This window comes from Ruegeria sp. CDSA221 (assembly GCF_059611825.1).
In genome coordinates, this window is record NZ_JBXWPK010000003.1 from 57672 (window position 1) to 114787 (window position 57116).

Consider the following 57116-nt stretch of genomic DNA (forward strand, 5'->3'; position numbering starts at 1 on the left):
CTGCCGATACAGGAACCCGATGCGAATTAACCCCAGGAAATGCAGGCCCATCGCTATGATGATGGCTGCAGCAATCCAACGCAGAATATCGAAGTATTCTCGTACCAGCTGACCAAATATCGAAGCCGTGGCCCCGAGAGCCATAAAGATGGTTATGATTCCTGCCGCAAATGCGATTGCAGCAAGCGTTGCCCGGCGGCGAACCTCGCCGGAAATAGCGGATGTCGCAGAAATCTGCTCCATCCCGACACCAGCCAGATAACTAAGGTAAAACGGCACAATTGGCAGGATGCAAGGCGACAGAAAGGACAAAAGTCCGGCGACCAAAGCTCCTGCAAAAGTAATGTCGAGCATGGTCAAACCTGTCCTGACGCGCTATTATTCACACATTCAAAATTATAAAGATATGTCACTGCGGTCAATCGGAGCTTTGGATGCGCCACCTAATCCTACGTTTGCTTGCGATCACGTTGCTTGTTTTTCCCGTGGCTTTACGGGCCGAAATGACACTTCTGATGGCAGAAGAAGATGGGTGCATGTGGTGCGCCCGCTGGGACTCCGAAATTTCAGAAATCTACCCTAAGACACCCGAAGGAAATGCAGCACCGCTTCGGCGTGTCGATATCCGCGCAGCCATGCCTGACGACATCACATTGGAACGGCCTCTCTACTACACACCAACCTTTGTTCTGTTGGACAATGGCCGAGAGGTCGGACGAATCGAAGGCTATCCCGGTGAAGATTTTTTCTGGGGTGTGTTGGGCGTTTTACTGCGTGACGCTGGGATACTAATTGAGACCTCTGGATAAACTGCAGTATATTACATAAACTGTTTTGAATGCGTGAAGCCATGAAAGCGAGGCGATCTTGTTGGACAAATCTTCGAACCTGCCTGTGTTCTCCAAGGACATGTGCGCCGAAGACATGGACAGAATGATGGAGAATGCTCAGACCGCGTCAAATTTCCTCAAGGCAATCAGCCATGAGGGGCGCCTGATGATTTTGTGTTATCTGTCGTCAGGGGAAAAATCGGTCACGCAGATGGAGGAAATGCTCTCAGCGCGTCAAGCCGCGGTATCTCAACAACTCTCCCGCTTACGCTTCGAGGGCTTGGTGAAGACACGACGCGAGGGGAAAACGATCTACTACAGATTGGCTGATGATCGTTCGACCCAAATCCTGGAAGTCGTTTACGACCTTTTCTGCAGGGAGAAGTAGAAGCCGGTCAGAAAGCCGCCAGCTTTGGGAGGAGACTGGCAATGCTCGAAGCATTGGGAGACACAAATACCGTTGCTCTGATCGGTTTGATTGGTGGCATCGTACTGGGATTGGCCGCACGCATCGGCCGTTTTTGCACGTTGGGTGCAATCGAAGACTACCTTTACGCGGATGATGACCGGCGGCTTCGCATGTGGGCAATGGCAATCGGTGTTGCGATTGTCGGCAGCCACACAGCTATGGCATTGGGGGGACTTGACCCTGTCGGAACAAGGTATCTTGCGCAGACCTGGAACCCACTCGGTTCGATCGTGGGGGGCCTCATGTTCGGGTACGGAATGGCCATCTGCGGTAACTGCGGCTATGGCGCGCTGGCAAGGCTGGGAGGTGGTGACCTTCGATCATTCGTTATTGTTTTGATCATGGGTCTTTCCGCTTACGTCGTAATGTCCGGACCCCTCGCCTATCTGCGGGTATGGATATTTCCAGAGGAAATGGATCTCAATGGCCCCCAGAGCATTAGCTTTCTTGGCGAACGGTTGACCTCTATTCCCGCTTGGCTCATTGGCACTGTTATCGGTGTGGCTTTGGTGTTTTTTGCTTTGGCAAGCCATCGCTTCCGCCGCACTCCGGCACAGGTGTTTTGGGGGTCTGTAGTTGGACTGGCAATCGTTTCGGGCTGGCTTGGCACGAATTGGGTTGCAACACATGGTTTCGATGGTGAGCCGGTGCAAACCCATACCTTCGCGGCACCCCTGGGTGACACAATATTCTACCTTATGACTGCGTCCGGAAACACTTTGTCCTTTGCGGTCGGATCAGTCTCCGGCGTTCTCATTGGCGCGTTTCTGGGGTCGTGGTCTAAGGGCCATTTCCGATGGGAAGCATGCGAAGATCCACGTGAACTCAAGCGACAAATGCTGGGCGCTGCGATTATGGGTCCAGGTGCGATCATCGCGGTTGGTTGCAGCGTCGGTCAAGGCATATCTGCATTCTCACTTCTGGCCTACAGCGCGCCCGTAACATTCGCTGCAATCTTTGCAGGCGCAGCACTTGGATTGAGACAGCTCGTGTCTGGACTGTCCTTCATAACTGAGCGTTGAGTTCACAGTTCAAATCAGTAGGATTCCGGGCTTGCACCGGTGCAGCTGATGCGCTGCACCAAGACCTAAAGAAACCCGGTTAATTTGTGATGGTGCTGGCGACTCTGCCATCACAAAAGCAAGCCAAAACGCTCTCTTTCCGACTTCGTCCTCGATCTCGCTTCTAAGGACATACCAAGGCTTATCGAGCCCTTGCTTCAGCCTGTTCTCTGCGCCCTCAGAAGGTCGGGACAAACGCGCAAACGAAAAATGTGTTATGATGGCCCCTTAGAAAAGGGGGCTACTATGTACAATCCCGTATCATCTATCTCAAAATTTCGGATCGGCTTGTCGGCTTTGAACATCGCCGAACAGAAGTCAATTTTTGACTGCCTTCCCGCCGCTGTTCAGGCGGCAGTGTGGCAAGACCGGCTTAGTGAAGGCATTGCGGCACTGTCTGACAAGTCTCAGTGCCGATTACTTTCCGAGCTTCAGGAGTTACTCAATCCTGACTGCTACTCGGAAGACAAAACGAACCATACGGCCACTTCTCGTCTTGATGAGTTGTCGCCTGTGATCGAGAAGGTTTTTCCAGATCACTCGGTGTTTCATAAATATACGCAACAACTCGGCGACAATGCTTGCGATAGCCCGATTATCGAAATTGCTAAAGGCGCGCCGCCTACCTGCACATGTTCGTCTTCGAGATCCTGTATGTGGTGGCACAATGATTGTGGGGCAATGCAGGAATGTCTTGCCGGTGGGTGCAAGAAGACTAACGTTGGATGCGGGGTCCTCTGGCTTCAGACATGCGATGGCCTTTGCACTGGGAACTGGTGCTGAAGAACACAGGAAAGCCCAACCTATTCTGGCAGCAAAGCCTTTGCTTTCTTTGCCGAATTACAGGCCAGTATTGAGGTCTAAATCAGGCGCGTCGCGCGTCACGGTGTGACGATCAACCTTCCCGGATTTGTCGATCTGAACAATCAGAGATTCAGCACGTTGAAAGCGGTCAAAATAAGGAAAGGTGACGTGGTCCAGATGCGTCATGTCCTGGCACTGCATCTGATAGTCTGCCCTGAATTCGGTATGCACATTTGATCCGTTGTCTACGACCGGTCCCAACCCTTCACCAGACAGGGTGACATTGGCCGAGACAGTGAAACACCCCGCCTCTTCAGGCAGACTGAACAGATCAAGCGGGTTGGACAATTCGGAAATGGCTCCGGCGACCGAGGCCTGATCGCCGTCGGTTTCCGCTGGGCCTTCGAACCCCAGGACGTCAAGACCAGGAACCACAAGGGAAATTGAAATCCCGGCTTCCGAAAAGGAAACCGCCAATCGTCCCTGCCCATGCTCGTGCTGATTTGCAACCTGGGACTGAGGCAACGCGTTTACCGGGAAAAGCGTTAATACAAACACTAAGAACTTCATGACCATGGAACCATCTGAAAAGAATCAACTAAGCGACTCTAAACTGAAAAAACATTCGCGCAATCGCGTCACAATACACCAAAGCCCACTAGAATTGGGTAGGAATGAGCTATTTTCGCTCACAATTTACCTGACTATAAAACTCGGGTTGACTTAGTTGACTATTTCTATCAGTTATTTGGTCGAGCGTCGCATCGCGCGAACCCATTGTTATCTGACAAGAAAGACTACCCCCCAATGAATACCCCCCTGATCCTGACAAGCGCCGTGGCTCTGATGACCGCCACCTCTGCTTTTGCAACCGAGACCCCCTCGAAAGCAGATGTTCTGAATACCTACGCCAATATCGCCGAGGCGAAGTACGATGACAGCCTGATTGCAGCCAAATCGCTGCAGCGCGCCGTGACCGAGCTGATTTCCGAACCAAACGACGCAACACTGAATGCCGCCCGTTCCGCTTGGATTGCGGCCCGCGTCCCTTATCAGCAGACCGAGGTTTATCGGTTCGGAAATGCGATCGTTGATGATTGGGAAGGTAAAGTGAACGCATGGCCCCTGGATGAGGGCTTGATCGACTATGTAGAAACAACCTACGGCGGCCCGAGCGACGAGAATGAGTTCGCCGCATTGAACGTCATCGCCAACCCAAGCTTTGAACTTTCAGGCGAACCAATCGATGCCAACGAAATCACTCCGGAACTGCTGTCGGGCACCTTGCACGAAGCAGACGGGATCGAGGCCAACGTCGCCACTGGTTACCACGCGATTGAGTTCCTGTTGTGGGGCCAGGACCTGAACGGCCACGGTGAAGGCGCGGGTAGCCGTCCATGGACGGACTATGCCCAAGGTGATGCCTGCACCGGCGGTAACTGTGACCGCCGCGCCCAGTACCTTGAGGCCGTGACTGAACTGCTGGTCACCGATTTGGAATGGATGGCGACCCAATGGCAGGACGGAGGCGCGGCCCGAACTGCCCTGACCGAAAATGAGAGCGCAGGAATAAGCGCGATCCTCACCGGAATGGGCTCGCTGTCCTATGGTGAGCAGGCCGGTGAGCGGATGCGTCTTGGCTTGATGTTGAACGATCCCGAGGAAGAGCATGACTGCTTCTCGGACAACACGCATAACAGCCACTACTATGATGGTCTTGGCATTCAGAACGTCTATTTAGGCAGCTATACCCGCATCGACGGAACTCCTGTCAGCGGCGCATCGCTTTCGGATTTGGTGATTGCCTCCGACCCATCTCTAGACGCCGAGATGAAGCTGAAGCTGGCCAACACAATGCAGGCGCTGGGTCGGATCAAATCCACAGCCGAGGCCGGGTTCGCCTATGACCAGATGCTGGAACGCGGCAACGAAGGTGGCGAAGTTTTGATCATGGGCGGTGTGAACGGGCTGGTGGACCAGACCAAGACAATCGAGCGGATCGTCACCATTCTGGACGTCGATCAGATTGAGTTCGAAGGTTCTGAAAGCCTGGACAACCCGACGGCTGTTTTCCAGTAAACCTAGCGGTTCGGGGGCGGAGGACTATCCCGCCCCCAACTCATTTTCGGCTAACTGACAGTATGCCGCAGGACATGCACTTAATAACTGACTAATATAGTAAGAATACAAACCAGAGCGCCACCTCCATGATTGTCTGCCATTGCACCAAGATCACAGACACCGAGATTCATGCCGCCATCGACTGGATGCGCGTTTCCGACCCTAGGGCAGTCATAACCCCTGGCAAGATCTATCATGCCCTTGGAAAATCAGCGGATTGTGGCGGATGCATGCCGCTTTTCCTAGACACCATGCGCTCCAGCGATAATCTGGAAGTCCCCATGCAGCTTTGTGCATTACGCACCAAGGCATCACAGGAGAGTGTAGATGAAGGGCGATCCCAAAGTCATAGAATACCTCAACAAATCTCTGCGGCATGAACTGACGGCAGTCAGCCAGTATTGGCTGCATTACCGTCTGCAAGAGGATTGGGGCCTGACCCACATGGCAAAGAAAAGCCGTGAGGAAAGCATCGAAGAGATGGGTCATGCCGACAAGCTGATCGAGCGCATAATCTTTCTGGAAGGTCACCCCAACCTGCAGAAACTGGACCCGCTTCGGATTGGACAGACCCCGAAGGAAACTCTGGAATGTGATTTGGCTGCCGAGAATGATGCGCGTGCCCTGTACGTTGAGGCCCGTGAATATTGTCGAGAGGCGGGCGACTACGTCACTATGTCTCTGTTCGAGAACCTGATCAGTGACGAAGAAGGCCACATCGACTTCCTCGAAACACAGCTTGATTTGTACGAAAGGATTGGCGAAGCCAATTATGCGCAACTTAACGCATCGAAAATGGACGAAGGCGAGTAAGCTCTCGCTTGTGGCGGTGGCTGCGATTGCAGCCACCCCGATCCTGTCCGCTGAACTGCAGGATCTGCATCTCAACTTCCAACCCAGAACCGAAGATGAAAAGGCCCGGATCGCGGATGTGATCGCCGCGCCCACGGATTTCGACGCCGCGCAACGGTTCGAGGACCTGCCCGCCGGTGCCGCAACCGTAAGGGCACGTCAGGACGCAGATGCATTTTCGCAACCTTCGGGCAATCTGAAATTCGAACAGGAACTGGATTTCAAGGTCGGCAACGGGCTGTTCAAGAAAATCTGGGTGTCTTCGCCTTCCTCGACCCTGGCCTCGGACGGCTTGGGGCCATTGTACAACGCGCGCTCTTGCCAACGGTGTCACATCAAGGACGGGCGCGGCCACACACCAAATGGGCCCTATGACGGGGCTGTTTCGATGTTCCTTCGGGTCTCAATCCCCGGTGGCGGCACAATCGATGAAATCGCGGACTACATCGCCACTCAGCCCGAACCCAATTACGGCGGGCAGATGCAGGATCTGGCCCTCGCGGGCCACCCCGCCGAGTACCGGCTGGACATCACCTATGAAAACCTTCCTGTCGCGCTATCAGACGGCGAAACGGTCATTCTCCGCAGCCCGACCTATACCGCGGCGGATCTTGGATATGGCCCGCTGCACCCCGAGGCGATGCTGAGCCCGCGCGTGGCCCCACAGATGATCGGTCTGGGATTGCTTGAAGCGATTCCGGTCGCGGACCTGCTGGCAAAGGCCGACCCGGACGACGCGGATGGCGACGGCATCTCGGGCCGTCCCAACATCGTTTGGTCAGCCGAATACGACGCGCCGATGATGGGCCGGTTCGGATACAAGGCCGGGATGCCCACGATCATGGAGCAATCAGCGGCGGCTTTTGCCGGGGATATCGGGATTTCGAGCCCGCTTTTCCCTACAGCCCATGGCGATTGCACCGAATTGCAGGCGGATTGCGTCACCGCTCCCCATGGCGACAACGACGACCGCGTGTTCGAGATTGACCAGCAAGGCATGGACCTTGTGGCGTTTTACAGCCGCAATCTCGGCGTCCCAGGGCGGCGCGACATTGATGACCCGCAGGTCCTGCGCGGCAAGCAGGTGTTCTTTGATACCGGCTGTGCCTCGTGCCACACGCCATCCTATGTCACCCACCGGATGGACGACCGACCCGAGCACAGTTTTCAGCTGATCTGGCCCTATACGGATCTTCTGTTGCATGACATGGGCGATGGTCTGGCCGACAACCGACCCGAAGCACGCGCAACAGGCCGGGAATGGCGCACGCCCCCGCTTTGGGGGGTCGGCCTGACGGGGCAGGTCTCTGGCCACACACAATTTCTGCATGACGGGCGGGCGCAGTCGCTGTTGGAAGCTATTTTGTGGCACGGCGGAGAGGCACAACCGGCGCGCGACACCGTTGTGTCTATGCCAAAACCCGACCGCGACGCTTTGATCCGCTTTCTGGAGAGCCTCTGATGCGTGCCCTCGGCCTGGCCATTGCCCTTATTCTGCCCCTGTCAGCCTTGGCGCAAAATCCCAGCCAGATCCTGACAGATGTTGTTGAAGGGCACATTCTTCCCGGATACGCACAGCTATCTGACGCAACAGCTGCGCTGGATGCGGCAGCGCAGGCGGATTGCACAGCCGTTTCACCGAACCTTCGTGCAGCCTATCACCTGGCATTCGACCGCTGGGTCACGGTAAGCCACTTGCGCTTTGGCCCCTCCGAGGTCGATGACCGCGCATTTGCGATGGCATTCTGGCCAGACACAAAAGGGTTTACACCCAAAACCCTATCCGGCCTGATTGCCACCCAAGACGCGGTGGTTGACACCCCCGAGGCCTATGCCGAGGCTTCGATCGCGGGACGCGGGTTTCTTGCGCTTGAAATGATGCTATTCGACCCAGCCCTCGCGGATCAGGGCGACAGGGCCTATCGATGCGCTTTGATCCGGGCGATTGCTGCAGATATAAACCGCAATGCCAAGGCGATGGATCACGACTGGCAACCTTTCTCTGCCAACCTGACCATGCCCGGCGGAGACAGTCCTTACCGGTCTGCTGATGAGGCCATGCAGGAACTTTACAAAGCTCTGATCACCGGATTGGAATTCACCGCCGAAACACGCCTTGGGCGCCCCATGGGCACCCTAGAGCGCCCCCGCCCCAATCGGGCCGAAGCGCGCAGGTCTGAACGGTCACTACGCCAGGTTGAACTGTCATTGATCACGCTGCGCGATCTGGCCACCCGGCTGTCCGCAGATCATCCGCAGATTGCCGCTGATTTGGATAATGCGTTCGACAAGGCTATCATCCGCATGCGTAAGTTAGACGACCCTACACTGGCCGGAGTCTCAACGCCATCCGGTCGAATCCGGGTAGAGGCTTTGCAGCAGATGATCAACGACATCCGCACGATTGCAGCAGCCAAGCTGGGCCCGACCTTGGGTATCAGCGCCGGGTTCAATTCGCTGGACGGGGACTAAGCCATGACAAACCGCCGTCAATTCCTTGCGGGCCTGGCTGCAGCTAGCCTTGCCCCAACACAAGGTTGGTCGACTGTCGGCGCGCCGGATTTCCTGGCGGCGGCGCTGTTTCCGGACGGTACCTATCGGCTGGCGGGCCTGAGTTCTGACGGCGGTATCTTATTCTCTCTCCCCCTGCCGGCGCGCGGCCATGCCGCTGCGGCGCATCCCTCACGCGCGCAAGCCGTGGCTTTCGCCCGCCGCCCTGGCACCTTTGGCGTGGTGATCGATTGCAAGAGCGGAACCCAAACCGCACGGATGGATGCTCCCAAAGGCCGCCATTTCTATGGCCATGGCGTGTTTTCCCGGGATGGAACCCATCTGTTCACCACCGAAAACGACTATGAGGCCGGTGAGGGTGTGATTGGCGTCTGGGACTCGGAGGACTACACGCGGTTGGGCGAGTTTTCTTCGGGCGGGGTCGGGCCGCATGATATGCGGCTCATGCCGGATGGGGAAACTCTGATCATCGCAAATGGCGGCATTGAAACACATCCTGAAATGGGCCGAACCAAGCTGAATCTGCCCATCATGCAACCGCGCCTAAGTTATCTGAGTCTGTCAGGCTCGGTCCTGGAACAGATAGAGTTGCCCCGGACACTGCATAAAAATTCGATCCGACACCTTGCCGTTCGATCCGACGGTCTGGTCGGGTTTGCAATGCAATGGCAGGGCAACAAGTCAAACCACCCGCCTTTGCTGGGACTGCACAAAAGAGGCGAGGCTCCGCGCCTGCTTGCAGCCCCGGAATCGGTGCAAAGTGCCTTGCAGGGTTACGCTGGCAGCATTGCTTTTGCCGGGGACGGCAAAACCATCGCCATCACTTGCCCTCGCGGCAACAGTTTGCTTCGGTTCGACAGCTTGACCGGTCAACTTAACGACACGACCCCGCTTGAGGATGTTTGCGGCCTGGGTGCCGGGCCTTCCGGTTTTGTTTTCACCACAGGCACCGGGCTGGTCGGAGCGCTTACTGCCAAGGCCCGCATTTCCGCCCGGCCGGATTGTCAGTGGGATAACCATCTGGTTCCCGTTGGTCTGCCTGTATAAATTCGGAAATACCCGTCACATAGATTACACTTGGACGAATCGAATTGCTGCCGTATTGGCGGGCGCGAAGCAGGCACCCTAGGTTAAGGACAGACTTGATTGAAACAGACGCCCGACGCACCGCATTCCATCTACGGGGTTGAGAAATGGGGCAAAGACCTCATCGAGGTGACGGAAGACGGCGAAATCGGTCTGCGCAATCCCCTTGCGCCCGAGGCCGAGGCGATCAGCCTGCCCGGCATCCTGCGTGATCTGGACGATCGCGGCATCAAGGCCCCGATGATCCTGCGCGTCAGCTCCTATCTGGAGCACGAGATTGTCCATATTAACGAAAGCTTTGCAGAGGCGATTGCCCGGGTTGGGTACAAAAGCAGCTATCGCGGTGTCTTTCCGATCAAGGTCAACCAACAGGCTCAGGTGGTCGACCGGATCGTCGAGTTTGGGAAGAAGTACAATTATGGCCTTGAGGCTGGCTCGAAACCGGAACTTGTGGTCGCGCTTGCCCATCGTCTGGCCAATGAGGCGCTGATCGTCTGCAACGGCGTCAAGGATGCCGAGTTTATCCAGCTGGCCATCCTCAGCCGCAAAATCGGGTTCAATACGGTGATCGTGCTGGAAAGCCCGAAAGAGGCCGACACGGTGATCGAAGTCTATAACCAACTGGGCATCGAACCGCTGATCGGGGTACGGGTTAAACTGACCAACCAGATTAGCGGGAAATGGGAAGAAAGCTCGGGCGACCGTTCCGCCTTTGGCATGAACACCGATCAGCTGGTCGCCACGGTGGACAAGCTGAAGGCCGCCGGATTGCTGCACTGCCTGAAGCTGCAGCACTCGCATCTTGGATCGCAGGTGCAGGACGTCAATGACGTGCGCCGCGCCGTGGGTGAGGCCTGCCGATACTATACCGAACTGACCCGCGAAGGCGTACCGCTGACCCATCTGGACTTGGGTGGCGGCATGGGCGTGGACTACACGGGCGAAAAGAAAGCCGCCGAAAACTCGATCAACTACACGGTCGAAGAATACTGCGCCAACGTGGTCGAAACCGTCGCCTATGCCATGGATGAAGCCGAGGTCGAGCACCCCACATTGGTCACTGAAAGTGGGCGCGCAATCGTTGCGACCTCATCCATGCTGGTGTTCAACGTGCTGGAAAGCACGCTTTATGACGCGCCAGACGGCCCTGAGGTCGAGGCGGATGATCATCACCTAGTCTCGGACCTTGCCGCCGTGCACGGATACCTCTCCAGCGACCGTCTTCAGGAATGCTGGAACGACGCCACTTTTTATCGCAACGAGCTGCGCGCCCTGTTCCGCCGCGGATATATCGACCTGCGCCAGATGGCGCGCGCCGAACGCATTTATCTGTCACTGATGGCCCGCCTCAAGGCGTTGGCTGCCAGTGATGAGCTCGACACGGATGTCGACGAACAGTTGGAAAAAGTGGCTGATATCTATCACTGCAACTTCTCACTGTTCCAATCGCTGCCCGACGTCTGGGCCATTGACCAGCTACACCCGATCGTGCCGCTGCAGGGTCTGAACGAAACGCCCGACCGCCGCGCGGTGCTGTCCGATATCACTTGCGACAGCGACGGCAAGATCGACCGGTTTATTCTGGCCGAAGGTGTCTCGCCCAGCCTGCCGGTACATTCCCTGCCCGAGAATGACGAATACTTCATGGGCGTCTTCTTTGTTGGTGCTTATCAGGAAACGCTAGGCGATCTGCACAACCTGTTCGGCGACACCAACGTGGTTACCATCGACCTGCGCTCCGATGGCGGTTTCGATCTGCTGCACGAGCAAGAGGGCGACACCATTGGTCAGGTCCTGTCCTATGTCGAGTTTGATCCGGCCGACTGTGTCGCCGCCTTCCGCAAAATGGTGGACGAGGCGATCTCGACCGGTACTCTGCTGGCCAAAGACCGCAAGACCCTGATGAGCGCCTATCGCGACTCGATCAACGGCTACACCTATTACGAATAACCCCCGAGAGGAGATGACCCCATGGGAACTTTGAGTGGCAAAACGCTGGTTGTCGGCGCGGGCGGCGTCTCTCACGCTGCGGTGCACAAGATGGCGATGAATTCGGACATCTTCACTGAAATCACGCTGGCCAGCCGCACCAAGTCGAAATGCGACGCCATTGCCAAGGCCGTGAAAGAGCGTGTGGGCGTTGACATCGCTACTGCGGAGCTGGACGCTTATCAGGTCGCGGACACGGTCAAACTGATCAAGGACACCGGTGCCGAGGTCCTCGTGAACCTGGCCCTGCCCTATCAGGACCTCGTGCTGATGGACGCGTGCCTTGAGGCGGGCATCCACTACATCGACACCGCGAATTACGAGCCCGAGGACGAAGCCAAGTTCGAGTATCACTGGCAATGGGCCTATCAGGATCGGTTCAAACAGGCGGGACTGACCGCCATCCTCGGTTCGGGCTTTGATCCGGGCGTAACGTCTGTCTTTGCGACGTGGTTGAGAAAACACAAGCTGGATACGATCCGCCAGATCGACGTTCTGGACGCCAATGGCGGCAGCAACGATCAGGAATTCGCCACCAACTTCAACCCCGAGATCAACCTGCGTGAGGTTCTCGCCGAGGTGCGCCACTGGGAAGGCGGCGAATGGAAACACTCCCCCGCCATGACCCATAAGGTCGAGTTTGACTTCCCCGCCATCGGCCCCAAAAACATGTACCTGATGTATCACGAGGAGCTGGAGAGCCTCTCCACCCACTTCCCCGAGATTGAGCGTGCCCGCTTCTGGATGACCTTCGGCGACGCCTATATCACCCATGCCAAAGTGCTGGAAAATGTCGGCATGACCCGCATCGACCCGGTAATGCATGACGGCAAGGAAATCATCCCGATCCAGTTCCTGAAAACCCTGCTGCCTGATCCCGGCGATCTGGGTGCCGAAACCAAGGGCAAGGCCTGCATCGGCGATATCGCCACGGGTCAGGCCAAGGATGGCACGGGCGAGAAAACCTATTACATCTATAACATCTGCGACCACGAGGAATGCTACGCCGAGGTCGGCAGCCAAGCGGTTAGCTATACTACTGGCGTTCCGGCTATGATCGGTGCCGCGCAGGTGCTCAAAGGCAACTGGACCGCGCCAGGAGTGTGGAACATGGAACAGCTCGACCCGGATGATTTCATGGACATGCTGAATGAACATGGTCTGCCATGGCAGGTCCACGAACTAGACGGCCCGGTCGAGTTCTGATCCGCAAAGCTTCATCTGGCCCTAAATACCTCGGGGGGTCCGGGGGGCAGCGCCCCCCGCCCTCTCCAAATTCGGAGACGGCTGATATGTCCGACATGATGACCACACAAGCAGGCGATGCCGGTGCTTTCCGCAATTTCGACCTCACCCGCGTGCCGACCCCGTGCTTTGTGGTCGACGAAAAAGCAATTGAGAAAAATCTGGCGATCCTGTCCGATGTCGGCAGCAGGTCCGGTGCACATGTCCTCAGCGCGCTCAAAGCGTTCTCGATGTTCTCGCTGGCCCCCTTGGTCCGCCAACACCTTGGCGGCACCTGCGCCAGCGGTATCTATGAAGCCCGTCTAGGCCGCGAAGAATATGGCGGTGAGGTCGCCACTTACTGCGCCGGGTACAAAGACGCTGACATCGATGAAATCCTGTCACTGTCCGACCACATCATCTTCAACTCACCCGCACAAAAGGACCGGTTCCTGACCAAAGCACAGGCCGCCAAAGTTCAGGTCGGCCTGCGCATCAATCCCGAACACTCCGAAGGTGAAATCCCTAAATACGATCCCTGCGCGCCGTGTTCGCGTCTGGGCACGCCAGTCAGCCATCTAAGCGCTGAAATCATGGCCGGGGTCGATGGCTTGCATATGCACACCCTCTGCGAACAAGGGTTCGAGCCCTTGCGACGCACCTGGGAAGCCGTTGCACCAAAACTCGCCCCGTTCCTGGGTCATCTCAAATGGCTGAACTTCGGCGGTGGCCACCATATCACCCGTGACGACTATGATCGTGATGGGTTGATCGCGTTCATCAAGGCGATCCGCGAAACCCATGACGTCGACGTCTATCTTGAACCCGGCGAGGCTGTGGCACTGGATGCGGGCATTCTGGTGGGCGAAATTCTCGACCTGCCGACCAATGGCATGACCCTTGCGATCACCGACATTTCGGCCACCTGCCACATGCCGGACGTGATCGAAGCCCCCTATCGCCCGGCCCTGATGGACGAGGCCGAGGCAGGCCATACCTACCGTCTGGGCGGCCCGTCCTGTCTGGCGGGGGATGTGATCGGCGACTATACGTGGGACAAACCGCTTGAGATCGGCCAACGCTTTGCCTTCCTAGATCAGGCGCATTATTCGATGGTCAAGACCAACACCTTCAACGGTGTCCCCCTGCCCACAATCGCCCTGTGGAACAGCGAAACCGACGCGTTGAAAATTATCAAACAGTTCGGCTATGACGACTTTAAAGAGAGGCTCTCATGAGCGTTTTCCTCGACAGTGAATTGACCACATCGGAACGGACCGAAAACGCCCGGTTTCGTGTAATCCCAGTACCGCTGGAGCGCACGGTATCCTACGGCTCGGGTACAGCCGGTGGCCCGGCGGCGATCATCGAGGCCAGCAACGAGCTGGAGCGCATCACTGGCCTTGCCGAGCCTTGCACAGCGGGTATTTTCACTGAGGAACCTTTGAACTGTGACGGCCCTATGCCTGCAGTGATGGAACGCCTTGCCCTGCGCACCGAAGCCGCCATTCGCGCTGGTAAAGTGCCGGTTACTCTGGGCGGTGAGCATTCTCTGAGCTACGGTGCGGTGATGGGTGTGGCCCGCGCGTTGAACCAACCGATCGGGATCGTCCAGATTGATGCGCATGCGGACCTGCGCAACACGTATCAGGGTGAAAAGCACAGCCATGCCTCGGTCATGCATCTACTGGCCGAAGAAGGCGTCCGACTGGCCCAATTCGGCGTCCGGGCCTTTTCGACCGAAGAGGCGCAGAGCCGGGTGAAGAACAGCGTGTTCCACATTGATGCCGAGGAGCTGGTCACCGGTAACATCAACGCGGTCGATCTGCCCAAGGATTTCCCCGAACTGGTCTATGTCAGCTTTGATGTCGACGGGCTGGACCCTTCGCAAATGCCGGCCACAGGAACACCCGTGCCCGGCGGCTTGGGCTATTATCAGGCGCTGCAACTGGTCGAGCATGCCCTTCGGGGGCGCAAATGCGTGGGGTTCGACGTGGTCGAGCTGGCCCCGAACGGCAATGCCGCCTGGGACTTTACCGCCGCGCAGATCGTCTACCGTCTGATGGCCGCCTGCTAACCTTCGGCGGTTTCGTTCAACTCCATATGCCCCTCGCCGCGGCTTAGGACACGGCGCAGCATCGGCTCGAAGAACTCCAACGGTTTGGTCGGGTAATCCGGATCGAACGCCTTTTGGTCGTATTCATGGCAGAAATAGCGGCATTCCTCCCAATAAGGACTGTCGCGGTACTTGTCTCGGGCGTTGCGGTCTCCGCCCAGGTGGTGATTGTAGTAATAGCCCTGGAACACGCAGTGATGTTTGAGGATCCAATGGGTTTTCTCGCTGACATAGGGCTTCATCATCGCCGCTGACAGCTCCCCATGGTTATAGGGAGACAGGATATCGCCGGTGTCGTGGATCAGCGCTGCGACGACCAGCTCTTCTTCCGCCCCATCCTCATAGGCGCGCGTCGCGGCCTGCAGGCTGTGCTGATAGCGGTTCACGGGATAGGGCGTCCATTCCTCGTCCAGCGAACGGATCGCATCCAGTATCCTGTCCGGCAACGCGGCGTTATAGGCCTCTTCGTATTCCATGACGGCGTCCCAATCGGCCTTGGTCGCCTCTTCAAAGCTGGTCCAGGTGGGTTTGTGGGTTTTGTCCAGCATGGTCCGGTCCTTTTGACTGATCATCCAACCGCAGCCTAACGCAGAAAACCTGAGCGAAAAAACGAATTAGCTTGGCCGAAGAACATTGCGCCGAAATGCGCCGTAACTTCAGGCTTGGGACAATACCCGCGAGTGTTTTCTTGCGCGCACGCGCAGAAGCGGACGACCTGCAATCAAAAGAAACAGGCACGAGATCAATATGCCCATGACAGCAGGCAAATAGAGCAATAGCCACAATTTCGGGTCTTCGATCACCAACGGGGACACAAAGCCGCGCATACCTTCCAAAAGGACCAGAATTATGAATGCTCCAAAAATCTGTGGCCACAGGCCAAATCTGGAAAAGCTGCCCAACATAAGGGTTGCATAGCCCGCCATTGCGACCGCGATACAAATGGTGATCCACGAAAATCGCTGATGCAGCTCGTCGATCAACGCGCCCTCAGTGAACCCTTCTGCTGCCGCGATCGCAGCCCGGTCGCGCAACAGCTCTGCGGTGGGAATGGCCTCGAGGCTTCGCTCGGCCGTGTTGTCGGTACTCGTCAATTCTGAGATGTCATAGGACGCGTCCTGAAACAGTGTAGACGACAGGGTACGTCCCTGCCGGTCCTGACGCAGGGCAACCCCGTCAACCATCACCAGATGAATGCCCGAGCCGTTATTGACCAGATAAGCTGTTTGGCTGGAATAGCTGACCGGGCTGGTTTTATCCCGCCGGTCCGAAACAAAAACTTCGCGCAAAGTCCCGTCCAGATCAATTCCTCCAATATAGACGGTCACGTCACTTGCAGGATGCAGGAATTCGCCTTCATTCAATAACTGCGCTGTGACGTCACCCGCCACTTCGGCCTGCCGTTTTTCCAATAGATCGACCGAGGCCGGGCGCAGGAAAACACTGATCGAGGCCATCATCAGACCAGCAACAAGACCGAACAGAACCACAGCGCGAGCCAGCCGCCACGGGCTGGAACCTGTGGCCAGCATCACCGTAAGCTCGCTTTCACGGCTCAGGCGGTTGGTGGCATAGACGGCCGCTGCGAACACGGCCATGGGCATCACCGTGCGGATCAGCGTCGGCAAAGTAAGAGCGGTAAATTCAAGAAACACCATGGCCGATTGACCACCGCTGATGACACGGTCAAACAGGCTGACCGAGCGGGTGATCCAGAAAACCCCCACCAGAATCAGAGTGAAAAAGCCGAACAGAATCAGCAGTTGCCGCAGGAAATATCCATCGAAGCGCGACATGTATCCTCATCCGGCTACCTGAAATTCGTTTGAACAATATGCCAATCCCCTGACCGAGGAAACCGCATAGCCCAAGAATTATAGAATTTGAGCCGTGCGGACTAAAACGGCTTATGCCACATCGGAATTGGCACCCCGGTCCAGAATGCTTACCTGCCTGGATCAGTCCAGCGTTTCAGACAACGATCTGAGCAGGTGATTGAGCTGATCGCGCTGTTGCAGGGACAAACCCTGAACCAGGCGCTGCTGAGTCTCTACATGATCCGAAACGGCGGCCTCGATCGCTTTGAACCCATTTTGGGTAAGACGGATCAGGAAGCCCCGGCCATCCTCAGGGTTTTGCACTCTTTCGACCATCCCCGCCTTAACCAGTTGATCGACGCGATTCGTCATTGTGCCGGACGTCACCATTGTAAGCTCCAATAGCTCGCCAGGTGAAAGACCCTCTGGCTTGCCAGACCTTCGCAACGTGGCAAGGACATCAAAGCTGGCAGCGTTCATGTCATGAAGAGCCCAAGTATGCTCCATCGCCCTTCGCAACTGAACCGCCAACCGCGTCAGTCGACCAACGGTTTCCATCGGCCCCACATCCAGGTCGGGCCGGGCACTGTTCCACTGCGCGATAATTCGCTCCACATGATCCATGAGTTCTGGCTAGCCCAGCTTTATCTTGACGTCAAGATTTTACAATATATCTTGACGTCAAGATAAAGGGATTCGCCATGAGACACCAAACCGACATCGCCCTAACTGCTGTTGCCCCTTTGATCTGGGGTAGCACCTATTATGTTACGACCGAATTTTTGCCCGTCGGATATCCGATCACGATGGCCGCGCTGCGTGCGCTGCCTGCCGGACTGCTGCTGCTAGTTTTGTCCCGTCAACTTCCAAGGGGTCATTGGTGGGGCCGCATATTCATTCTGGGCGCGCTCAATTTCACCGTGTTCTGGACCCTGCTTTTCGTCGCGGCTTACAGGCTCCCCGGTGGGGTCGCAGCCACTGTCGGCGCGGTACAACCTCTTATTGTAGTCTTCCTGTCGGCATTTCTGCTGAACACCCCGGTTGGGCTGAGATCGGTCGGCGCAGCGCTGCTGGGGGTGATCGGCGTCGGGTGCCTTGTCCTCGGAACAGCTATCAATCTTGATACGGTTGGCCTGATCGCTGGACTGGGTGGCGCCCTTTCGATGGGGGCAGGAACTGTCCTGACGCGCAAATGGCAACCGCCAGTGCCGCTGCTGACATTTACCGCTTGGCAACTAACCGCCGGCGGGCTGTTGCTGGTGCCGCTTGCACTGATATTTGAGCCCGCCTTACCAGCGCTTGAAACAAACAGCCTTCTCGGAATTGGATATCTGAGCGTCATCGGGGCTGCCCTGACCTATATCCTGTGGTTCCGAGGCCTCGCCCGGATCGAACCCTCTGCGGTCTCGGCACTTGGCTTTCTCAGCCCGTTATCCGCCGTAATGATTGGTTGGGTCATGCTTGGGCAAAACTTGACCTTTGTGCAGATCGCCGGTGTCTGTATCGTACTTCTGGCGGTCTGGCTGGGGCAAATGGGCAAGCGTACCGGCCGTTCGATTGTCACCATCAGAAAGCCCGCCTGAAACTCCAGGCATCGATGTACGAGTTTTGTGCTAAACTGTGTGCTGTGCAACGCCCCGGCAAGAAAGGTATCACGTGTCAAAAAGCCGAGTAAAACCGCGCTATTTTGCCATCGCCCTGCTGCCGGTATGTGTTTTCGCAATCCATAAACTGATCCAGAACCAAATGATCGCCAATGAACTGGACGTTCCAGTGAACTTTGTGTTGAGCGATAGCTCTTGGCAGGAAGCCGTTGGTCGGTTTCGGTTTCTTGCCGCGTCCTGGTTCTTTTTATCGCTGGCCTTGTTGCCCGTGGCAGTCTTGTTCCGGACCCTGTCACGCCCGATCGAAAAAAACACCCGGATCGCGGCAATCGCGATTGTAGTCGCCATCGTGTTTCTGGCTCTCGTGCCGACCATTCAAAAGCATATGACCGACCAAAGCCCGCAGATTTACCACCAAATCGGCAAAGCCGTTTTTGAAACAGCATTGTCGCAAGGCACCTTACCGGCATGTTCCGGTTCGGAAGATAGCTGGATGTTTGGGAAATGCGGGCAGGCCCCTGTTCTTTCACTGTTCAACCGTATTCTGGACCTGGTGAATGCAATGGCCGGCCTTGCGATCGGGTCGTTGATTGTCGGAATGATATTGTGTCTTGGTCGGCATGAATCTCAGGACATCGAAGCAACCGCAGCTGAGCTGGCGCAAAACCTGCGGCAGATGCGGCAGCAGCTCTACCTGTCCAGTCTGGTGCTGACCTTCGGCATGTTCTTTGCCGCAAGCTGGATGTACTGGCCCTTGCCCATGATCGCTGAATCAGAAAGGGCCGCCTATAGCGCATTGCTCAACGCATCGGCCTTGTTCACCGGCACATATTTTTGCTTGCTAATGCTCAGCTACTTTCTTCCCGTGGCAGTCCTTCTGGACGGAAGAATTTCTAACCTCGCTTTGGCTGCCCGAAATCAGGGCGGCACAGACCAGGCATTCGACATTGATGACTGGAGATCGTCGCATAAGCTGACAGAAGGCACAGGTGACATCATCCGCGCCGGCTTCGCCCTGACGGCCCCAATCTTGGCCGCTTTTGCCGGTGGCATATCACCGATTTTGGGTTAGACCGTGATTTGTTGAGCAACCAGAACGCGGTTTATCGCATCGGTCGATTGCTCTGCTGGTCCAAGTTGTAACAGCTAGGCTGCGCAAAGGGTCACTCGTGTCCCATTCCGCCCAAGCTGGCACAAACTTCTGGCAATGGAGAGAATGGCAGGGGCAGCAGGGTTCGAACCCGCGACCTACGGTTTTGGAGACCGTCGCTCTACCAACTGAGCTATACCCCTAAGGTCCGCCTCAAATATGCCAGCCGCGCGGCGGACTCAAGAGGCTTTTTCAGATTCCTCCTCAGTTATGCGCACGACAAACAAGTTGCGTATGGCGTTGAGTTCTATAAGACACGGTTTGATCAATATGAGGGTCACCATTAGTGAGTATCCGCAAGAAAATCGCCGATAGCGAGGCCGTCCTGAATTGGACCGCCCGCCGCATCGCGAGCTATATTCGGATGGTCAACCGCAACACCCAATGGCAACGCATCGGCTATGAAGAGCTGGACCAGCTGGCCGATCAGGGCGAACCGGTCATCGTTGTCCTTTGGCATCAGCGACTGGCACAATCGCCCTATTTCTTTCCGTTGGATAAGGGGCGTATCTGCTCGATCACATCCTCGGCACGCGCTGGCAGCATGGTGGGTCGGGTGCAGAAACTGTTCGGCATGGACACCATCGCCATGACCAGCAAGAACGCAAACAACATCGCGGTGTCACGCGAAGTGATCGGCAAGATTAAGCGCGGCATTTCCATCGGTATCGCCGCTGACGGCCCGCGCGGTCCGGAACGGGTGCTGTCGACCGTGCCTCTGGTTTGGGCACGCACCTCGGGCAAGCGGGTCTTCGGTATCACCTTTTCTGCCCGCCACGGCAGCGAGGCCGGTACCTGGGATCGCTTGCTGATGCCGCGCCCCTGGCGCAACAAAGGCGTGTTTCTGTGCCGGGAATGGACCGAAAACGTTCCCCGCAAGGCCAGCGAAGAAGAACTCGAGACCCTGCGGTTAAGCCTTGAGGCGCATATGAACGACATCACGGCCGAAGCAGACAGGATGGTCGGGCGCGAACCCTGGTTACCCAAGGGCTAACCGCCGCGCAGCCTTTGCATCAGATACACTTCGCTGCCTTCGGGGATCGGTTCGGTCAACCCGCTGGCGATCACGCGCCCATTGATTGAGATGGATACACCGGCATCTATCGGCGCCTGAAGCTGCGGATGTACCCGCGCGAGCGCCTGCAACAACTCGCCGGTGGTTTTGGCCTCAACCTCGACCACCTGTTGACCCCCGGTCAAAGACCGGAGGCCGGACCACAGGTGGACCTCAACCATTGTCCTTGAGCGCCGCCAGAATGCGCGGCGGTGACATTGGCAGTTGTTTCATCCGCACACCCGCAGCGTTCGAAACTGCGTTGGCGATGGCTGCCAGCGGCGGCACGATGCCGGTCTCGCCCACGCCGCGCACACCAAACGGGTGGCCGGGATTGGGCACTTCGACGATCACCGTGTCGATCATCGGCAGGTCGCTGGCGACCGGGATGCGATAGTCGAGGAAGATCGAGTTCTGCAGACGACCATCCTCGCCATAGACATATTCCTCGTTCAACGCCCAGCCGATACCTTGCGCCGCGCCGCCCTGATATTGGCCTTCGACATAGGTCGGGTGGATGGCCTTTCCAGCGTCTTGGATGACCGTATAGCGGGTGATGCTTGTCTTGCCGGTCTCCGGATCGACCTCGGCATCGACGATATGGGTGCCAAACGACACGCCTGCGCCCTCGGGCGTCGCTTCGAAATGGCCCGAGATCGGACCGCCGGTCGCGCCCATATCAGCGGTGATATCAGCCAGCGGCATCGGGTCGAAATCACCTGCATTGGGGCCCGAGGGCACCGCGCAGCCGTTTTCCCATTTCACCGCATCCACCGGGATGCCCCACTTGGCCGCCGCCCGTTCGCTGAGCTTTTCGACCGCGTGCCGGGCCGCCTTGATCGTGGCCAGCCCCGAGGCATAGGTCACGCGCGATCCGTGGCTAACGTCATTGTATCCCAGCGTCGCCGTGTCCGCGATGGTGACGCGGATATTCTCGTAGGGAATGCCCAGAACCTCGGCTGCCATCAGCGCCATCGACGCGCGCGAGCCGCCGATATCGGGCGTGCCGACCATCAGCTGGGCCGAGCCGTCCTCGGACAGGGCAAGCGACACCGATGTCTCGCCGCCGTGGTTGAACCAGAATCCACAGGATATCCCACGCCCCTGCCCTGGTTTCAGTGGCGCAGAATAGTGCGGATGCGCCTTGGCGGCCTCAAGCGTTTCGACCAGACCGATGCGTTCGTAGCGCGGGCCATAGCTGGCCTTCGTACCTTCATAGGCGGCGTTTTTCAGACGCACGTCCACGGGGTCCAGACCCAGTTTCTTGCACAGCTCGTCAATCACCGACTCAACAGCAAAGGCTCCCATCGGTGCACCGGGCGCCCGGTAGGCCGCTTGTTTCGGGCGGTTGGCCATGACGTCATAGCCCACCTGCTTGACGTTAGTCAGGTTATAAGGAGCAAAGGCACACATGGCCGTCATATCACCCGGCGCGCCGGGGAAGGCCCCACCCTGCAGGCGGAACACGCCTTGCGCTGCGGTGATCGTGCCGTCTTTCTTCATCCCGATCTTGATATCCATCGACGCGGAGGCCGTCGGACCGGTGGCCCGGAATACCTCGGATCGGGTCATCACCAGCTTGACCGGGCGGTTGGCCTTGCGGCTCAGCGCCAGCGCGACCGGCTCGATGAATACGGTTGTCTTGCCACCAAAGCCGCCGCCAATCTCGGACGCCGTCACCCGCAGTTGCGATGTTTCGATCCCCAGCAAAGCCGCACAGGTTTTCTGCGCGATCCAGTGCCCTTGGGTGGTGCACCACAGCTCACCCTTGCCGTCATTTCCCAGCGTCGCCAAACAGGCATGAGGTTCGATATAGCCCTGATGGGTTGCCTCGGTGACGAAGCTGTCTTCAACGACCAGATCCGCCTCGGCAAAACCGGCTTCGACATTGCCATGCCCGCTTTCGTGATAGCGCACGACGTTCGGGTGCATCCCTTCGGGCACGGAATAATCCGCCGCCCCCTCGCGTATAACCGGAGCGTCCGGAGCCATCGCTTTGTCGACATCGGTCACATGGGGCAGCACCTCATATTCGACCTCAATCAGTTTGAGTGCGTCACGCGCCGACAGCGCCGAAGTTGCCGCAATAGCTGCCACCGCGTGGCCGTCATACAGGGCCTTCTCGCCTGCCATAACGTTTTCCAGCACGTTCCAGAACTCACCTTCAAGACCGGGCTTAAACGGCACCTCAGCGAAATCGTCACGGGTCACAACGGCTTTGACGTCTTTATGCGCTTGGGCCTTGGAGGTATCGATCTTTACGATCCGCGCATGGGCATGGGGCGAGCGCAGAATAGCCCCGTGCAACATGCCCGGCGCGGTGGCGTCAGCGCCAAATTTCGCGCGCCCCGTGACCTTGTCCAGCCCGTCAGGGCGGTTCGGTCGGGTACCAACGAAAGTGAATTCAGATTTGCGATCGTCGAGTGCCATTATGAAGCCTCCCGCAGTTCAGCCGCTGTATCCATCACGGCGCGAATGATCTTGTCATACCCAGTGCAGCGGCAGAGATTACCAGCCAACCAATACCGTGTCTCTTCCTCGGTCGGGTTCGGGTTCTTTTCCAGCAACGATTTGGCCGCGACCAGAATACCGGGGGTGCAGATACCGCATTGAAGAGCAGCATATTCAATCATCTTCTTCTGCAGCGGATGCAAAATGTCCCCGTCTGCAATACCTTCGACCGTCTCGATCTGTTTACCCTCTGCTTCGATCCCAAGCATCAGGCAGGAACAAACCAAACGGCCATCGACAGTTACCGAGCAGGCACCGCAATCGCCGGTGCCGCAGCCTTCTTTCGCACCGGTAAGGTTCAGCTTGTCGCGCAGACAGTCCAGCAGCGTCTCGCGTGGGTCACACAGGTATTCGACCGTGTCACCATTGACGGTGGTGGATACGTGGAACTTGCTCATGCTTGCTCTCCCTTGGCGCGGGCATAGGCGATTTTCGCGGCGCGTTTGGCCAGAACCCCGGCCACTTCGGTACGGAATGCGATTGTGCCGCGCTTGTCGTCGATCGGGTTACAGGCAGTAGATGCGGCAGCGGCAAGCGCGTCCAATGCAGCATCGTCAAGGGTGCTGCCCATGATCGCCTTGGCGCAGTCTTCGACAAGCAGAACAGTCGGAGCCACGGCACCCAGAGACACGCGGGCCTCGGTGATTGTATCCCCGTCCAGACGGAGATTCACACCTACGCCAACCACCGCAATATCCATCTCGGTCCTTGGGATGAACCGCAGATAGGCATCACCTCCGTTTTCGCCGCGTGCAGGAATATTGACCGCCGAGATCAGTTCACCCTTGGCCAAGGACGTTCTGCCCGGGCCGGTCGGAATATCTTCGACGGCAACCTCACGGGTGCCACTTGGTCCGGTGACTGTCACGGTCACGCCCGCTGCCACCATGGCTGGCACCGAATCCGCCGCAGGCGAGCCATTGCACAGGTTGCCAGTCAGCGTCGCCCGCCCCTGCACCTGAGTCGATCCGATCAAATCCATCGCTTCGACCACGCCGGGCCAGTCGAGGCCCAACCCAGGATGTTCGCTCATTTCCGCACCCGTCGCCGCCACGCCCAGCGTCCAGCTGCCGTCAGCATTGCGGGTGATATCGCTTACGCCATTGATTTTCTTGATGTCTATCAATGTATCAGGCGTCACCAATTCCGAGCGCAACTGCACCAGAACATCGGTGCCACCGGCAAGAAACCGTGTAACGCCTTTTGCATTTTCTGCCAGAGCCGACGCCTCGGCAAAGCTGGCAGGGCTGTGATAATCCATGATTTTACCTCGCGCCTGTTGGTCAGGATCCACTGGGGTTCGCAGGGACGTTAGTGCAGCAACACACTGGCGTCCATGGCAAGAACGACCTATTTTTCGATCCCGAAATGTCGTTTCCAGACCTCGGATCAGAGGTCGATCTCGACCACCCCGCCCGGGTCCGCAGCACGGCTTTGGCACAGGATGATTGCGCCTTCGCGCTGCTTGTTCGACAGCACGAAATCCCTGTGCTCGATTTCACCCGAAATCACACCGCATTTACAGACGCCGCAAATTCCGTCCGAACATTTCACGTCGACCTGAATTCCGGCTTCGTTCAGCACCTGCGCCGCGTGTTTGTCGGCGGGAACCTGCAGCTCTCGCCCCGATCTGGCCAGTTTCAGCGTGAAAGAATGGTTCTCATATTCGGGCTGCTCGGGAACGGAGAAATACTCCAGGTGCCGCGCCTCGTCTGGGAACCCCTGACGTTCCGCTGCCTGTATCACGCCTTCCATGTACCGATCCGGGCCGCAGGTATAGACGTGCCATCCTGCCTGATATCCCGACAGGATTGACTGTAAATCAGCGCGCGTGCCTTCGTCCGAGAAATGATAGTGCACGTGATCGGCCCAGGGCATTGCGGCCAGATCGTCCAGATACCCCGCCCCGGCGCGGGTACTGGCCGAGTAATGCAGGTCAAAGGGTTTGCCCAGACTGTGCAGGCGGTGGGCAAAGGCGATCATCGGCGTGATGCCGATCCCGCCGCCCATCAGGAATGTCCTGGTGGCGGTCTCATCCAGTTCGAAATGGTTGATGGGTTTCGAGATGAAAACCTTGCGCCCTTCGGTAAAAATCCGGTGCAACAGGGCCGAGCCGCCCCGCCCCTCATCCTCGCGCAAGACACCGATCTGATAGGTCGCTGGGTTCGCCGGATTGCCGGACATTGAATATTGCCGCAGGAACTCTGGCGCGACCAGCACGTCCAGATGGGCGCCTGCGGTCCACTGAGGCAGCGGCGCGCCATCCAGCGTCGCGAACTCATATTTGGTCACATCATCCGTCATCCGGTCGACCATGCTCAGCTCGACCCGCATGACAGGGGCATCACCTGCGATCGAATAGTTGTGAACAACAGACATGTCCCCGGCGGCCTTGCGTGCCTTGTACTCCTCTGCCGTGACCATCGCTTCATAAGCTGCAATCCCGGCTTCGCGGTCCATGGCAAAAGGATAGGGCCAGGGATGCGGGGCCAGATAGGCGGGATAGACCGCCAGCGTCTGATCCTCATATTTCAGGGCAAGGTCCGTCTGCAGGTTGCGCCGGTTCAGCGGATGCTGGGTCGGGCGATACGCGCCGTCGGGCTGCAATTCGATATCCCACCACCATTTCTTGGTGTCGTTCAAGCCACCATTGCCCACCGCATCGTCCAGTTTCGCCAGCGCTGGCGCGGCTTGGGGGAAGTTCATCGCGGCCCAACGGAAGGGACGTTCCTTGAAGATGCCTTCCAGATTCCATGGGCAGGTTTTCATGCACCGCCCGCACATCGCACCACCCGATGTTGTCACCCGGTAAGTCGCGCATTTCTGGCTGTCGGACTTCCAGATTTCATAGCCGTTGAACATCAGTTTTGGCCCGGCGGTGATCGCCCCCGAGGGGCATTCTCGCGCGCATTTGTTGCAGCTTTCACAAAAACTCTGCAGTCCGAAATCTATCGGCTTGTCATGAGCCAGAGGCATATCTGTTGTGACCGCACCGGATTTCAGACGCGGGCCCAAATAGGGGTTCAGGATGACCTCGCCAATCCGGCTGACCTCTCCCAGTCCCGACAACAGCAAAAGCGGAGGCTGCAGCACCTCGCCATCCATCACCGTATGGGCCTTTGCCTTGTACCCAAGGTTGCGGATCTGCTGTGCAACGACCCCACCCAAAAGCGAGAACCGCAGATAGGCGCGCATGGATTGGGCCACTGCAATCCAGTCGTCACCACTGGACCCTTCCATGGTCTCGTAACCCTGATCAATGATCATGCTGATGGCTTGATCATGCGGCGGCGTGATCTCTTCTCCGGCAGCATCATGTGAATACCACGCCCAATCGGGGCACCGGCTGAGACCGACGGCATCCGCACCCAGAAAATAGGTCGCGGCCTTGATATTGGCGGCGTTCCGGGCGGCATCTGTCGGTGGCGTGGTCTGGGCACTGTCGCCATCCTGCAGCAGAACAAACGCGCCCAGCGCGCGCCGTTGCGCGAAACTGGGGGCCGCCTTGCGCACATAATGCCCACCCTTGGCGGCGTCCTGCAGAGTCTTACCCATGTCGCCGAATTGCGCCCGGGCAAACATGTCAGCCCGTTTGGGGACGCGTGCAACGTTTTCCTCGTCAATATAAGTTGTCGGCGTTTCGACACGCTTAAGCTTTTCGAAGGGATGCGCGCCGTCGACATAGCGCCGTTTGGCATAGGAGTCTCGGTTCAACGCATTCTTGGCAAAACCCGCCCCCAACCACCATGCCGGCCCTTGTGTGCGAAACCGCGGTTGCTGGGCCATCGGGCACAGCGGGCGGTCATGGGCGATCTCCATCTCGGTCGTCACTACGGCCAGCCCGAACCGAGTCCCAAGCCAAGGGGCGACAAGCTTTCCGCCTTCAACCGTGGCAAGACCCGCAGCGACCGCCAGTTTGCCCAGATCAACGTCCGACGACATCGCCGTATGCGCCCGCGCATCAAAGCCAAGCAGGCGGATGTAGTTGGCAATAACCACCGCATTTTCGGTCGCCAACAAACAAGCGCGATGATCCTGCGCATCCACGATCCAATCAGCTCCGGGCTCGGACGGGTCCGGGTCACGGTTGTGTTCATATAGGAACACGATTGCATGGCGGTGGCTGTCAATCGGTTTGGGTGCAGCCTCGATACTATCTTTCAAATCCGCCATGATGACGTCAATACCCGAGGCCAGTGTCTTGGTCTGCCGAGTTCTTAAGGCATCTGACAGCCGGTCGATATCGGGATTACGGCGTGGCGCGGATAACAGCGCGTCGGACGGCAGCGGACCGCATCCGATCATCGACGCATCGTTGAAATAACCAAAGGCCTTCAAATGGTTGGCACGTTCGCGCGGCTCTGACGGGATATCGGCCATTGCCGTGTTCACCAGCCCGTTGCGGATCGCATCCATCATAGCCTGAAATTCACCCATCGCATTAACGATGCTTTGGGGTTTGTCGGGTCGGCGAAAGCTAAGATCGCCCATAGGCGTCACCTGCGAAAGGTCCGGCATTGTGTCCTGCCGCGCCAACCGCTCTAGCGGGTAGCCGCCCATATGAACTGGCCTGTTCCGGTCTGAAAAGAAACGGATTCCCATAGCGTGCCTCCCCTTGCCCGTCTGACCCTTAATGCCCGGTAGACAGCAATACCATTCATACTTAATCATAAATAATATGAATAAAAATGATTTCACTGATTTGGACGGCAAAGTCCTGCGGGTCTTTCTGACAATACTCGAGGAAAGCTCGGTCTCGAAAGCAGCCGATCGGCTGGGGGTCACGCAATCGGCAATCAGCCACACGCTGTCCAAACTGCGGCAGGTGCTGGGCGATCCGTTGTTTGTACGTTCAGGTCAGGGCCTGACCCCGACCGAACGGGCCTTGTCCCTGAAGGACCCTATTCAAACGGTGCTGGACGGGATGCGTGCCTTGACCGACGGTCGCCCCTTTGACCCGTTATCCGAACAGATCGACATTCGCATCGCCACAAATGACATGCCTCGCGAAGTGATATTCCCAAGGCTGTTGCGCGACACACGCGCCGAGGGTGCACGGCTACGGTTAGAGTTCATCCCATCGGGCGTTCCCGATCCGGACCTGTTGCGCAGCGACCGGTGTCAGTTGATGGTCACCCCTCTGCCGCCGGATGGGCCGGACATTTACCAGAAACGGCTGCTCGAAAGCCCGCTGATGATGTTTTATGATGCCAGCCATTGCACCCCGCCAAACAGTTGGCAGACCTACTGCGAGAGCGACCATATCGAGGTGCGCTTTGCCGATGGCCGCAACGCCCGTGCCGTCATGCGGGGTGTTGATCAAAGCCAGATCAGAGCGCCGATTGTTACCCTGCCCCATTTCAACGCGATACCAGCCTTTGTGCGGGGCAGCTCGTTGATCTCGACCGATACCGCCTTGATGAGACAAGGTCCTCTGGCCGGGTTGGACTGTGCGCATTTGCCCTTCGAATGCACCCCGGTTCCGCTTTACATGGTCTGGCACCAAAGGTCGGCCAATGATCCAGCGCATCGTTGGCTGCGCAGAAGGATCGAAGCCATAGCAGCTGACATCAGCGCGCCTTGATCAAATGGGTCAGTGCAGCACCGGTTTCAAAGTAGGCGTGACGCAGGCGGGTCCAGCGTTCAGTATGTTCCGCCACAGCGGGAACTGGCAGCAACGCCGGATCCCCTGCCAAAAGGCTCTCAGCCGCCATACGGCCAAACATCGTGCCCGGCCCGATACCTCGGCCTGAATAGCCATGGATCGAAACCGCATCCGGTCCGATCCGAGTGATCTTGGGAATGTGATCCGAGGTCATCGCAATGCGGCCATGCCATCCCTGCTGCAAGGGTTGATCCGCAAGCTGAGGATAAAGCTCTGACAGTTTGCGCTTGATCCATCCGGTATGCGCGGCGCTGCCCGCATGTTCTAGATTGCCCATTGCGCCGAGGATAAAGCGCCCGTCGTGATCCATTCGGAAAGAGGTCATGATCAGGCCGGTATCCCAACATCCTTCGGCTCCGGGCAAAATACTGGCGCGCAGATTGTCGGACAAAGGCGCGGTGGCGAATTGAAAATACGAGACAGGAACATAGGCCGGCGACGTGTCGGGCAGGTTTTTATGATACGCGTTGGTGGCCTGGATCACTGATTTGGCGCGCACCGTGGCCTGCGTGGTTTCCAACAGCCACTGGCCATCGACATGGCGCATCGTCATCACTGGGCTGTGCGTGTGAACGCGTGCCCCGGTTGCGGCAGCCGCGCGGGCCAGACCACGCACATATGCCATCGGCTGGATCGTTCCGGCGCGCGGATCGAACAGAGCTCCACGAAAGGTGGCGCTGCCCGTGCGCTGGTGCGTCTTGTCCGACGACAGCAACTCGACCGGAGCGCCTGCCTGACGCAACTGTGCATGGCGTATTTTCAAATCAGCAAGACCAGAGCCAGAATGCGCACAATGCAACGTGCCCGCGCGCATCGGCTCGCACTCAATCTCATGTGTCTGGATCACGCTGAATACTTCACTTGGGGCCGCCGCAAGGATTTCGATCAGACGTGTTCCGGCCGCATCCCCCAGATGAGCGCAGATTTCCGCAGGGCGTACCCAGAGCCCGGCATTAACCAGCCCCACATTGCGCCCAGACCCCCCATGCCCGATCTCTTGCGCTTCAAGCACACAGACCGAGGCACCGGCCCGTGCGGCCGTCAAAGCCGCGGAACAGCCAGTATAACCGCCGCCGATCACCGCAAGGTCCACAGACAAATCGCTGGTCAGCGGGGCGCTCTCCACATGCTCGCGGCAGGTGTGTAGCCAAAGGGATTGATCGTAGTCGCTCAATGCGGACTCCTTGCGGTATCAAAAACCATTAGGACGCGGGATCAGGTCGTCGCAAGAGCCCTTTGATCCTCACGCCCCATCGCGATCAGGAAAGGCCGCGCCTCTTGCTGCGACTGAAACGCTGCCCGATCGCACATCCCCTGCCACCCGGCCAGAACCAGCGATTGCGCAACGGCACCGCCCAAAGTCGCTCCGGGGCCTGTCACGATGAACAGGTCAGGCGCGAATTCGCGCGCGGCGGTCTGGATTGCGCGGGTGAAGTCATAGGCCGCGGTCACCTGATGTCCCAGGGTGTAATCCCACAGTGCCTGCGTGTCCGTCGCACCCGGCCACCAGATTTTGCCACGCCCGTCGATCAGAGGCCGGTCAGGCTGTTTGAACAGCTCCGCACCAAGTTGCGTGCGCCCTTCCGCAGCCACCGGAGCTTGAAGGTGGGTGTGAAATGCGGCGTGATTTGCCAACCTCATGGGGAACCTGTCTTGCACACTCGGCCACGATGCCTTGAACGCGCGCAAGCCCTCTTCGTTGCCCGCCAGAACCAGCATTCCACCCAGATCAATCGACAATGCCAGAACCTGACCGTCCTGCGCGTTGATCCGCGCCACATCGGCCAGCAATTCAGCCTTACGCTGTGGGTCATCCGCCCAGCTATTGTCTGTGAATGGGTATACGAGCTGCCCACCAATTAGGTGGTCCTGCATCAGCGTCCCCATTGTATTCACCACACGAAAGCCATCCTCGGGCGACACCGCGCCTCCGGCGGCCAAGGCGATGTACCAGCCCATCGAGTTGCCGGTGACGGCGACCACCTCAATGTCATCAGCAAGCGCCTGAGCATCGGCCAAAGAGGCCGCATAAATCAGGGGTGAGGCCACATCACCGCGCGAGTACTTACTGACCGTGAACCGATCAGCACCGTCCAGCGCCGTGACTGCCGCTTGCCCCGCATTGGCACGGATGGCGTCAAAATTGCCAAACATCTGCATTCGGCTTGCGTGATGACGGTGCAAATAACCCAGCTCGGCCTTGTTATAGGTGCCCCGACCCGGGCAGATCACAACGGCGGTACGGGTCATGAGCGGTTTCCAGTCAGATTGAGCGCAGCGGCGACAATATTATCCTTTGACGGCAATGGCGCAGCATATGCAGGCCCGGTCGCGATAAAGCTGTCTTCTGCCACTACGCGGGCGATTGATGTGTCGGGGCTTTCTTCGACGAAGAAAGTTGTCAGCGCCTCTGACTGGCTTCCGGTCCGGCGGCATTCGTCAACGACCAGAATATGCGCACAGGTTTTGGTGGCCTCGCGCAACGCTTCTGCAGGTAATGGAGCCAACCATCGCATGTCGATAATCCGGGTTCGGATCCCTGCGGCCTCAAGTTCGGGCAAGGCTTGCCGCGACAGGTAGTGGCCGTTGCCATAGGTCACAATCGCCAGATCGGTGCCGTCCCCCTGTACACCGACCTCGCCCAGGCGGATGCTGCGATCCGGCGAAGGATAGGTCGTCATCCATCCGGCATCTTGTGCCTGATGGAGGTCGCGCATCGGATAAAGCGCAATGGGTTCCAAGAATACCACGACGCGCTGCTCTTCGCGGGCCAGCCTTACGCATTCTCGAAGCATCTGCACCGCGTCCGAACCGGTCGAGGGGCAGGCAATGATCACACCAGGAATATCGCGCAGAACGGCCAGAGAGTTATCGTTATGGAAATGCCCCCCGAAACCCTTCTGATATCCCAGCCCGGCGATCCGCAGGACCATCGGATTGGTAAATTGCCCGTTCGAGAAAAAGGGCAAGGTCGCGGCCTCGCCCCTGATCTGGTCCTCGGCATTGTGGAGATAGGCCAGAAACTGAATTTCAGGGATCGGGACAAAGCCGTTATGCCCCATACCGATGGCCAGCCCCAGGATGGACTGTTCGTCCAACAGCGTGTCGATCACCCGATCCGGGCCGAACCGCTGTTGCAGCTTTTGGGTCACGCCATAGACGCCACCCTTGCGTCCCACATCTTCGCCCATGCACACGATCTCGGCGTGTTCCAGCATCAGATCGGTCAGTGCCCAGTTGATCAGACGGCTCATCGGCTGGGGATCATCCATCGCGCGCATGTCGCCGCCAAAAGCGGCTGCACGGGCCTCGGCCCCCGGACCATTGGTGGGTTTGCAGGTCCGTTTCGGCGGGATCAGGCTGGCCATGACCTCGGACGCGGTGGTCAGATGCGGGCGGGTCACAGCCTGTGCCGCGACCCTGTCGGTGCGGGCGCAAGTGTCTTGATAGATCTTCAGCGCCTGATCCGGCGATAGCGCCCCGGCCTGATCCAACAGCCGCACCGAATGCAGCAGCGGATCATTTGCCTCATCAGCTTCGACCTCGGATTTCGCCATATAGGTCGTCGGGACGTCTGCGCCCGCATGGCCATAAAGCCGAACGGTTTTCAGATGCAGGAAGGCAGGTTTGCGACGGGTGCGCACGTAGTCTGCCGCCTCTTTCGCAACCGCGTAGGTCTCAAAAATATCCAAACCGTTGGCCTGAAAATATTTGATCCCCGGCCGGTGCTGCATCGACGCTTGAACCCATCCCTTTGGCGTTCTGACCGAGATACCGATCCCATTATCCTCACAGACGAACAACAGGGGCAAAGGGGTCGACTGTACGCTGGTCCACCCCGCCGTATTGATCGCCCCCTGCGCAGTCGAGTGGTTGGCCGATGCGTCCCCGAAGGAACACATGGCGATCCCGTCCGTAGGCAGCTCACGATGCTCGGGCGGGTGCCGCCGCGCCGCGCCAATCGAATAGGCCGCACCCACGGCCTTGGGCAGATGGCTGGCGATGGTCGAGGTCTGCGGCGGGATCATCAGCGCCTTTGAACCCAGCACCTTGTGCCGGCCACCCGAGATCGGGTCCTCTTTCGAGCAGGCGAAACTCAGCAACATATCCCAGGCGATTTGCTGGCCCGGCACTTGTTCGGAACGTGCGATCTGAAAGGCGGCATCCCGGTAGTGCAGAAACGCGATATCCGTGGGCCGCAGCGCGTGGGCGACAGCCGCCATGCCTTCGTGGCCGGACGAGCCGATCGTGTAGAACCCCTGCCCCGCCTTCTGCATCGCGCGGCTGGTCCGGTCCAACGCCCGGCTGAGAACCTGCGACCGGTACAGCGACACCGCCTCGGTATTGCTAAGTCCGGGGCGCGGGGCTGCGCCGTCAGGCAGGTGGCCTTGCGCCACACGTGTCAGGAAATTCTCATGAACGATCTGAGCGCGATCCATGGCGGCCCCTCTACTTCAATCTGGCGGTCGCAACAGAAATGCGCCGCAACCCTTCTTGCAGGCTTTCGGTGGCGTAAGCAAAAGAAAGCCGCAGATGGCCCGGCAAACCAAAGGCACGCCCCGGCACCAGTGCCACCCCGACTTCGTCCAGCAGATACCGGCAGAATTCGTGATCGACTGGCATTTCAGCCGGTGTTTTGGGAAAGACATAGAACGCGCCATCCGGAACGGCACACTCCAGACCCGCGGCATTCAACCCAGTAACCACAAGATCACGGCGCGCCCGCATCGCCTGCAGGCGTTCGCCCAATAGCGTTTGCGGCCCGGTAATCGCAGCCAATGCTGCCGCCTGTGCGATGGAACATGCGCCTGATGTAATCTGCCCCTGAACAGCGGTCATCGCCTTGATCAAGGGTGATGGCCCGATTCCCCAACCGATCCGCCACCCGGTCATCGAATAGGCCTTGGAAACTCCATTTACGGTCAGCACTCTATCCGCCAGATGCGGCACGGCCTGAACAAATGGCGTGAAGGGAACATAGGTCAGGTGTTGGTAAATCTCATCCGAGATCACCCAAACATTGGGATGCCTGTCCAAAACACGACCCAGAGCCTGCATTTCCGATTCAGTATAGACCGCGCCGGTCGGGTTTGAGGGCGTGTTCAGCAAAAGCCAGCGAGTGCGCGGCGTAATTGCGGCCTCAAGCTGTGCTAGGGTCAGCTTGAACCCCTGAGAAACCGGACAGTCCAGCACAACCGGAATACCGCCGGACAGCCTGACCATATCCGCATAGCTGGTCCAGAACGGCGCCGCGATAATAACTTCATCCCCGGGATCGAGCGTGGCCATCAGCGCCCCGGACAAAACCTGTTTAGCACCGGTCGAGACGATCACGTTTTCCGGCCGGACACTGGCCCCGACGGCGATAGCCGCACGGAGGTCCGGCGCCCCTGCCGTCGCCGGGTACCGTGTTTGCCCGGCCAGCGCCGCTTGATGGGCCGCTTCGACCACATGTTCAGGGGTCGGAAAATCAGGCTCGCCAGTACTGAGCGCGACCACATCGACACCCTGCGCCTTAAGGCGCGCAGCCTGCTCAGAGATCTGAACAATCTCTGATAACTCAATCCCGCGCAGCCTGTCTGCACGCCTAAAACTATCTGCTGCGATTTCCCTGGACACTGCCAACGTCTCTCTTGACCAAAATATTCATTTGGTATCGGGCTGGCGGGCCCTAAAAGCCAGTGATATTCCATCCGAAAGGTATGAGGAATTATCATATGATCGCCCCCCGTCGTTTTCTGCCATCTATCCCCTCTCTGCTGGCACTCGAGGCCGTTGACCGCCTTGGCAGTGCTTCAGCGGCAGCGGAAGAGCTTTCGCTGACCCAAAGCGCCATCAGCCGACAGCTCAAGTCGATGGAGGAACAGCTGGGCATCGAACTGATCCAGCGAACCCAGATGCGGCTGCAGCTTACCCCGGCGGCAAAAGAATACGTTCAGGTCGCGCGCAAAAGCTTGCACCAACTGGCGCAGGCCTCCCTAAAACTCAGAGCCAATCCGACCGGAGGATCGCTGAACCTGTCGATCCTGCCGGCGTTTGGGATGCATTGGCTGGCGCCGCGTCTTCAGGACTTTGCTCGCCGACATCCCGAGGTGACCGTCAATCTGAACACCCGGCTTCGCCCCTTCGATTTCGAAACGGAACATTTCGACGCCGCGATTCATTTCGGGCGTCGAGATTGGCACGGCGTCAACTACCTGCCGATCATGCGTGAAAATGTTGTACCGGTTTGCGCTCCGGAAATTCTGCCCAAAAACCCGGAACAGATTGACTGGCTAATGAATGCCCCGCTGCTGCACCTGGAAACGCGCCCTGATGCCTGGGAGCAATGGTTTGCCGCACAAGGGCTTGTGGCATCAGGGCTTGGCGGCATGTTGTTCGACCAATTCTCGACCATGGGACAAGCCACAATTCATGGGCTTGGGGTGGCGCTGCTGCCCAGCTATCTGGTCGAAGACGACCTGAAAACCGGGCGACTCGTTCCCGCCTGGAAAGGCCCGGGCGTCAGTCTGGGCGATTTCTTTCTGGTCTGGCCGCAATCCCGGGTGGCATCCGAGCCGCTGAAGTCGTTCTGTTCTTGGCTGCAAGGCCAAGTCGACCAAATCTCGTGACCGGGCCATTCCGACCACCCTAGAAAACTGCGGGGAGGGAGCGTTCGGAACAGGATTATGTGTCCAACGACCGGGCAATGAGTTCCTTCATGATCTCATTTGTCCCGCCATAGATCATCTGAACCCGCGCATCCGCATAAAGCCGAGCAATCGGATATTCCATCATGAACCCATAGCCACCAAACAGCTGCAGACATTCGTGCATGATCTCATTCTGCACCTCAGACCCCCAGTATTTGGCCATCGACGCGGTCGATGCATCCAAAGTTCCAGCCTCAAGCCGGGCAATACAATCGTTGACAAAACTGCGCAGCACTTCGGCCTTGGTTTTACACTCGGCAAGCTTGAAGCGGGTATTTTGGAAATCCATCACGCGCTGACCGAAGGCTTTGCGCTCCTGCGTGTATTTCACTGTTTCGGCAATCGCGAAATCAATCGCACCCAGGGCACCGATTGCAATCGTCAGGCGTTCCCAGGGAAGTTGCCGCATCATCTGGTAAAAACCCTGCCCCTCTTCCGCACCAATCAGGTTTGTCATCGGGACCTTGGCGTCCTCAAAGAACAGCTCGGCCGTGTCATTGGACTTCATGCCCAATTTCTTGAGGTTCCGCCCCTTGCGGAACCCATCTGCGCCCTGCGTTTCGACCGCGACCAACGATACCCCTTTCGACCCTTGAGTCTTGTCGGTCTTTGCGGCCACAAGGATCAAGTCCGCAGATTGCCCATTGGTGATAAAGATCTTGGACCCGTTCAGACAGTAGGAGTTACCGTTCTTTTCCGCAGTTGTGCGGATCGACTGCACATCCGAACCGGTTCCGGGCTCTGTCATGGCCAGCGCGCCGACCATCTCGCCCGAGGCGAGTTTCGGCAGCCATTTCAGCTTTTGATCTTCGCTGCCATAAGCGGTGATATAGTGGATGACAATCGACTGGATCGCATAGCCCCAACCGGAATCTCCGTGCGAGGTCTGGGCGTACATGGTCAGAGCATCAAATCCCATGCCACCACCGACACCGCCGTGTTCTTCGGTGATCGCGCCAGCCATCAGTCCCATGTCACCGGCCTTGCGCCAGAACGCACGATCAACAACCCCGTTTTCGGTCCAGCGCTCGATATTGGGCACCAGTTCGTCCTGCATGAAACGGTTCGCCATTTCGGCAAACATCTGGTGCTCTTCGGACACCCAGCTGGATGTAGGGGTAATAAGAGACATTGCGCATCCTCCAAGATCAACTTGCCGCCAGCGTAATTTGGACCGCCAATTAATCCAATGCGTTGGATGAAACGCTACGCAACGTCTTTTGGAAGATTTCGCCGGGTCACGGGATCGGTGCGGCCAACGCGTTTTCCAGCAAGACCCGCGCTGCAGCTTTGGCATCTTGCGCGGGATCACAGCTTTTCAACAGAACCGCCGTCACGATTGCCCCTTCTTTCAGCAGAAGAATCTGACATCCCAGGCTTTCAGGGTCGCAGGCACCGGCTTTGCGGGCCAGATCCGTGAAATATTCCAACAACAACCGCTTGTGTTCCGCCGCCTGCACGTGGATCGGGTGCTCTTTCTCCTGGAATTCGGCGCCAGCCTTGATGAACATGCAGCCGCGAAACCCGTCTTCGGCGAACCACTCGCCCAGTGCATCAAAGCTTGAAATCAACTGGTCCGCAGGGGTGTCGGCCAATTCCTCGACACGACGCATGAACCAGTTGCGGAAATTCTCGTCCCGCAGACGCAAAGCCGCCAGAATCAGATCTTCCTTGGTGCGGAAATGTTTGTACATCGAAGTCTTCGACACACCCGTCTCAGCCACCAGCTTGTCCATGCCGGTCGCATGAAAACCGTCACGATAAAAGACCTTCAGGGCCTTGCGGACCAGCTCATCCCTTTTGTTTGGGCGCATGATTCGCCTCCTATACGTACCGATCTGTACATAATTGTACCCTCCATAATCCGCAAGGGCCACCAATGTTCAGGAAATTCTCTTTATTTTCCACCTGTATAGAGAAAAATTTTAGATATTTTACAGGCGCCCCTTGCAAAGAGGTACCGATCAGTACACCTTAACGACACGATGTACCGATCAGTTAACTATGGAGCCGTCATGAAACGCCGTACCAGCCCCTTCAACCGCCAGTACATCCCATTTCTGTTGACCCTTGCGCTGCTCGCTGCATCGCTGACCTGAAAGATCATGACATGAGCCGCCCCCCTCTACCGCCATTCACTGCTGAGACCGCTACACAAAAGGTCCGCATGGCTGAAAATGCTTGGAACAGCCGCGATCCGGATATCGTGACGCCCGCCTATACCGAGCACAGCCAATGGCGGAATCGGGCCGAGTTTGTCGCGGGCCATGCTGAAATTCACGCGCTTTTGACCCGCAAGTGGAGAAATGAGCAGGAGTACCGGCTGATCAAAGAACTCTGGGCCTATTCGGAAAACCGTATTGCCGTGCGCTATGCCTATGAATGGCGGAACGACAGCGGCCAGTGGTTCCGCTCATATGGTAACGAGAACTGGGAATTCGATAGGGATGGTCGGATGGCCAAACGCCATGCCTCGCTGAACGACCTTCCGATCAGGCAACAGGATCGGGTTTTCCTTTGGCCTCTTGGTCCGCGCCCTGACGACCATCCCGGCCTGTCTGATCTGGGCCTGTAGAAAGGACCTATTATGCCACGTGCATTTTCCAAACTAACCTTCACGCCTGCCGTTCTCACCCATCAAGAAAGGATGGGATCGGCAAAAACCTATGCGAAATTCCTGAAAAGCGGCCCTGTGCAGGGTCACGAAATCAGAGCTGCCGAAAAAGTGTTCATCGAGGCCCGCGACGGGTTCTACCAATCAACCGTGTCCGAGACCGGCTGGCCATATGTGCAGTATCGTGGCGGACCCGCGGGGTTTTTACGAGTACTTGATGCGCAGACCATTGGGTATGCTGATCTTTCGGGCAACAAACAGTATATCTCGCGCGGGAATTTGGATGGCAATGACCGGGTTGCGCTGATCCTGATGGATTATGCCAACCAGCGACGCCTGAAAATACTTGGGCGTGTCGAAATTGCCGAAGGCGCTGCGGCGGCTGCCAGCCTCTCCCCCGAAGGCACCAAGACCCCGGCCGAACGCGCCGTCATTATCAAGGTCGAAGGTCTGGACTGGAATTGCCCTAGTCACATTACCCCACGATTCACCGAGGCCGAGCTGCGCCCCCACCTGAACGAATTGGGCCAGCAGCTGGCCCAACTTCAGGCGGAAAATGACCGGCTGAAACGGGAACTGGAAAATAAGAAATAAGCCCCAGTGCCAAGCATTCCCCAACTTGTGATTTAAGGACTGACACCATGATAACGTTAACGCTGCACCGAGCCTTCATAGTCCTGTTTGGTTTCGCTCTGTCGATTGCCTTTCTTATGCTGGGATTTTTCGCATCTCCCGAAGCTGTTCGGACATCCCCGCCCGCGCTTTATAATTCGCTGCTGCTGGAAAAACTGGCCCAAGACTAAGAACCGTACGGCCCTCGAAACAATAGATTGTGCCTAAATCATGATCTCTGCCCTTGACCTTCCTGTGACTGGAACCCCCATCTAGGGTTGGAAACAGGACAGGATGAGTCGATTGGCCACTCCACATACTATCAGACTGAAGGTCACCGGAATGAACTGCGCATCCTGCGTAGGCCGCGTGGAATCTGCGTTGCGCAATGTTCCCGGGGTTACCGAGGCTTCGGTCAACTTCCCAACCGAGACCGCACAGGTCACTTATGACGGGCCGATCAGCGACCTGACCGGCGCGCTGGACAAAGCTGGTTATCCGGTGTCAGTGGCAGAAGCCGTTCTGCAAATTGACGGTATGAATTGTGCTTCTTGCGTCGCAAGGATTGAACGAGCACTCTGCGCAGATCCGGCCGTCATAAGTGCTCGGGTCAACCTGGCCACTGAAACCGCGACCATTCGTTTTGCCGACGGGGCAACTGATCCTGTGAAGCTGGCGCAGCTAAGCACCAAAGCGGGCTATCCGGCGCATCCTTCCAGAATGGCCGAAAGCAAAGATGAGAAACCGGGTGAAGCCTCTGCGCTGATTCGTACCACCCTGATCGCTGCGGCGCTGGCTTTGCCCGTGTTTATACTCGAGATGGGCGGGCACATGATCCCAGCCTTTCATCACTGGGTTCAGGCGACAATCGGGATTCAGACCAGCCATCTCATCCAGTTTGTGCTGACATCGGTTCTCCTGATCGGCCCCGGAAGGGTGTTCTATGCCAAGGGTATCCCGGCCTTGCTGCGCGGGACACCTGATATGAATGCGCTGGTCGCGATGGGAACCGGTGCCGCCTATCTGTATTCCGTCCTGGCCACCTTTGCGCCTCAGGTTCTGCCGCAAGGCAGTGCAAATGTGTATTACGAGGCCGCCTCGGTCATCGTGGTCCTTATCCTGCTGGGTCGCGCGATGGAGGCGCGGGCAAAAGGCCGGACCGGGGCCGCCATTCGCAAACTGGTCGGGCTTCAACCGAAAACAGCCCGGCTAGAACAGGACGGGGGCACGGTCGATCGACCCATATCCGAAATACTGGTTGGCGATGTGCTGCAGATCCGACCCGGAGAGCGCGTCCCAGTCGATGCTCAGGTGTTGGACGGCACCTCATACGTGGATGAAAGCATGATTACCGGCGAACCCGTTCCTATAGGGAAATCGGCCGAAGATCAGGTGATAGGGGGCACGGTCAACGGCACGGGCGCGCTGCGCGTGCGCGCCACGCGGGTTGGGTCCGAAACGGTGCTGGCGCAGGTGATCCAGATGGTTCAGCAAGCTCAGGGTGCCAAGTTGCCGATACAGGGGCTGGTCGACCGGATCACGGCGTGGTTTGTTCCCGTTGTGATTGGCGTTGCCCTACTGACCATTGCGGTCTGGCTGGTCTTTGGCCCCGCTCCTGCCTTGCCGATGGCATTGGTCGCAGGTGTTTCGGTTTTGATCATTGCCTGTCCTTGCGCCATGGGGTTGGCGACTCCGACTTCGATCATGGTGGGGACTGGGCGAGCCGCCGAACTGGGCGTCCTGTTTCGCAAAGGCGATGCGTTACAGCAGTTGCAACAGGCTAAGATCATCGCTTTGGACAAGACCGGGACGCTGACACTGGGGCGTCCTGAACTGGCGAATGTCACGACCACGAATGGGTTTGACAGCGACACCGTTTTACGGCTGGCTGCTGCGGTCGAGTCGCGATCCGAACACCCGGTTGCCTCGGCAATCACGCGGGCCGGACCGGCGGACCTGCCCTCGATCTCCGGCTTTGAATCGCTAACAGGGCTGGGTGCGCACGCGTCCGTTGATGGGCACGATCTGTTGATCGGCTCACCCAGATTAATGGCGCAGAACGGCATTGATCTATCCGCGTTGAGCCAACAGGCCGACCAGCATGCCGCCGAAGGGGCAACCCCCGTATTCGTCGCGATCAACGGTCAGGCTGCGGCACTTCTTACGGTCTCGGATCCGGTCAAACCGGGCACGATCGAAGCTTTGCACAGGCTGCACACGATGGGCCTGACATTGGCGATGGTCACCGGGGACAACGCCCTGACTGCGCAGGCCTTGGCAAACAAGCTGGGCATCGATCATGTCACAGCCGAGGTCCTGCCGGACGGAAAGCTCGCCACAATCAACGCCCTGCGCGACCAGTTCGGAGAGCTGGCCTTTGTCGGAGACGGGATCAACGACGCCCCGGCATTGGCTGCGGCGGATGTCGGCATTGCAATCGGAACTGGCACGGATGTGGCGATTGAAACGGCGGATGTGGTGCTGATGTCGGGCGATCTGCGCGGGGTCGCCAATGCGGTTGAAATCAGCCGCCGTACTATGGGCAATATCCGTCAGAATCTGGGCTGGGCGTTTGGATATAACGTTTTGCTGATCCCCGTCGCCGCCGGGCTGCTGTATCCTTTTGGCGGCCCGCTTCTTTCCCCGGTTCTGGCGGCTGGAGCCATGGCTTTGTCCAGCGTCTTTGTCGTCACCAACGCGTTGCGACTTCGCAGGGTTCGCGCCAGCCTGCCCGAGGAATCACAAACGGCGGCTCCACAAATGGTGACGTCATGAATATCGGCGACGTTTCCAACCAAACCGGTCTCCCGGCCAAGACCATCCGCTATTACGAAGATATCGGACTGATCAAACCGCTGCGCGATGATAATGGCTATCGCCGGTTCCGCAGTCAGGATGTGCACAAACTGAACTTTTTGGGCCGGGCCCGCGCATTGGGATTTACGATCGAAGATTGCCGGACCCTGATGGCCTTGTATGAGGATGAAACCCGCGCAAGTGCAGATGTGAAGAAGGTTGCCCGCGCGCATATGGTCCAGATCGAAGCGAAGATCGCCGACCTTAATGCGATGCGCGATACGTTGGGTCATTTAATTGACGCCTGCGCCGGCGACGACAGGCCTGATTGTCCGATCCTGAAGGATTTGGGAGGACAACCCTGACGCGGGGTTGCCCTTTGTCTTCAGCTTTGCTTTGTCTCTGCCAAACAATCCGGCTTGCGGCATCTGACCGGGCCTGGACAGCAGAGAGGTTCACCAAATGGCAAAAGTTGCGTTCCTTGGTTTGGGTGTCATGGGATATCCAATGGCCGGCCACCTGCAGGCTGCAGGTCATGAGGTCACGGTTTTCAACCGAACCACCGCTAAGGCCGAGGCTTGGGTCGCCCAATATGGCGGCTCAATGGCCGCTACCCCGCGCGAGGTGGCTGAGCGAGCCGAGTTTGTCATGGCTTGTGTGGGCAATGATGATGACCTTCGCATGGTCTGCACCGGCGACGATGGCGCCTTCGGCGCAATGTCAAGCGGCGCGGTTTTCGTCGACCATACGACCGTCTCGGCAAAGGTAACCCGAGAGCTTTATGGCGCGGGCAAAGCCGCAGGGATTGCCTTTGTGGACGCGCCGATTTCGGGCGGTCAGGCCGGGGCTGAAAACGGCGTTCTGTCGATCATGTGCGGGGGGGATCAGGCTGCCTATGACGCGGCCGAGCCCATTATGCAGGTCTATTCCAAAATCTGTCGCCGCATTGGGGACAGTGGCGCCGGTCAGATGACCAAGATGTGCAACCAGATCGCCATTGCCGGACTGGTTCAGGGCCTCAGCGAGGCGCTGCATTTTGCCGAAAAAGCCGGGCTGGATGGCCGGGCGGTTGTGGAAGTGATCAGTCAGGGGGCCGCAGGCAGTTGGCAGATGGCGAACCGCTATGAAACCATGTTGGACGATCATTTCGAGCACGGTTTCGCGGTGGACTGGATGCGCAAGGATCTGGGAATTTGCTTGGATACCGCAGATGAAACAGGGGCATCCCTGCCGGTGACGGCTTTGGTTGATCAGTTCTATAAGGATGTGCAGAAAATGGGCGGGAATCGGTGGGATACGTCCTCGCTTATTAAACGGTTGCGCGCATTGGGGTAACGGGAAAAGGGGGCTGTCTGCCCCCTCTTGGCCCGCAGGGCCATTTCACTCCCGAAGATATTTTTAGCCAGATGAAAAGGACCCCGGTTTACTGGGACAGGGTTTCAAATGAACGACATCATCGCATTTTGGGCTGATGCTTTGCAGCAAAATTGGGGGCTGGACGCACGGCTGACCCGATTGGACGGCGAATACGATCTTAATTTTCTGGTCCGGGCAACCAACGGACAGGATTATGTTCTGAAAGTCATGCGCCCCGGATGCGAAGCAGAGCTTGTGGACCTGCAGGTCAAAGCCTTGGAACATATCGCCTCAGAAGCACCGGGGCTGCCATTTCCCACAGTGTTTCCCGATTTGTGGGGGGATTATCTGCCCCGAATCGAAGATCACGAGGGGGTACCGCGCCTTGTTTGGTTGCTGGAATGCCTACCTGGGCAATGCTACGCGAAATCGGCACCCAAATCCGAAGAGTTGATCCTAAAGCTGGGTCGCGTTCTGGGTGCTACAGACCGCGCATTAGAGCGGTTCACGCATGAGGGTTTGGCCCGGGGCGATTTCAAATGGAATCTGACCCAGGCAGGATGGATCGAACAGCATCTGGACACCGTTAGTAGCCCCACGCGACAGGCAGTGCTGGCCGATATATGTTCCGAATTCAATGCGATATCGGGCAAGTTGGCAGGCTTGCCCAGTCAGGCGATTCATAATGACGCCAATGACTATAACGTTCTGGTCGAAGCAGAGCTTGGCCAGCGCCCGGGGGTGTCGGGCTTGATTGACCTTGGCGATATGTGTGCCGCGCCACGCGTTTGCGATCTGGCGATTGCCGGGGCCTATATCGTATTGGATCATCCGCAACCCGAACGCGCATTGGCGGCACTGGTGCGCGGCTATCAGGCGGCAAACCCCCTGCGCGCGGACGAAGTCGATCTGATCTGGCCTCTCTTGCGGATGCGACTGGCTGTGTCGGTTGTGAACTCGACCCTGATGGCCCTTGAAAACCCGGATGATCCTTATGTCACCATCAGTCAGGCGCCGGCCTGGCGGTTTCTTGAGGACCACAGCGTCAATGGCGGATTGATGCCAGCGCGCCTGCGCGTCGCCTGTAGTCTGCCGGTCACCGATGGGGCCGAACGCATCCATGCCTATCTGTCCGCGCATCGTGGTCAATTCGCCGAGATGTTTGGACAGGGTCTAAAAGATGTGCCCATTGGCTCGCTATCGGTCGAAAACTCTGTGTGGCCGCAAAACCCATTCCACATGCCCCTGGCCGAGGCGGCACGTGTTGGCGAGGAAAATGGCACAGACTTCTGGTTGGGATATTACAATGAACCCCGCCTGATTTACGCTGAGCCGGGGTTCCGCAAAGGGCCATGGAAAGCTTCGGACCGACGCACCGTGCATCTAGCGGTGGATGTGTTCGCGCCTGCCGGCACTGTCCTGAATGCCCCGATCAGTGGCCGGGTCGAGGCGGTCGAGAACCGCGACAGTCACCTTGACTATGGCGGGGTGGTGATCCTGCATCACGAAACACCCCAAGGCGATCCGTTCTATACACTCTACGGACATTTGGACCCCGAGGTCTGCGACAGGCTGAACCCGGGCGATCCAGTCGCACAGGGAGCGGCGTTTGCACGGCTTGGGGATGTCACACAGAACGGGGGCTGGGCCCCACATGTACATTTCCAGCTGGCCCTGACTACGAACGGGATGCAGGTCAACTGGCCGGGTGTTGGCGACCCTGACGAGCTTGAACTGTGGCACGCCGTCTGCCCGAATCCGGCGGCTCTGCTGAACCTTCCCGATGACAAGGTGTTCTATCGGCCGACCGATAAACAGGCGATCCTGCAGGGACGGCAGGACCACTTCGGAGGCAACCTGTCCCTGACCTATGACGATCCAGTCATGCTGGTACGCGGTTGGAAGCATCACCTGTTTGACGAATGGGGTCGCCCTTATCTGGATGCGTATAACAATGTACCCCATGTGGGCCACGCCCACCCGCGCATTCAGGCTGTCGCAGCAGATCAGCTCAAGCGGATGAATTCCAACACCCGGTATCTGCATCCGGCCCAGACGGCTTTTGCCGATAAGGTTCTGTCCAAGCTGCCCGATCACCTCGAGGTCTGCTTCTTTGTGAATTCCGGCACCGAAGCCAATGAGCTCGCCCTGCGGCTGGCCCGCGCCCATACCGGCGCCAAAGGGATCGTGACGCCCGATCATGGGTATCACGGCAATACCAACGCCGCGGTGGCAATTTCGGCCTATAAGTTCAACAAACCGGGCGGAGTTGGTCAGGCGGATTGGGTGGAACTGGTTGAGGTCGCGGATGACTACCGAGGGTCTTTCCGGCGCGACGACCCCGATCGCGCCCAGAAGTTTGCAGATCTAGTGGACCCAGCTATTGCAGCCCTACAGGACAAAGGTCAGGGCGTTGCCGGTTTCATTGCCGAGACCTTCCCTTCAGTTGGCGGGCAGATCATACCACCCAAAGGCTATCTGCCCGCGGTTTATGAGAAAATCCGCGCCGCTGGGGGTGTCTGCATCGCCGACGAGGTGCAGACAGGTCTGGGGCGTCTGGGCAAATATTATTTCGGCTTTGAGCATCAAGGCGCGCTGCCGGATATCGTGGTCATGGGCAAACCCATTGGCAACGGTCATCCATTGGGCGTTCTGGTTACTACCAAAGAGATCGCCCGCAGCTTTGACAACGGGATCGAGTTCTTTTCGACATTTGGCGGATCGACCCTGTCCTGCCGCATCGGCAAAGAAGTTCTGGATATCGTCGATGATGAAGGCTTGCAGGACAATGCCCGCCTGATGGGCGACAGGTTGATGACAGGCCTGCGTCAGATCGAAACCGATTTCGGATCTGTCGGTGATGTGCGCGGCATGGGCCTGTTCGTTGGAGTCGAACTGATCAACCCCGATGGCTCTGAAGGCCGTGAGATCTGCAAATATGTCAAGAACCGGATGCGCGACCACCGGATTCTTATTGGCAGCGAAGGCCCAAAGGACAGCATCCTGAAAATTCGCCCGCCGCTGACGATCGAAGCGGAAGATGTGGACATGATCCTGTGGGCATTACGGGATGTGCTGGCAGAAGTTGGTGATTACAGCCCGCCACCCTCATGCGATCATGACCATCACCACGCAGGGTGCGGCTGCTGCTGAGGGCACGGAACCCCGGCGCGCATTCGCCGGGGTTCTGCACCTGCCCTGCTGCTTAGTGCAGCGTGGCAGTGGGGTTCTGATGTCTTGAGGTTGGCATCGGGATCGAGACCGTCATGCGTCGCAAAGCCAGCCCTAATTCCTCAGACAAAGCGGCCAATGCGGGGGCAAAATCGGGACGGACGATCAGGGACGCCATCATCATAGCGTCTTCGCGCGCGCCTTCTGATGCCGCCGCAATCATCTGGGCGAAACAGTTTTCATCCGCGCCAAGGCAGGCACAGCCCAACCCATGCCGGATCAGCGGGCGCCGCCCGTGATGGGCACAAAGCGAGCACAGCCGGTCCAGCGTCAACATCGCTGCCCGGCCCTGATCCGTGCCCAGGGCGATCTGAAAGTCCTGCGCCGCATCCATACGCGTTTGCATTCCGTCCCCCCAGAGGCGCAGGTACATGACCGCACCGGCCTCGACAGGGCTTAGGTCGGACAGACGACCAACGGTCGCGCCACCCCGGGCTGCAGGCGCGCTCATTTCGTCAGGATCAGTTTGCCCGCGCGCGTGATGCGCAGGGTGTACAGCTGATCGCCCAGCTCGATATGGGCCAGATTGCCCCCTTTGGTCAGATCTTCAGCCTTATGTGCAGGCAGCATTGATACGGCAAAAGACTGGCTGGGATTCGGGTTCTGAACATTCATCAGGATCACTCCGGAGGGTTTCAGGCAATGCGCCTTATCGGTTTACTTTTCGGGTATCTGGCTGGCCCGATTCCGGGGTTGCTGACGGCTTGAAATATAATCTGATTATTTTAGTCAGGTATGTCAAGCCTCAATATCCCACTCTCGCAACCGGGTTGAATTGCACTGCCTGAACACACCAGTTAGGACTTGCGGTGCAGCTTCAGAGGCAAGGATTTCAATGAGCGCTACAATTATGTTCGATTTGGACGGAACACTGGTCGACAGCCTTCCGGACATCACCGCCGCTGCGAATGCAATGCTGCGGGACACTGGTGTCCCGCCCCTGCCCCAGGACACGATCAAACAATTCGTCGGCAATGGCCTCCCGAAATTGGTAGAACGTATGATGTTTCATTGCGACCTGCCTATGGATCGCCATGCCGAGCTATCGGAACTGACGCTGACCCACTACAACGCAGCCTCCAGCGACAAAACCGTCGTTTACCCTGGCGTGGCCGAAGCGCTTGAACAGCTGCGCCAGATGGGTTGTGTTCTGGGTGTTTGTACAAACAAACCCAAAGCACCGGCTGACCATGTTCTGAAGTCGATGGGCCTGACCCATCATTTCGATGCCACCCTGGGTGGTGACAGCCTGGCCACGCGCAAACCAGACCCAGCCCATCTTGAGGCAAGTTTTAGCGCAGTGGCCGCTATAGGTCCGCGCCTGTTCGTGGGTGACAGTGAGGTCGATGCAGAAACCGCTGAACGGGCCCAGGTGCCCTTTTTGCTATTCACGGAAGGCTATCGGAAAAGCCCGGTTTCTGAACTGTATCATACCTGTAACTTCGCCGACTGGCACGAAGTGCCTGCGCTCGTAAGTGAGCTTTTGGGGGAATTGGGTTGATGTCCCCCAACTAGTGAGGGGCCGGCCGAGGGGGTAAGTAGCCAGCCCCTCAAGGGGGAAAAGTGGTAGGTCCTTGGAAACTCCTTGGATGATTTGAAGTTAACGAATCGCTCCAATCAAAGATATAGGGGGTTTCCCGTAGCCCTAGATAGAGTGTTGAAATTAAATAATAAATTATCCGTAAATTCTAGAAATTCGTTGAATATTGTCATTTTCCGTTGGTGACCCGGACCCAGGACACCGCCAATCGAAAGCTGAACAACGAAAACGGGCGGGGATGAACACCCCGCCCGACGGTTCAGAACAATTTCTGAATCCGCATGTTCAGATTGCCAGATATTCCTCGCGCAGCTGTGGATTCTCTAACACCTCGCTGGCGGCTCCATCAAACACGATGCTGCCCGTATCCAGAATGATCGCACGGTCCGCCAATTCCAGGGCGCGCACCGCGTTCTGCTCGACAATGATCGTGGTCATACCCTGCTGTTTGACGTGAAGCAGAGTCTTTTCGATCTCATCCACGATCACCGGGGCAAGCCCTTCATAGGGTTCATCCAGAAGCAACACCTTGATGTCCCGTGCCAAAGCCCGCGCAATCGACAGCATCTGCTGCTCTCCGCCAGACAGGGTAATGCCTTCTTGCTTGCGGCGCTCACCCAGCCTTGGGAACAGCTCATAAAGCCGTTCCAGCGACCAGCCGACAGGTGGAGCGATCTGGGCGAGTTGCAGGTTCTCTTCGACCGTCAGACCGGGGATGATACGGCGATCCTCGGGCACAAGGCCAAGGCCTGCGGCGGCAGCCTCATAGCTGGTCATTTTGTGCAGCGGCTTGTGATCCAGCCAGATCTCACCATGACGCACCTCGGGGTCACTGACCCGCGCGATGGATCTGAGCGTCGAGGTCTTGCCAGCACCATTCCGGCCCAGCAGGGCCAGAATTTCACCTTCGTGCACGTTAAAGCTGACGCCCTGCACGATATAGCTTTCGCCATAGTATGAATGCATGTCCCATACGGACAAAAACGCAGGGGCGGTGCTGGCCATATTGGCGTTTTTCGAAAAGTCAGGTTTCTCGTTCATTGCTTTTCCTTACGCGGCCTCACCCAGATAAGCTTCGCGAACCTTGGGATGCCCGCGGATGTTTTCTGGCGTATCTTCGACCAGAGGTGTTCCCTGCGCCAGAACGGTGATGCGCTCGGCCAGGCTGAACACCACATGCATGTCATGTTCAATGATGGCGATGGTAATGTCACGCTCGTCCTTGATCTGTTTGAGCAGGTCGATCGTGTTGTTGGTATCTGCCCGGGCCATCCCGGCGGTGGGTTCGTCCAGCAAAAGCAGGCGCGGGTTCTGGCTGAGGCACATGCCGATCTCAAGTCGTCGCTTGTCCCCGCGCGACAGCGATGCCGCGTGCATCTCGCGTTTGTCAGCCATGTTCATCTCTAACAGCATCGCCTCGGCCTGCTCGACAATCGCCTTTTCACTGGAGATGGTTTCATAGGCGTGCATCCGAAACGCGCCGTCCCGCATCGCAAAGATCGGGATCAACATGTTCTCCATCACAGTCAAATCGCCGAAAATCTCGGGCGTCTGGAACACACGGCTGATACCCATCTGGTTGATCTGATAGGGTTCCAACCCCAGAACAGAATTGTTGTCGAACAAAACAGAACCGGTATCCGGCATCAGCTTTCCCACCAAACAGTTCAGCAAGGTTGACTTGCCCGCACCGTTCGGGCCGATGATCGCGTGGACCGAGTTTTCTTCGACGTTGAGGTTCACATCCGACAGCGCCTTGAGGCCACCGAAGCGTTTGCTGACGTCTTTGACTCGTAGAATTGCCATGGTGCCCCCTTATTCCGCTGGCTCGGTTTTGCCCTTCGGGGCATCATCGGCGCCCGGTTTCTTACGCTTGAACCAACCCATCAGCCGCTGACCACCTTCAACCAGCCCACCCGGCAGATAGATCACCACCAGCATGAACAGGATACCCAGCGTCAAATGCCAACCCTTGCCGATGAACGGATGGATCAGGAACACAACCGCGTCCTCAAGCCCATCGGGCAGGAAAGCGAACCAGCTGTGCAGAACATTGTCGTTGATCTTCGAGAAGATGTTTTCGAAATACTTGATAAAGCCTGCTCCCAGTACCGGCCCGATCAGAGTCCCTGTACCGCCCAGAATTGTCATCAGTACCACCTCGCCCGAGGCAGTCCATTGCATCCGTTCGGCCCCGGCCAGCGGGTCCATTGCGGCCATCAGCCCCCCCGCCAGACCGGCATACATGCCTGAAATCACAAAGGCTGCCAGCGTGTAGGGTTTCGAATTTAGACCGGTATAATTCATCCGCTGCTGGTTGGATTTCACCGCCCGCAGCATCATGCCAAAGGGCGAGCGGAAGATGCGGATAGAGAGATAGAACACCGCCATCATGATCACCGCACACAGGTAATAGCCCGCGTTAAAGTCAAAGCTCCAGGCACCTACATCCAACGTATAGGTCGCGCGCATGGGAATGCCGAACAGATGCGGTAGGTTCGGCGCGCTGGCCGATTGCAGGATCTGCGGATCGTCCGCATAGACCTGCAAGCCGGTCTCACCATTTGTCAGGTTGAATTTTGGGTTCGAAAGCACCGAATAGGCCAGAGCAAAGCTCATCTGTGCAAAAGCCAGCGTCAGGATCGAGAAATAGATGCCCGACCGACGCAGGCTGACAAATCCGATCAGCAGCGAAAACACCCCGGCGACAAGAACGCTGAGCGCGATGGCCGGAACGACGTTATAGCTGAGCAGTTTGAACATCCACACTGCGGAATACGACCCCACCCCAAGAAAGGCCGCATGGCCAAAGGACAGGTATCCGGTCAATCCAAACAGAATGTTGAAGCCGATCGCAAAGATCCCAAAGATCACGAACCGCTGCATCAAATCGGGATAGCCCGCGTTGAACTGCGCCATGGCGCTGCCTTCAGGGAACGGGTTCAGGATAAAGGGCGCCAACAGGGTCAGTATGGCGACGATGATCAGCAGGCTGGTATCTCTCTTATTCAGTCCCAACATGGCTTATTCCTCCATCACGCCTTTGCGCCCCATCAACCCGCGTGGACGGGTCAAAAGCACGATGATGGCGACAAGGTAGATGATGATCTGGTTGATGCCGGGGATCGTGGTCGTGGCCCAGGTGGTCGACGCAAAGCTTTCGAGCACGCCCAGCAGGAACCCGGCCAGAACCGCGCCCGGCAATGAGCCCATCCCCCCCACAACCACAACCACAAAGCTGAGAACCAGAAAGTCCATGCCCATGTGATAATTCGGGGGGTTGAGCGGCCCGTACATCACGCCTGCGAGGCCCGCGACCGCGGCCGCAATCCCGAACATGATGGTAAACCGCCTGTCGATATTTATCCCCAGCAGGCCCACCGTTTCACGATCTGCCATGCCAGCCCGCACGACCATGCCAAAGGTTGTGAATTGCAGGAACGAGAACACAGCTCCGATAATGCCAACGGCAAACCCGAAATAGACCAGCCGCCAGATCGGATAGATGATGGCGTTGGGATCGAATCCAACCATGATGCCAAGATCAACAGACCCACTCAGCATATCGGGGGGCGGGGTCTGGATCGGATTGGCACCGAAGAAATATTTGATGATCTCCTGCAGCACGATCGCCAGGCCAAAAGTCACAAGGATCTGATCCGCATGAGGGCGCTTGTAAAAATGTTTGATCAGCCCGCGCTCCATCACGTAGCCGACAAACAACATGATCGGGATCGCGAACAGGACAGCCAGAGGAACGGACCAATCTATGATTGACGCGCCAATCTCGGGGCCGAACCAGGCCTCAATATACGGGGTTTCAACCTTCAGCGGGTTGCCCAGAAAATCTTTCTGACTTTCATCAAGGGTCACGTAGCTCAAGTTAAAGAGTTTTTGCAAAGACACCGCGCAGAACGCACCAATCATGAACAGCGCCCCATGGGCAAAGTTCACAACTCCAAGCGTTCCGAAAATCAGCGTCAGGCCAAGCGCGATCAGCGCATAAGCCGACCCCTTGTCCAACCCGTTCAGAATTTGCAGAAGAATGGCGTCCATAGTCCCCACCTTTGGCCTGTCCAGTGGACTCCCCCATAGGTGGGAGAGCCCGTTTTCTAGGTCAGAGAATTTTCGTCGAAAATTCTCGCGCTTGTGTTACGCGCCCGGATTGCATTTACCCAGTTCGCCACCGGCAAACATCGGGTGCTCGGGATCGTATTCGACCTGCGCGCGTGGGGTGATCTCGACGATCTCCAGCGTGTCATAGGCGTTGGTCGGGTTCTCGTTGCCCCGCACCACCAGCACATCCTTGAAGCACTGATGATCCGCGCCACGATACCATGTCGGTCCGTTGCCCAGACCGTCGAACTCAAAGTCTTCCAGCGCTTCGGCGACACCACAGGGGTTGAAGGTACCCGCCCGTTCACACGCATCCGCATAGAGCAGAACCTGCGCATAGCAGGTCTGAGCCGAATTGGACGGCGGCTTGCCGTATTTCTCACCAAAGGATTTCACAAAGGCCTTGGTGCCTTCGTCTTGCAGCTGCCAGTTCCAGTTCATCGAACCCAGCACGCCCTTGATGTTCTCGCCAGCACCAGCAGCCATCAATTCGGAATACAGCGGCACGACAATCTTAAAGTCTTTGCCGTTGGCCACCTTGTCGAGTAGACCGAACTGAATCGCATTGGTCAGCGAGTTCACCATGTTACCGCCATAGTGGTTCAGAACCAGCACATCCGCGCCCGAGTTCAGAACCGGCGCGATATAGGACGAGAAGTCCGTCGACGCGAGCGGTGTTTTGACCGTGTTGACCGTTTCCCATCCCAGGGCTTCGGTCGAGGCCACAATCGACTCTTCCTGAGTCCAGCCCCAGTTGTAGTCAGCGGTCAGATGATAGGCCCGGCGTTCACTGCCCATTTCGGCAGCAAGAACCGGCGCCAGAGCAGCGCCCGACATGTAAGCATTGAAGAAATGGCGGAAACCGTTCGCCTTCTTGTCCTTACCGGTCGTGTCGTTGGCATGGGTCAGGCCAGCCATGAAGATCACGCCCGCTTCCTGACACAGACCCTGAACTGCGACAGCCACGCCCGAGGACGAGCCGCCGTTGATCATGATCGCACCGTCTTTTTCGATCATCGACTTGGCCGATGCGCGTGCGGCGTCCGATTTGGTCTGGGTGTCGCCGGTTACGAACCCGACCTTTTTACCAAGAATCCCGTTCCCTTTCAGGGCCTTGGACGTAAAGGTGTTCAGGCAACCGCCATCGCCCTCACCGTTCAGATGCTCGACTGCAAGCTGCTGTGCCAGCAGTTCATCATTACCCTCTTCTGCATAAGGCCCGGTCTGCGGAACATTGAAACCCAATGTGACAGACGACCCAGAAGGTTCGTTAGTATATGCAGCAGCCGACGATGCAGTAAAAATCGTAGGTAGGGCCAGACCGGTACCGGCAACAGCACCAGACTTCAGCACGCCGCGGCGTGTGACAGATTTATTAGTCATTCATTCCTCCCAGTTCCCTGTTTTACGTCTGTTGGCTCCTCTTCCAGCAAACGATTGCGCAGGTTTACGCACCGCGAGTATGGCGGGGGTTCTGAAAATTTCTCAATAACCTATTCAAAAAGCAGCTATGTTATGTAAACAAATGAACACCTAGGTGCGGATTTTTGTAAATTTTCAAACATCTTATGCTTCTTAAGAATTGAAATTAAAAGGTATTATTTGAAAACATTCCGGTGATCACCATGCAGGCAGTGCCGCTCTGCTCGGCAAGCAAGAAGTTGTTGCTAAATCTACAAGAAGTTGTTGCTAAATCTAAAGGAGAGCCCGGGCCGCATGATACAGCTCAGATGGTCACCGGGACGAGCTGACTTCCCCTGCAGATCAAGCCGTTTGAACCTGGATTCTCAAACCCGAAGCATCGTGCAAATCAAGAATTGTGACAAATTGAAAAACGGTTAATCCCTCCACGGCTGCATCGGTGAATACAGGTAACCGCCCGACCAACCGACGACCAAACAAGCGCAATAACCTTACAAAAAAGGCATAAACCACTACGCTTCGCCCCGTATTCCGCGAATAGGTCAAAGAAATAGTCCGCGGATTTTGTGCAGTTTGTTTACTGAAACGCGACGAATTGATCGTACATAATTAGGTTAATGATTTTTTAGATGAGTTTTAGACGATTATATAGAACTATAGGAATGTAAAGAATCGGTAGGAGGTTGCGCACTCTTATATTGCAAATGCGCGTTTATGTTTGTTCGAGTACAGGTTGTTATCTATGGTCCGGGGGAATGCTCAGAGCGCTGCGTGGTTGCCAAACGCGCTTCATGCCAGAGCCATCATTAATTTCATTCATTGGAGCCAGGCAGGCGTCGTTCTTGATGCCGCGCTTGAAGGTATCGTCAAAGCATTTGGCGCCGATTGTGCTGTCATCAGCCGTGTGTGGCTGAACAAGGGGGCCCATCGTGTTGCAGCACGGGCTGACACAAGGGATCCAAAATTCCAAAGACCATTGTTTCATTCTTTCGCCAACGACGCCCTCGGCCCGTTCCGGAACAAACCAAAACGCGCCTCGGTGTTTAGTCTGCGAGATGACGGGGCAGACCCCAGTGATATCTCCGCAGTTTTGTTGGATTGGATGTCGCACCGCAAGCTGGATGACATTCTGTTCATATGCCTGGACCATAACGGCGGCGAAATCGACTTTCTGGAACTTCATTTCGGGCAGAGTTCCGAACCCGGTTACCGCGAAGCCATTGAACAGGTGGCTCCGCAACTATCCGAGACCTATCAGGCCCGCCGAGCCGGACTGATCACTGAATCACTGTCTCGGCAATCAGTCACCGCACTCAGGAAATCATACAGTGAAGCACCTATTCTCAGCACCGAGAACCCAACGGGCCTGACCCGTGCCGAATGGCGTGTTTGCGTTCTTGTTTCACGCGGGCTGTCGCCCCAGTCCATTGGTGCCGAACTTGAGATCGGACCAGCGACAGTTCGCACGCATCTCAAGCATATCTATTCAAAAACGGCGCTGGACACCTTCCACATGCTGGCCCGGCGCTTGGTATCGGTAGAAGAGCGCGAGGCCCTTTTTGGGAAACCTGGCCAGGCACGTGCTTGATGCCTGAACTGGACTGGCAGTCCTGGCTGACATTGTGGGTATTCACACCGCTGTTCGTAATGATCGCCTGGACGGATTTCACCCAAATGCGCATCCCTAACCTGTACTGCCTGCTGGGCGGTGCAGTCGTGCTTGTGACCGCGCCGTTTCCGGATTGGAACCAACTGCTGCTGCGCCTTCTTGTGGCCGCAGCGTGTTTTGCGATTTGTTTCGGTCTGTTTGCTGCGGGTTGGCTTGGCGGCGGCGACGCCAAGATATTGCCAATCGTATTTGCCGCAATTCCGGTCCCGGTCGTATCGACCTATCTGCTAATACTGGCAGGCTGCATGGCAGCGGGGCTGATCGGAATGTCGCTGTTTCGGCGCTTCGCCCGACAAACTTCCCCGCATATCAAGTCGACCGCCCAGTCGCGCGAATTTCCTCTTGGAATCGCTATCGGATCATCCGGGGTGATCCTTGCAATCTGGTCGGCTACTGCGCTTTGGTTCTGACCATGTCAGCGTTTTAGGGGCCAAACGCATCCATATAACGGATCACGATCGGGGCCAGGATCAGCCCAGCGATTGCAGGCAGCATAAAACTGGCCATAACCGCCGACATTTGGACAGGCAACTTGTTGGCCTTTTCCTGTGCCCGCACCTCGCGCAGTTCACGCATTTCTTCGGCATAAGTGTTCAAAGCCGCAGCCAGGGGAACACCAAACCGGGTCGATTGCAGCACAACGCTTACGAATGAGCTCATTTCCTCTATACCTGTTCGACGCGCCATACGCATCAGCGCGGTATCTCGGTCACGCCCTGCCTGAATCTCGGAAAGCGCAATCAGCATCTCTTCGGACATTTCCGGCGCGACAAGCTGCATTTCGACCGCCACTTTCAGTAAGGCCTGATCAAAACCGAGGCCAGCCTCGATACCGATCTGAAGCAGATCCAGCATGTTCGGAAACGCATTTTCCATCAGACGCTTGCGCTCTTTGATCCGGGCGCCCATCCATAACTGCGGTATGAGATACCCGATCCCGCACAATACGCCGACATTCCGGATAATCTCGAACGCGTTTAGGCTGGACGTATATTCCGCGATCCGCGCACCCAAGTTGTTTGCCGGTTGCCAGGACATCAGGAAGAGGAAGGCCAGCGGCAGGAACGTCGCCAGCCCCAAACGGATAAGATAGAAATTCACGATTGCGTTTTTGCTGCGAAATCCGGAACGCGCCAACACCTGCCCAACTTCGAAACGTACACTGGCATCGCTGGGTATCAGGGCCGCACTCAAACCTGTCGGCGCTTCGCCCTCGACTTTTTCAGGAACTGCCCGTGACAAAGCCTGACGTGGTCGGCTTGACACCATGCGCTCTGCGGCTGTGGACCGTTCGCTAAGCGAGGACGAGATACCAAGAAACGCTACGACCGCACCTATCAGCACACAACCCAAAACCAGGATCTGCGTTGATAACTCGCTATCAAAAATCGAACTCAAATACTCCATCGAATACGCCTCTTCAAATCCGGAAATTCACAAGCTTGAACATCACAATCGCGTTCAGGACGATGGTCACGGCGATAACGCTCATGACTGGCACAAAGGCCGGAGAGTCCGCGACATCGCCATAATATGTCGGCGTCATGATGGTCATGAACACGGCAATGCCAACGGGAATGGATGACAGGATATATGCTGTCATGCGGCCTTCGGCCGAGATGGCCTTGACCTTGCGACGCAATGACATGCGCGCTCGGATCACGCGAGCCAGCGTGCGCAGGATGCCGGCCAGGTCGCCACCTGTGCCGTGCTGCATCATCAGTGCAACAGCTAGATATTGGATATCTTCTTCATCGATGCGGTCAGCCATGCTTTTGATCGCAGTTGTCAGTTCTTCGCCATAAGAGACCTGATCAACGACCAGCCCAAACTCTGTTCCAATCGGGTCAGGCATTTCTTCAGCGACACTTTGTAAGGTTGTGTTCAGTGGGTGCCCCACCTTCAATCCACGGGACATCAGGTCCAGCGCATCGGGCAACTGCTTGATCAACGCCGCTTTGCGCTTGCGCAACGTCACCCCCAACGCAACCAGTGGCGCAATCAGGAAAACAAGGGCGCAGGTGGGGACCACTTTCAACGGATCAGCCACCATAGACCCACCAATGGCCGAGATCAGAAAGGCTGCGCCACAACCGGCCAGAAACATTTCGGGAACCATGTTCAGGCCCGATACCTTCAACGCCAGAGGCAAATCCCCCACCAGCGGGAAACTCCGCAACAGTGGCTTGGCTTCCTGCGGCTTC

General features: G+C 57.4%; 54 protein-coding genes and 1 tRNA gene (2 of these 55 cut by a window edge). 29 read left to right on the plus strand and 26 right to left on the minus strand.

The window, feature by feature from the left end; genetic code table 11:
* Nucleotides 1-354, minus strand: the 5' portion of a protein-coding gene (locus tag AC2FJ5_RS05200; RefSeq protein WP_496792692.1) for a cytochrome c biogenesis CcdA family protein. Its footprint begins 387 nt before the window's first position; 354 of the gene's 741 nt are visible here — the first part of the coding sequence; its start codon is at nt 352-354; its stop codon lies beyond the left edge, outside the window.
* A gap of 80 nt (nt 355-434) precedes the next feature.
* Between AC2FJ5_RS05200 and AC2FJ5_RS05205 the strand changes: the two genes are divergently transcribed.
* From AC2FJ5_RS05205 to AC2FJ5_RS05220, 4 genes are all read left to right on the plus strand, one after another.
* Entirely contained in the window at nt 435-809 is a 375-nt protein-coding gene (locus tag AC2FJ5_RS05205; protein WP_496691683.1) for a hypothetical protein, read from the plus strand.
* Nucleotides 810-909: 100 nt separating this feature from the next.
* Complete coding sequence (locus AC2FJ5_RS05210; RefSeq protein ID WP_142635976.1) at nt 910-1218, plus strand: ArsR/SmtB family transcription factor; 309 nt, start codon at nt 910-912, stop codon at nt 1216-1218.
* A 41-nt stretch (nt 1219-1259) separates the two neighbouring features.
* Nucleotides 1260-2321 (plus strand): YeeE/YedE family protein, encoded by a 1062-nt coding sequence (locus tag AC2FJ5_RS05215; RefSeq protein WP_496691684.1) that lies wholly within the window; start codon nt 1260-1262, stop codon nt 2319-2321.
* Between the two features lie 285 nt (nt 2322-2606).
* On the plus strand, nt 2607-3143 hold the full coding sequence (locus tag AC2FJ5_RS05220; protein WP_496792693.1) for a bacteriocin fulvocin C-related protein: 537 nt from the start codon (nt 2607-2609) through the stop codon (nt 3141-3143).
* A gap of 57 nt (nt 3144-3200) precedes the next feature.
* On the opposite strand, the gene AC2FJ5_RS05225 is transcribed toward AC2FJ5_RS05220, so the two are convergent.
* Nucleotides 3201-3722, minus strand: coding sequence for a ZrgA family zinc uptake protein (locus AC2FJ5_RS05225; RefSeq protein ID WP_496792694.1), 522 nt, complete (start codon nt 3720-3722; stop codon nt 3201-3203).
* A gap of 249 nt (nt 3723-3971) precedes the next feature.
* On the opposite strand from AC2FJ5_RS05225, the gene AC2FJ5_RS05230 reads away from it, so the two are divergent.
* The 10 genes from AC2FJ5_RS05230 to speB all read left to right on the plus strand — a co-directional run bounded on the left by AC2FJ5_RS05230 (nt 3972) and on the right by speB (nt 15024).
* Nucleotides 3972-5243, plus strand: a complete 1272-nt coding sequence (locus AC2FJ5_RS05230; RefSeq protein ID WP_496792696.1) for an imelysin family protein — start codon at nt 3972-3974, stop codon at nt 5241-5243.
* Between the two features lie 128 nt (nt 5244-5371).
* A complete protein-coding gene (locus AC2FJ5_RS05235) occupies nt 5372-5665 on the plus strand; it encodes a (2Fe-2S)-binding protein (protein WP_496700718.1) in 294 nt (97 codons plus the stop codon).
* Nucleotides 5613-6098, plus strand: coding sequence for a bacterioferritin (gene bfr, locus AC2FJ5_RS05240; RefSeq protein WP_142635826.1), 486 nt, complete (start codon nt 5613-5615; stop codon nt 6096-6098). The genes AC2FJ5_RS05235 and bfr overlap by 53 nt, the downstream gene beginning before the upstream one ends.
* Entirely contained in the window at nt 6058-7599 is a 1542-nt protein-coding gene (locus AC2FJ5_RS05245; protein ID WP_496792697.1) for a di-heme oxidoreductase family protein, read from the plus strand. Before bfr ends, AC2FJ5_RS05245 begins: the two co-directional genes overlap by 41 nt.
* Nucleotides 7599-8609: an imelysin family protein gene (locus AC2FJ5_RS05250; protein ID WP_496792698.1), complete on the plus strand. Its 1011-nt coding sequence runs from the start codon at nt 7599-7601 to the stop codon at nt 8607-8609. Before AC2FJ5_RS05245 ends, AC2FJ5_RS05250 begins: the two co-directional genes overlap by 1 nt.
* A 3-nt stretch (nt 8610-8612) precedes the next feature.
* Entirely contained in the window at nt 8613-9695 is a 1083-nt protein-coding gene (locus tag AC2FJ5_RS05255; RefSeq protein WP_496792700.1) for a DUF1513 domain-containing protein, read from the plus strand.
* Between the two features lie 99 nt (nt 9696-9794).
* Nucleotides 9795-11684 carry a biosynthetic arginine decarboxylase gene (gene speA / locus AC2FJ5_RS05260; protein ID WP_496792701.1) on the plus strand — a complete coding sequence of 630 codons (1890 nt, stop codon included), beginning with the start codon at nt 9795-9797 and terminating at the stop codon, nt 11682-11684.
* Nucleotides 11685-11705: 21 nt separating this feature from the next.
* Nucleotides 11706-12929 carry a saccharopine dehydrogenase family protein gene (locus AC2FJ5_RS05265; protein ID WP_496792702.1) on the plus strand — a complete coding sequence of 408 codons (1224 nt, stop codon included), beginning with the start codon at nt 11706-11708 and terminating at the stop codon, nt 12927-12929.
* An 86-nt stretch (nt 12930-13015) separates the two neighbouring features.
* On the plus strand, nt 13016-14185 hold the full coding sequence (nspC, locus tag AC2FJ5_RS05270; protein WP_496700729.1) for a carboxynorspermidine decarboxylase: 1170 nt from the start codon (nt 13016-13018) through the stop codon (nt 14183-14185).
* Nucleotides 14182-15024 carry an agmatinase gene (speB, locus tag AC2FJ5_RS05275; protein WP_496792704.1) on the plus strand — a complete coding sequence of 281 codons (843 nt, stop codon included), beginning with the start codon at nt 14182-14184 and terminating at the stop codon, nt 15022-15024. The genes nspC and speB overlap by 4 nt, the downstream gene beginning before the upstream one ends.
* On the opposite strand, the gene AC2FJ5_RS05280 is transcribed toward speB, so the two are convergent.
* From AC2FJ5_RS05280 to AC2FJ5_RS05290, 3 genes are all read right to left on the minus strand, one after another.
* Nucleotides 15021-15611 carry an HD domain-containing protein gene (locus AC2FJ5_RS05280; RefSeq protein ID WP_496792876.1) on the minus strand — a complete coding sequence of 197 codons (591 nt, stop codon included), beginning with the start codon at nt 15609-15611 and terminating at the stop codon, nt 15021-15023. The two genes, speB and AC2FJ5_RS05280, sit on opposite strands and share 4 nt — an antisense overlap.
* A gap of 108 nt (nt 15612-15719) precedes the next feature.
* Complete coding sequence (gene lptF / locus AC2FJ5_RS05285) at nt 15720-16859, minus strand: LPS export ABC transporter permease LptF (RefSeq protein WP_496792706.1); 1140 nt, start codon at nt 16857-16859, stop codon at nt 15720-15722.
* Nucleotides 16860-17021: 162 nt separating this feature from the next.
* Nucleotides 17022-17504 carry a MarR family winged helix-turn-helix transcriptional regulator gene (locus tag AC2FJ5_RS05290; RefSeq protein WP_496676356.1) on the minus strand — a complete coding sequence of 161 codons (483 nt, stop codon included), beginning with the start codon at nt 17502-17504 and terminating at the stop codon, nt 17022-17024.
* Between the two features lie 77 nt (nt 17505-17581).
* Between AC2FJ5_RS05290 and AC2FJ5_RS05295 the strand changes: the two genes are divergently transcribed.
* Together AC2FJ5_RS05295 and AC2FJ5_RS05300 are read left to right on the plus strand one after the other, a co-directional pair.
* Nucleotides 17582-18463 (plus strand): EamA family transporter, encoded by an 882-nt coding sequence (locus AC2FJ5_RS05295; RefSeq protein ID WP_281972447.1) that lies wholly within the window; start codon nt 17582-17584, stop codon nt 18461-18463.
* Between the two features lie 73 nt (nt 18464-18536).
* Nucleotides 18537-19556: a hypothetical protein gene (locus tag AC2FJ5_RS05300; RefSeq protein ID WP_496792708.1), complete on the plus strand. Its 1020-nt coding sequence runs from the start codon at nt 18537-18539 to the stop codon at nt 19554-19556.
* A gap of 145 nt (nt 19557-19701) precedes the next feature.
* On the opposite strand, the gene AC2FJ5_RS05305 is transcribed toward AC2FJ5_RS05300, so the two are convergent.
* A tRNA-Trp gene (locus AC2FJ5_RS05305) sits at nt 19702-19777 on the minus strand.
* Nucleotides 19778-19920: 143 nt separating this feature from the next.
* Here AC2FJ5_RS05305 and AC2FJ5_RS05310 point away from each other — a divergent pair.
* On the plus strand, nt 19921-20628 hold the full coding sequence (locus tag AC2FJ5_RS05310) for a lysophospholipid acyltransferase family protein (RefSeq protein WP_496706342.1): 708 nt from the start codon (nt 19921-19923) through the stop codon (nt 20626-20628).
* Here the strand turns inward: AC2FJ5_RS05310 and AC2FJ5_RS05315 are convergent.
* The 5 genes from AC2FJ5_RS05315 to AC2FJ5_RS05335 all read right to left on the minus strand — a co-directional run bounded on the left by AC2FJ5_RS05315 (nt 20625) and on the right by AC2FJ5_RS05335 (nt 27801).
* Nucleotides 20625-20870 carry a MoaD/ThiS family protein gene (locus AC2FJ5_RS05315; protein WP_281972450.1) on the minus strand — a complete coding sequence of 82 codons (246 nt, stop codon included), beginning with the start codon at nt 20868-20870 and terminating at the stop codon, nt 20625-20627. The genes AC2FJ5_RS05310 and AC2FJ5_RS05315 overlap by 4 nt on opposite strands.
* Nucleotides 20863-23118, minus strand: a complete 2256-nt coding sequence (locus tag AC2FJ5_RS05320; RefSeq protein WP_496696213.1) for a xanthine dehydrogenase family protein molybdopterin-binding subunit — start codon at nt 23116-23118, stop codon at nt 20863-20865. Before AC2FJ5_RS05320 ends, AC2FJ5_RS05315 begins: the two co-directional genes overlap by 8 nt.
* Nucleotides 23118-23597: a (2Fe-2S)-binding protein gene (locus AC2FJ5_RS05325; protein ID WP_496696215.1), complete on the minus strand. Its 480-nt coding sequence runs from the start codon at nt 23595-23597 to the stop codon at nt 23118-23120. Before AC2FJ5_RS05325 ends, AC2FJ5_RS05320 begins: the two co-directional genes overlap by 1 nt.
* The gene (locus AC2FJ5_RS05330; RefSeq protein WP_496786060.1) at nt 23594-24460 is read right to left on the minus strand and encodes an FAD binding domain-containing protein; all 867 of its coding nucleotides are present in this window, start codon (nt 24458-24460) and stop codon (nt 23594-23596) included. The genes AC2FJ5_RS05325 and AC2FJ5_RS05330 overlap by 4 nt, the downstream gene beginning before the upstream one ends.
* Nucleotides 24461-24588: 128 nt before the next feature.
* Nucleotides 24589-27801 carry a reductive dehalogenase gene (locus tag AC2FJ5_RS05335; protein WP_496792709.1) on the minus strand — a complete coding sequence of 1071 codons (3213 nt, stop codon included), beginning with the start codon at nt 27799-27801 and terminating at the stop codon, nt 24589-24591.
* A gap of 76 nt (nt 27802-27877) precedes the next feature.
* On the opposite strand from AC2FJ5_RS05335, the gene AC2FJ5_RS05340 reads away from it, so the two are divergent.
* The gene (locus AC2FJ5_RS05340; protein ID WP_496792710.1) at nt 27878-28783 is read left to right on the plus strand and encodes a LysR family transcriptional regulator; all 906 of its coding nucleotides are present in this window, start codon (nt 27878-27880) and stop codon (nt 28781-28783) included.
* On the opposite strand, the gene AC2FJ5_RS05345 is transcribed toward AC2FJ5_RS05340, so the two are convergent.
* Genes AC2FJ5_RS05345 through AC2FJ5_RS05360 form a run of 4 tightly spaced genes read right to left on the minus strand, consistent with a single transcriptional unit; the run spans nt 28770 to nt 34483 of the window.
* The gene (locus AC2FJ5_RS05345; protein ID WP_496792712.1) at nt 28770-30038 is read right to left on the minus strand and encodes an NAD(P)/FAD-dependent oxidoreductase; all 1269 of its coding nucleotides are present in this window, start codon (nt 30036-30038) and stop codon (nt 28770-28772) included. The genes AC2FJ5_RS05340 and AC2FJ5_RS05345 overlap by 14 nt on opposite strands.
* A gap of 41 nt (nt 30039-30079) precedes the next feature.
* A complete protein-coding gene (locus AC2FJ5_RS05350; RefSeq protein ID WP_496792713.1) occupies nt 30080-31114 on the minus strand; it encodes an ACP S-malonyltransferase in 1035 nt (344 codons plus the stop codon).
* Nucleotides 31111-33303 carry a dehydrogenase E1 component subunit alpha/beta gene (locus tag AC2FJ5_RS05355; protein WP_496792715.1) on the minus strand — a complete coding sequence of 731 codons (2193 nt, stop codon included), beginning with the start codon at nt 33301-33303 and terminating at the stop codon, nt 31111-31113. Before AC2FJ5_RS05355 ends, AC2FJ5_RS05350 begins: the two co-directional genes overlap by 4 nt.
* 10 nt (nt 33304-33313) lie before the next feature.
* Entirely contained in the window at nt 33314-34483 is a 1170-nt protein-coding gene (locus AC2FJ5_RS05360; protein ID WP_496792716.1) for a pyridoxal phosphate-dependent aminotransferase, read from the minus strand.
* A 98-nt stretch (nt 34484-34581) separates the two neighbouring features.
* Between AC2FJ5_RS05360 and AC2FJ5_RS05365 the strand changes: the two genes are divergently transcribed.
* Nucleotides 34582-35475, plus strand: a complete 894-nt coding sequence (locus tag AC2FJ5_RS05365) for a LysR substrate-binding domain-containing protein (RefSeq protein ID WP_142635780.1) — start codon at nt 34582-34584, stop codon at nt 35473-35475.
* Nucleotides 35476-35530: 55 nt separating this feature from the next.
* Here AC2FJ5_RS05365 and AC2FJ5_RS05370 read toward each other — a convergent pair whose 3' ends face one another.
* Both AC2FJ5_RS05370 and AC2FJ5_RS05375 read right to left on the minus strand, forming a co-directional pair.
* Entirely contained in the window at nt 35531-36688 is a 1158-nt protein-coding gene (locus AC2FJ5_RS05370) for an acyl-CoA dehydrogenase family protein (protein ID WP_496693643.1), read from the minus strand.
* A 106-nt stretch (nt 36689-36794) separates the two neighbouring features.
* Nucleotides 36795-37370 carry a TetR/AcrR family transcriptional regulator gene (locus AC2FJ5_RS05375; RefSeq protein ID WP_496700747.1) on the minus strand — a complete coding sequence of 192 codons (576 nt, stop codon included), beginning with the start codon at nt 37368-37370 and terminating at the stop codon, nt 36795-36797.
* A gap of 296 nt (nt 37371-37666) precedes the next feature.
* Here AC2FJ5_RS05375 and AC2FJ5_RS05380 point away from each other — a divergent pair, with 296 nt between their 5' ends.
* From AC2FJ5_RS05380 to AC2FJ5_RS05410, 7 genes are all read left to right on the plus strand, one after another.
* Nucleotides 37667-38131 carry a nuclear transport factor 2 family protein gene (locus tag AC2FJ5_RS05380; RefSeq protein WP_496792717.1) on the plus strand — a complete coding sequence of 155 codons (465 nt, stop codon included), beginning with the start codon at nt 37667-37669 and terminating at the stop codon, nt 38129-38131.
* Between the two features lie 12 nt (nt 38132-38143).
* Nucleotides 38144-38764, plus strand: a complete 621-nt coding sequence (locus AC2FJ5_RS05385) for a pyridoxamine 5'-phosphate oxidase family protein (protein ID WP_496792719.1) — start codon at nt 38144-38146, stop codon at nt 38762-38764.
* A gap of 47 nt (nt 38765-38811) precedes the next feature.
* Entirely contained in the window at nt 38812-38973 is a 162-nt protein-coding gene (locus AC2FJ5_RS05390) for a hypothetical protein (RefSeq protein WP_185956647.1), read from the plus strand.
* Between the two features lie 103 nt (nt 38974-39076).
* Nucleotides 39077-41557 carry a heavy metal translocating P-type ATPase gene (locus AC2FJ5_RS05395; protein ID WP_496792720.1) on the plus strand — a complete coding sequence of 827 codons (2481 nt, stop codon included), beginning with the start codon at nt 39077-39079 and terminating at the stop codon, nt 41555-41557.
* Nucleotides 41554-41943 carry a Cu(I)-responsive transcriptional regulator gene (cueR, locus tag AC2FJ5_RS05400; protein WP_142635768.1) on the plus strand — a complete coding sequence of 130 codons (390 nt, stop codon included), beginning with the start codon at nt 41554-41556 and terminating at the stop codon, nt 41941-41943. Before AC2FJ5_RS05395 ends, cueR begins: the two co-directional genes overlap by 4 nt.
* A 97-nt stretch (nt 41944-42040) precedes the next feature.
* Nucleotides 42041-42913, plus strand: coding sequence for an NAD(P)-dependent oxidoreductase (locus tag AC2FJ5_RS05405; protein WP_496792721.1), 873 nt, complete (start codon nt 42041-42043; stop codon nt 42911-42913).
* Between the two features lie 108 nt (nt 42914-43021).
* Complete coding sequence (locus tag AC2FJ5_RS05410) at nt 43022-46087, plus strand: aminotransferase class III-fold pyridoxal phosphate-dependent enzyme (protein WP_496792722.1); 3066 nt, start codon at nt 43022-43024, stop codon at nt 46085-46087.
* 52 nt (nt 46088-46139) lie between these two features.
* Here AC2FJ5_RS05410 and AC2FJ5_RS05415 read toward each other — a convergent pair whose 3' ends face one another.
* Together AC2FJ5_RS05415 and hemP are read right to left on the minus strand one after the other, a co-directional pair.
* The gene (locus AC2FJ5_RS05415; RefSeq protein ID WP_496700761.1) at nt 46140-46616 is read right to left on the minus strand and encodes a hypothetical protein; all 477 of its coding nucleotides are present in this window, start codon (nt 46614-46616) and stop codon (nt 46140-46142) included.
* On the minus strand, nt 46613-46780 hold the full coding sequence (gene hemP, locus AC2FJ5_RS05420) for a hemin uptake protein HemP (protein ID WP_142635762.1): 168 nt from the start codon (nt 46778-46780) through the stop codon (nt 46613-46615). The genes AC2FJ5_RS05415 and hemP overlap by 4 nt, the downstream gene beginning before the upstream one ends.
* Before the next feature lie 220 nt (nt 46781-47000).
* Here hemP and gph point away from each other — a divergent pair, with 220 nt between their 5' ends.
* The gene (gene gph / locus AC2FJ5_RS05425) at nt 47001-47666 is read left to right on the plus strand and encodes a phosphoglycolate phosphatase (RefSeq protein ID WP_496701641.1); all 666 of its coding nucleotides are present in this window, start codon (nt 47001-47003) and stop codon (nt 47664-47666) included.
* 324 nt (nt 47667-47990) lie between these two features.
* Here gph and AC2FJ5_RS05430 read toward each other — a convergent pair whose 3' ends face one another.
* The 5 genes from AC2FJ5_RS05430 to AC2FJ5_RS05450 form a co-directional block, all read right to left on the minus strand.
* Nucleotides 47991-48746, minus strand: a complete 756-nt coding sequence (locus AC2FJ5_RS05430) for an ABC transporter ATP-binding protein (protein WP_142635758.1) — start codon at nt 48744-48746, stop codon at nt 47991-47993.
* 9 nt (nt 48747-48755) lie between these two features.
* On the minus strand, nt 48756-49511 hold the full coding sequence (locus AC2FJ5_RS05435) for an ABC transporter ATP-binding protein (RefSeq protein ID WP_142635756.1): 756 nt from the start codon (nt 49509-49511) through the stop codon (nt 48756-48758).
* Nucleotides 49512-49520: 9 nt separating this feature from the next.
* Nucleotides 49521-50726 (minus strand): branched-chain amino acid ABC transporter permease, encoded by a 1206-nt coding sequence (locus AC2FJ5_RS05440; protein WP_142635754.1) that lies wholly within the window; start codon nt 50724-50726, stop codon nt 49521-49523.
* Nucleotides 50727-50729: 3 nt separating this feature from the next.
* A complete protein-coding gene (locus AC2FJ5_RS05445) occupies nt 50730-51761 on the minus strand; it encodes a branched-chain amino acid ABC transporter permease (RefSeq protein WP_142635752.1) in 1032 nt (343 codons plus the stop codon).
* A gap of 96 nt (nt 51762-51857) precedes the next feature.
* Nucleotides 51858-53204 (minus strand): substrate-binding protein, encoded by a 1347-nt coding sequence (locus AC2FJ5_RS05450; protein WP_142635750.1) that lies wholly within the window; start codon nt 53202-53204, stop codon nt 51858-51860.
* A gap of 781 nt (nt 53205-53985) precedes the next feature.
* Here AC2FJ5_RS05450 and AC2FJ5_RS05455 point away from each other — a divergent pair.
* Together AC2FJ5_RS05455 and AC2FJ5_RS05460 are read left to right on the plus strand one after the other, a co-directional pair.
* On the plus strand, nt 53986-54831 hold the full coding sequence (locus tag AC2FJ5_RS05455) for a helix-turn-helix transcriptional regulator (RefSeq protein WP_246097200.1): 846 nt from the start codon (nt 53986-53988) through the stop codon (nt 54829-54831).
* Complete coding sequence (locus AC2FJ5_RS05460) at nt 54831-55322, plus strand: A24 family peptidase (RefSeq protein ID WP_496700767.1); 492 nt, start codon at nt 54831-54833, stop codon at nt 55320-55322. The genes AC2FJ5_RS05455 and AC2FJ5_RS05460 overlap by 1 nt, the downstream gene beginning before the upstream one ends.
* A gap of 13 nt (nt 55323-55335) precedes the next feature.
* Here AC2FJ5_RS05460 and AC2FJ5_RS05465 read toward each other — a convergent pair whose 3' ends face one another.
* Together AC2FJ5_RS05465 and AC2FJ5_RS05470 are read right to left on the minus strand one after the other, a co-directional pair.
* Nucleotides 55336-56319, minus strand: a complete 984-nt coding sequence (locus AC2FJ5_RS05465) for a type II secretion system F family protein (RefSeq protein WP_142635745.1) — start codon at nt 56317-56319, stop codon at nt 55336-55338.
* Nucleotides 56320-56332: 13 nt separating this feature from the next.
* Nucleotides 56333-57116, minus strand: partial view of a type II secretion system F family protein gene (locus AC2FJ5_RS05470; protein WP_142635743.1) — the 3' portion only. The gene runs 245 nt beyond the window's last position; only the last 784 of its 1029 coding nucleotides appear in the window; its start codon lies off the right edge, out of view — the gene reads right to left on this strand; its stop codon occupies nt 56333-56335.

Bases quoted from the DNA above. Each gene is read 5' to 3' on its own strand.
- AC2FJ5_RS05340 (WP_496792710.1), top strand. From the start codon at position 27,878: ATGAATAAAAATGATTTCACTGATTTGGACGGCAAAGTCCTGCGGGTC.
- AC2FJ5_RS05435 (WP_142635756.1), bottom strand. From the start codon at position 49,511: ATGGCAATTCTACGAGTCAAAGACGTCAGCAAACGCTTCGGTGGCCTC.
- AC2FJ5_RS05325 (WP_496696215.1), bottom strand. From the start codon at position 23,597: ATGAGCAAGTTCCACGTATCCACCACCGTCAATGGTGACACGGTCGAA.
- bfr (WP_142635826.1), top strand. From the start codon at position 5,613: ATGAAGGGCGATCCCAAAGTCATAGAATACCTCAACAAATCTCTGCGG.
- AC2FJ5_RS05280 (WP_496792876.1), bottom strand. From the start codon at position 15,611: ATGCTGGACAAAACCCACAAACCCACCTGGACCAGCTTTGAAGAGGCG.
- AC2FJ5_RS05215 (WP_496691684.1), top strand. From the start codon at position 1,260: ATGCTCGAAGCATTGGGAGACACAAATACCGTTGCTCTGATCGGTTTG.
- AC2FJ5_RS05315 (WP_281972450.1), bottom strand. From the start codon at position 20,870: ATGGTTGAGGTCCACCTGTGGTCCGGCCTCCGGTCTTTGACCGGGGGT.
- AC2FJ5_RS05245 (WP_496792697.1), top strand. From the start codon at position 6,058: ATGCGCAACTTAACGCATCGAAAATGGACGAAGGCGAGTAAGCTCTCG.
- AC2FJ5_RS05455 (WP_246097200.1), top strand. From the start codon at position 53,986: ATGGTCCGGGGGAATGCTCAGAGCGCTGCGTGGTTGCCAAACGCGCTT.
- AC2FJ5_RS05440 (WP_142635754.1), bottom strand. From the start codon at position 50,726: ATGTTGGGACTGAATAAGAGAGATACCAGCCTGCTGATCATCGTCGCC.
- AC2FJ5_RS05350 (WP_496792713.1), bottom strand. From the start codon at position 31,114: ATGACCCGTACCGCCGTTGTGATCTGCCCGGGTCGGGGCACCTATAAC.
- AC2FJ5_RS05370 (WP_496693643.1), bottom strand. From the start codon at position 36,688: ATGTCTCTTATTACCCCTACATCCAGCTGGGTGTCCGAAGAGCACCAG.
- AC2FJ5_RS05415 (WP_496700761.1), bottom strand. From the start codon at position 46,616: ATGAGCGCGCCTGCAGCCCGGGGTGGCGCGACCGTTGGTCGTCTGTCC.
- AC2FJ5_RS05235 (WP_496700718.1), top strand. From the start codon at position 5,372: ATGATTGTCTGCCATTGCACCAAGATCACAGACACCGAGATTCATGCC.
- AC2FJ5_RS05395 (WP_496792720.1), top strand. From the start codon at position 39,077: ATGAGTCGATTGGCCACTCCACATACTATCAGACTGAAGGTCACCGGA.
- AC2FJ5_RS05330 (WP_496786060.1), bottom strand. From the start codon at position 24,460: ATGGATTATCACAGCCCTGCCAGCTTTGCCGAGGCGTCGGCTCTGGCA.
- AC2FJ5_RS05385 (WP_496792719.1), top strand. From the start codon at position 38,144: ATGCCACGTGCATTTTCCAAACTAACCTTCACGCCTGCCGTTCTCACC.
- nspC (WP_496700729.1), top strand. From the start codon at position 13,016: ATGTCCGACATGATGACCACACAAGCAGGCGATGCCGGTGCTTTCCGC.
- AC2FJ5_RS05290 (WP_496676356.1), bottom strand. From the start codon at position 17,504: ATGGATCATGTGGAGCGAATTATCGCGCAGTGGAACAGTGCCCGGCCC.
- AC2FJ5_RS05405 (WP_496792721.1), top strand. From the start codon at position 42,041: ATGGCAAAAGTTGCGTTCCTTGGTTTGGGTGTCATGGGATATCCAATG.
- AC2FJ5_RS05210 (WP_142635976.1), top strand. From the start codon at position 910: ATGTGCGCCGAAGACATGGACAGAATGATGGAGAATGCTCAGACCGCG.
- AC2FJ5_RS05355 (WP_496792715.1), bottom strand. From the start codon at position 33,303: ATGGATCGCGCTCAGATCGTTCATGAGAATTTCCTGACACGTGTGGCG.
- AC2FJ5_RS05265 (WP_496792702.1), top strand. From the start codon at position 11,706: ATGGGAACTTTGAGTGGCAAAACGCTGGTTGTCGGCGCGGGCGGCGTC.
- speB (WP_496792704.1), top strand. From the start codon at position 14,182: ATGAGCGTTTTCCTCGACAGTGAATTGACCACATCGGAACGGACCGAA.
- AC2FJ5_RS05230 (WP_496792696.1), top strand. From the start codon at position 3,972: ATGAATACCCCCCTGATCCTGACAAGCGCCGTGGCTCTGATGACCGCC.
- AC2FJ5_RS05205 (WP_496691683.1), top strand. From the start codon at position 435: ATGCGCCACCTAATCCTACGTTTGCTTGCGATCACGTTGCTTGTTTTT.
- AC2FJ5_RS05410 (WP_496792722.1), top strand. From the start codon at position 43,022: ATGAACGACATCATCGCATTTTGGGCTGATGCTTTGCAGCAAAATTGG.
- AC2FJ5_RS05375 (WP_496700747.1), bottom strand. From the start codon at position 37,370: ATGCGCCCAAACAAAAGGGATGAGCTGGTCCGCAAGGCCCTGAAGGTC.
- AC2FJ5_RS05460 (WP_496700767.1), top strand. From the start codon at position 54,831: ATGCCTGAACTGGACTGGCAGTCCTGGCTGACATTGTGGGTATTCACA.
- AC2FJ5_RS05390 (WP_185956647.1), top strand. From the start codon at position 38,812: ATGATAACGTTAACGCTGCACCGAGCCTTCATAGTCCTGTTTGGTTTC.
- AC2FJ5_RS05380 (WP_496792717.1), top strand. From the start codon at position 37,667: ATGAGCCGCCCCCCTCTACCGCCATTCACTGCTGAGACCGCTACACAA.
- AC2FJ5_RS05255 (WP_496792700.1), top strand. From the start codon at position 8,613: ATGACAAACCGCCGTCAATTCCTTGCGGGCCTGGCTGCAGCTAGCCTT.
- AC2FJ5_RS05335 (WP_496792709.1), bottom strand. From the start codon at position 27,801: ATGGGAATCCGTTTCTTTTCAGACCGGAACAGGCCAGTTCATATGGGC.
- AC2FJ5_RS05450 (WP_142635750.1), bottom strand. From the start codon at position 53,204: ATGACTAATAAATCTGTCACACGCCGCGGCGTGCTGAAGTCTGGTGCT.
- AC2FJ5_RS05220 (WP_496792693.1), top strand. From the start codon at position 2,607: ATGTACAATCCCGTATCATCTATCTCAAAATTTCGGATCGGCTTGTCG.
- AC2FJ5_RS05430 (WP_142635758.1), bottom strand. From the start codon at position 48,746: ATGAACGAGAAACCTGACTTTTCGAAAAACGCCAATATGGCCAGCACC.
- lptF (WP_496792706.1), bottom strand. From the start codon at position 16,859: ATGTCGCGCTTCGATGGATATTTCCTGCGGCAACTGCTGATTCTGTTC.
- AC2FJ5_RS05295 (WP_281972447.1), top strand. From the start codon at position 17,582: ATGAGACACCAAACCGACATCGCCCTAACTGCTGTTGCCCCTTTGATC.
- gph (WP_496701641.1), top strand. From the start codon at position 47,001: ATGAGCGCTACAATTATGTTCGATTTGGACGGAACACTGGTCGACAGC.
- AC2FJ5_RS05320 (WP_496696213.1), bottom strand. From the start codon at position 23,118: ATGGCACTCGACGATCGCAAATCTGAATTCACTTTCGTTGGTACCCGA.
- cueR (WP_142635768.1), top strand. From the start codon at position 41,554: ATGAATATCGGCGACGTTTCCAACCAAACCGGTCTCCCGGCCAAGACC.
- AC2FJ5_RS05465 (WP_142635745.1), bottom strand. From the start codon at position 56,319: ATGGAGTATTTGAGTTCGATTTTTGATAGCGAGTTATCAACGCAGATC.
- AC2FJ5_RS05445 (WP_142635752.1), bottom strand. From the start codon at position 51,761: ATGGACGCCATTCTTCTGCAAATTCTGAACGGGTTGGACAAGGGGTCG.
- AC2FJ5_RS05365 (WP_142635780.1), top strand. From the start codon at position 34,582: ATGATCGCCCCCCGTCGTTTTCTGCCATCTATCCCCTCTCTGCTGGCA.
- hemP (WP_142635762.1), bottom strand. From the start codon at position 46,780: ATGAATGTTCAGAACCCGAATCCCAGCCAGTCTTTTGCCGTATCAATG.
- AC2FJ5_RS05250 (WP_496792698.1), top strand. From the start codon at position 7,599: ATGCGTGCCCTCGGCCTGGCCATTGCCCTTATTCTGCCCCTGTCAGCC.